We start from the raw sequence: 52,105 nt of genomic DNA on the forward strand, positions 1-52,105 counted from the left end.
CCTCCGGTTTCCCACCGATCTTGACCCGGCAGATGTGGTGGCGCAGCACGACGGCGTGGTGTGATCAGCTAGCCCTCTGACTCCGAAGCGCGTCGTTGAAGCCTGTCAGGTAGGCGAAGTGATAGTCCGCCATGTCACTGAGCGTGCAACTGTCCATCAGATCGAAGTGCTCGGCCAACTCCCGCTCCTGCCGGGTCCGCCGACCGTCGAGATAGTCCTGACGACCTAGAGCGGTCATTTTTCGCTTGATTATGGACCGCTTCAACCTCCCGGCAGGCCATCTCTCTGCCTCGGTCCGGCCCTGCACGAAGGCCCTGTGACAGGCGTTCATGGTGGAAAAGGTCTTGTGGTCGATGATGCCGAGCATCACGGCTACCGATCCAATGTCACTCGGCAAATAGCACGGAGCCGTGGCGTTCTCGACTCCAGCCTCTCGTGCTGCCCTCAGCAGGTCTTCGTCTACCTCTTGGCGCACTCGTCCCCCCATGGTCGCTGCGACTGATCGTAGGAGGGGAGCGCCTGCTGACGCGCCCGCCACCTCGCGATGATGGGTGCAAAGAGGCCACCTTTTGATCATCTGTTGCCGGAGACAAAGGGGCCATCTCGTTCCGAGGGCCACGAGGGCGACCTTGAGTACACGCTGCTCGGAGGATGGCCGCTCGCCCGCGACGAGGAGGCCGTCGAGGCGTTCCAGACAAAGGTCGCCAAGCACATCCACGCCTGACCCGGACGCGAGGAAGGCCCGCCGCGCTTCATCGCGCTGGCGGGCCTTCTGCGTGCTAAGGGCTACAGGTCGTTGGTCACCTCCTCGGCGTCCTCGGCCTCGGTCGTCTCCGGCTCCTCGTTCTCGGGGTCGAACGCGTAGTCGGTCATGGTGGGTCCTTTCGCGAGGGAAGAACTTGCTGGCTCTCACAGCATGGCGGTTCGTTGGCGGTTCCGCACACGTTCTCCGAAGACTCGTCGCTGACCTCGAACGTTGGCGGCACCGCCAACGGTTGCGCCCAATGGATCTTCTGTGTCACACTTCGTGCGGGCGGCACCCCTATGCCCAAGCGGACCCCCTTGTGAGCTGGGCTTCAGCGGAACGCGGGACTGGACGCGTTTCTGCCGGTGCGTGTGCCGCCCCCACACTTCCCCATTCGGCCGATCGCGTTCGCGTCTCTCCGGCCATCTCAGCGGCTCAATTTCTCCACGGAAGCGGGGTGAACGTGACCACGCTTGCTCCCGTGACCGCCCGTCAGGCCGCCGAACGGCTGGAGCGTGAGCCGTGCACCATCCGTAAATGGGCGCAGCGCTACCAGGCGCGCGTTCTCGGCCGCGCCGGGCGGGAGACCGTGTTCGATTTCGCTGACCTGGCCACGATCGAGTGGTGCATCTGGGCCAGCCGTGAGGTCCCGGCCACGGCGGAGGACCGCGACGAGCTACGCGCCGCCCGCCGAGCAGCCACCGCGTGACTAGTTGCCCGGCTGTCCAGGCGCGATGGCCCTTGGCGTCGGTTACGGTTCCCACGGCACGACGGTCGTGCGCGGCACGTCGAGGTTTGCTCACCCTCACTCGCCCCTCGCGTACTCGAACAGGCCGGCGCGGCGGCCCGCGCGAAGGTAGTGCAGAGCGTCCACCGCGGACATCTCCTGGTCATGGGGTGTCAGCTCGTCGAACGTGTCCAGGTACGTGGCCTCGTGGGCAATCTGCTGGCGGGCGGCGGCCAGCTTGCGGGCGTCGTCGTACTCGGCCTGGTTGGCGAAGGGCCATCTGGGGCTCTTGACGCCGGGCTGCGAAGTGCCTTCCATGTCGCTCATCTCCGGATCGTCCCACCGGCACCCCACCCCTCGCAGGCAGAAGGAGCACCCTCATGCAGATCAAGCCCCGCGTCCGCATCGTCGGCGCCGAACGCCACCAACTCGCCCAGGTCCTCGCCGGCCGCTACGCGGCGGGCGAGTCGATCCGCGAGCTCGCGGTGTCGGTCGGCCGCTCATACGGGTTCATCCATACGCTGCTGGAGGAGGCGGGCGCCGAGATCCGGCACCGCGGCGGCAACCAGCGCACCCGCCCCACCGCCGCGTCGGCGGCCGAGGCCGGGAAGTGACGGCCGCCGAGCACGCCGCTGTGAAGGCGGGGGAGATGCTGGACCAGGCCGCCGCTCAGCCCCTGAGCACCGAGTACGTTGCCAACTGCGGGGCTATCGCGGAAGCCTGGATGCGGCTGCACGCGGTGCTCGTCACCGGCACGTTCATGAACGGCCACTGATCGTGCAGGGTCCCCAGGACTTGTCCAGGCGGCGCACCACCGTGGGGAACCCTGCGCCACCACTCGGTGGGCGCCGCGACTACTTCCGATGCGCCCAGAGCCACCGGATGATCACGTAGTGGCCGATGACCTGGGTGACCAGGAGGAACACGCCCTCGGCGATGGCGCGCACCTGAGGGAGCATGGAGGAGACGACGGTCAGGAGTTCAGACATGGCAATCCCACCTCGCCGGACTCCACCGTGAGTCGAGTTCCTACTGCCCTGGCTCCGTACTGCGGGTCGCTCTGTCCTAGCGGGGCGGAACTCGTCGGTAGATCCGGTGATGCAGTCGCTGTCCAATGTGTCTGATACTCCTGAATGGGGCAGGGCCGGAGCCTACGCCGCCGCTGCCTCGCCCCCAGTCTGCACAACGATCCGCCGGGCACTGTCTTGGTCACCAGGAATGTCACCTCCAGGACACACAAGAGCCCGCCGACACAAGGTCGGCGGGCTCCGATGGTGCAGACGGCTATTTTGGCTGGTCGGTCAGCCAGTGGAGCGCTGTCTCGTAGACCTCGAACCGCGTCTCGGCGTCGGCCCCGTTGTCCACGATCGTCTTGCTGACCGTGGCGTTCGGATGACTCGCGCTGGGGAGCTTCACGTACGGCTTCGCGCCGGTCTTGATCACCTTGAACCCGCCCTCGGCCGCGTGCGCGCGCACGTCCTCCGGGGTGCGCAGGCGATGCAGCGTGCGCGTCATCCTCGCCCCCTACCTGACCATCTCGACGCCGCGTGCCAGGCCCCACATGCGCAGGCCGAGCTCCTCCGGGTCATCGCCCTCCAGGTGTTCCCGGTCGCCGACCTGCCGGAACAGGCGAGCCACCTCCCTGGCCGCGCTGCGTGCGCTGCCCCGAGGGATGTCCGCCAGGCCCGTGCTGGCCGGCTCGGTGTAGGTGACGTCGGAGTAGTGCAGCTCGACGGCGCGGGCGGCGACGCCGAAGCGCTCCTTCTGGCCACAGTCGTTGCACGTGGCGGGCTGGCCGCCCCAGACAGCGCGGGTGAGCGCGGCATCGAGGCTGAGGTCGAGGTCGCCGAGCATGACGTCGGCCGCCCGCTCCAGCACGTAGGCGATGCACACGAAGCTGGCCATCAGCGGGCACCTCCCCTCTCCAGGCCCCTGCTGTAGATTGCGGACATGACCGGGTACGCCTGGTTGAGCGGGATCGTCACCTGGTGCGTGGTGGTGGTGTCGTACCGCACGCCGATCTTGACGCCGTCCTTCTCCACCGATACGTCGAGGTATGGACCCTCCTCGGCATCGGAGGCCCAGATGGTGAGGGCCACGTGGGCGTCGGGCTCGGCCAGGAGGTCGATCAGCCTGACGACCGCGAGCGCGCTGATGCCGACTTGGTGGCCTGACACATCCAGCACGACCGCGCCCTGTGGAGCATCGGCCGGCGGGCTCGGCACGTCGAGGTACGTGCCGTCTGGGCTGTTGTAGGTGTGATCACTCATCGGTGGTCGCCTCCGGGTCGGTCCCGACGCAGGCGACCATCTGCTCCCAGGTGTGCTGGGTGTACAGCTTGCCGCAGTGGCAGAGGGTCAGGATGTCACTCACTTTCGGTGACCTCCTTGATGGCCGCCCGCACCCGGTCGGCCTGGTCGTGGGGGAGGACCACCGCCGCGTTGGCCCCGCAGGCCGGGAACCCGACCCTGAGCTCTAGGCCGTGCTCGTCGGAGGTCGCGGTCACCCACGCTTGGCCGTCCGGGTCATCGACCGTGAGTGTGAGCTGCCGGTGGTTGGCGTTCGGGCCGAGCATGCCGAGCAGCAGCCCGAGGTCGTGGGCCTCCAGCCCGAACACAAGGCCGGAGACGTTGACGATGACGCTGCCGGGCGGCGCGTCGGGGAGCGCGTCGAGCACGTCGAAGTACGTGCCGTTCGCGTCGATGTAGAGCGATGTGTACTTGAAGGGAGCCGTGGTGGTCTCAGGCATTCCACACCACCACGACGTCGGGGTGGGCCGGGCAGGCGCCCATGTCGGAGTGCAGGTGGTACGTGCCGGTCAGGGCGCACGCGGTGCGCGGGTCGGCCGCGCATTCGTAGACGCACAGGCAGTGCATGGTGTATCCCTTTCGCGAGGAATTGGGGTCACCGTAGAACTGGCATCTGTCGTCTGTCGGGCATCTCGCGAAATTCGTCGAACACGCAGAAGCCCGCCGACGCCGCGGCGGGCTTCTGATGATGTGGCGCAGGTCAGCCCAGGACCGTCTTCCTGGCCAGGTCCTCCACCTCCTGCGTGAGCGCCCGCTCGTACGGCAGATGGGTGAACGTGCCGATTGGGTTGTCCTCGTGGAAGACCGTGTACTTCTCGGGGGAGCGCATGTCGTACGCCACGGTGTAGGAGTGGCCGCTCACCTCGAACGCGCTGATGTCGTGATGCATGGTGGTATCCCTTTCGCGAGGAATTTCGACGCCACCGTACGACCAACTCCTGCTCCCTGTCGGGCATCAGCTCGAAAACGCCGCTGGCGGCCGTCTCCGACGACCGCCAGCGCTAGGTGAGGGGCAGGAACCGCGTCAAAGACGCTGGGCCCACGGTGCGAGCACCATGGGGGCGAGGTCCGTGAGGTCGAAGCCGTTGAGCGCCAGGATGATCACGGCGGTCAGGGCGATGAGCCACGGCAGGGTGCGGATGAACGTCTGGAGGACGTCCGCGGGGATGGCCACGGTGAGCGTGGCCCGGTTGTCGGGCTTGTCCGGTGGGCCGGACGGCGCGTTCTTTGGCACCGGCACACTCCTTCGAGTTGGGGAACTGAAGTTGGCGCCGGGCACAGAAAGCGCTGGTCAGCCGTGTTTACCTCGGTTGTGTTGCACGGCTGACTTCCGATAAGTAACATGTTCGTGAGTGTTAGCATGTACTTAGCGCTGCACCTCCTGGAGGCCCGGCGTAGTGCGTAAACGATTCTGGACTCGCTGTCGCTAGCAGCGAGCCAGAATCGTATCCAGGATATCGCGATTCCCGGCCTGTCCGCCTGACCTGCGCCTTACCTCGGCAATGACCGTGTGTCAGCAGCCGTGTGGAGAGTATGCCCCCAGGCCGCAGGCGCAGTTCGTAGGCCATGCGGACAGGCTTCGGCAGGGTTCGTTCATGGTCGCGCTCATTCGTCCACTGTGAGCTTGTCGATCGCGGCCTGGCGGTCGGCGTCGGTGGGCAGCGTGTAGCGACGAGCGGTCTCGAGAGAGTGGCCCAGCAGTTCGGCGATCGTGACGACGTCCACACCTTCGCGGGCGAGTTTCGTGCCGAGGGTGTGCCGGAGCACGTGGGTGGTGAAGTCTTCGTCGCGGCCGACTTCGATCCCGGCCCGGTCGGCGATGCCGTTGAGCACGTCGGTGGCGGCGCGGGCGGACAGCCGGCGACCGCGCACGTTGAGGAACAGCGCCTTGGACTCGTCGGTACCGCGTAGTGTGGCCCGCTCCTTCAGCCATGTCTCCAACTCGGCGCGGAGCTTGGCGTGCAGGTTGACCTCGCGATACTTGCCGCTCTTGCCCATGCGGACGATGAGCACGCCCTTGCGGGCGCTGATGCGGAGGTCATCGAGGTCGAACGCGACGAGCTCGTGGATGCGAGTGCCCGCGTAGAAGGCGGTGTAGCCCATGGCGCGGTCGCGCGGAGAGGACAGTTCGGCCTCGCGCAGGAATCTCACTTGGGCACGCTGATCGAGGGCGCGAGGGGCGAGGTTCGGCAGCTTGGTGCGCTTGGCGGTGGCTGGACCCAGGCCGAGGCGGCGGTTGAAGTCGTCGATGGCGGTCAGGTGCGCGTTTACCGTGGTCGGCTTGCGCTTGAGCACGGTCAGGAGATGGGCGCGGTAGTCGCGTGCGGCCCAGTCGCGGGCGGCGGGGTCGGTGAGGGGGTCGCCGTCGAGGTTGGTCGCGTCGAGCCAGGCGAGGTACTGGCGGACGCGGGAGAGGTAGTTCCGGCGGGTGTCGTCGTCGAGTCGGAGGAGCGGGTCGGTGACGGCGGTTTCGTAGTCGGCGTAGACGCCCGCGTAGCGGCCGGGGACGGGTGTGGCAGTGGCTCCTGGGCGTCGTCGTGTGGGGCGTTGGGACGTTACGGGATCTTGGTCTCTAATATCAGAAGTCATTTCGGCGTCCTGTTCGCCTCGGGGAATCGGAATATCAGAAGCCGCACCTGGACCGCGCTTCTTATATTCACAAGTATCTGAAGTTTGGCATCTCGTTGGCGGAAGCGCCAACGAGCGCTACGATCGCGAGTAAATCAGTCTCCTCGCGAAAGAGATGATCATGGATCACATCGAGACCGGAGGGGCCGCCCGCTACGGCCGCTCCATGCGGCCGGTCGCGGTCGGTGACACGGTGGACGAACTCGAACTCTCTGCACTGGACAAGGCGCGGGCGGCATTTCCCCCGAACGTTCGCCTGGAGATTGTGCCGGACTACGAGATCTACACGGTCCCCGGTGACGGCGGCTTCAGTTCCTTCCCCGGAGTTCTGGAGTCGGGCAAGACGTACTACAGCCACATCACGGTACGCGAGGTGATCGCGTGATGAGCCGTCCCATCATCACCGCTGTGGCGGAGGTCGAAGCGCTGGCCGCCCGGCGACGCGCTGGCCTGACCATCCTGGGCGTCAATCTCGACAAGGCGAAGGGCATCCTTCGGGGCCTGTCCGCTTTCGCTCCCACCACCGTTTACGTCTCCAAGCGTGACGAGGGTGTCTATGTCGAGCACGCCGACTCCGGGCTCATCGCAGAGCTTCGGGAGGAACTGCGCGTCGGGGGGTGGGCGGTCCGATGACGACCTTCAAGATTCAGCAGGAAGTGCTGGCCAATCACGAGTTGCCCAAGCCGTTCTTCGCGGACGAGTCCGGCGCCATCGGTCGCCAGGACGTCTGGAAGGGGAACCCGGCGCAGGTCATCGGCTTCCAGTACGATCCGGATCTTCCCGAGATCGACCTGCTGTGGGATGACGCGATCCAGGACCCCGACCAGGCGTCGGGCATGTACCTCGTCACGGCCGACGCGGACGGGAACTTCAGCACGCACACGATCCTCGTGGAGTCGCTGACGGTCGTCACCCCTGCGGGCGGTGAGTCCCGATGAGCAACCTCGACCAGCTCACGCACGAGCCCGCCGACGACGACCGCATCGAGCACCTGGCCAGGATGGCGATGGAGTACGCCGCCACCGACCCGGACGACGACGCACAGATCCTCTTCCGCCTGAACCACTCCTCGTTCATGGGGCAGTTCATGGGGGCCGTGCTGGTCCGGCTGCGTGACGCGGAGACGAAGCTGCGTGAGGTGTCGGTGGCGGGCCGCCGCGACACGGCGCTGAAGCTCGCCCGCGACTTCGAGAAGTGGGCGGAAATGGAAGACGACGACGCCCGCCGGGCTGCGTACGATCACGCGGCGATCACCGCTACCACGCACGCGGAGTTCGCCGCGGCCGAGCCTCTGCCGGGCGGTGAGGTCCGGTGAGCGAGCAGGCGACCATGACCGTCCGAGTCCGCGACCGTTCCGCCGAGTCCCCGTGGGGGTCCGGCCCCACCAACCCGATCGTCCGCACGGTGACAATCTCCGCGTACTGCCCCGTGTGCGGAGAACTGCGGGGCACGCCGAGGAACCTCAACCAGTGCGACGACGGCGCGCACTACTCGTCCGACGTCTGGACCAACCCGTGCGGGCACACGGACATGTACGCCGACGTGGTCAAGGAGGCCAAGGAACTCGCGACGGCCCAGGCCGGTGAGAGCCGATGACCGCCCAGGAGCGCATCTTCCTCAACGAGGACCTGCTGCTCACGCTGGACCAGCTCGGCAATCTGGAGCGCGCCGCCCACGACGTCGGGAAGTCAACGGCCGAGGTGCTGGCCATGCTCGCGGGCCGGGTGCAGGTGGACCCCGGAGGCCGGCTCGCCCTGTCCGGCGAGTGCGACGAGGACGACGAGGACGAGAGGGCTGAGACCCCATGCGTCCCATGAGCTGGGTGGAGATGGCCGAGCGGCCACGCAATGAACAGCTCGCATTCGTCCGGGCGGGCACGCAGATCTTGGTCTCCAAGATGATGCTCGTGACCGGTCTCACCGAGGGGGAGATCGCGCGGGCGGTCATGGAGGCCGCCAACCTCGACGGCGTGGCGAGCATGTCCGGCCGGGTGACGAGGATGAGTAGATCGGAATGATCTTCGTGTGCTGGCAGGTTTCGCGACCTGCCAGCACGCGCGGAATGGTCTTCATCGTGGCCGCTCGCGGCCTATCTGACCTGGTCTGATGGTCAGCGTCGGTCAAGACGTGAGGCGCTGAGATTCGCTCTTAGCGCCTCACGTGCTTCAAGGCGAGATCACGGAGCTGCTGGCATTCGACGGTGCTGTCAACTGCGCCAGGCGGTGCAGCCACCGTCATTGGCGCAATAGCGCCATTGACCATTCCAGAACGCCGTAGTGCCTGCCCTGGCATAGCTGACGCTTCGGTAGGCAGCTTCGCTTCCACCCAGGGAACTGCATGCGCTTGGAGTGCAGAATTGGGCGACGATCCAGTAGCGCGTTCCTGTCCCCGAGTAGCAGTAGCCGGTCACTATATGGCCATCGCTGGAGCCTATGGCGGCCTCGCAGTTGGATGGGGCTGCCGCCTTGACCATCTGTACGGTGGAAGCGGCCCCTGCTGTGGATGCTGTCGCTGACTGCGCTGGCAGTGCGATGAGAGCTCCGGTCGCCGCCATGGCGAGGACGGCGGTCTTAATCAGAGATTTCGTCTTCATGTATTCCCTTCGATTGAATGAGGGCGTGAGGCCGGTTGACTAAGCGGTGTGGCACCGCACTCTTCACCATCAATCACCGAAGATTGCTTGGACAGGACAGCGGCCGGACATTCGGCGGACATTTCGCCACGTCGGTACCTGGTCGTGCAGCCTCGTGGCTCCCAGCAGCTCACTGGCTGGCGGATCCAGACACCACACGCGCGATTTGGAGGTTTCGTTGCGTCGTATTGAGTACATGCCCCTCCCCGAGATTGTGCGGGCCGTGCGGAACCCAAAGGAGCACGACCTCTCGGTCATCAGGAAGTCGATCGAAAAGTTCGGGTGCACGATCGCCGGAGAGCTGGACGACCGCACCGGCCGCCTAGTGGCCGGGCACGGCCGGCTGCTCGTGCTGGAGCAGATGCAGGTCGAGGGCAAGTCGCCGCCCGAAGGCGTCAAGGTCGCCGACGACGGCGTGTGGCTGCCGCCCATCCTGCGCGGCTGGTCGTCCCGCTCCGACGCGGACGCGGAAGCGTACCTCGTGGCCAACAACTCGACGTCGGAGCGCGGCGGGTGGGACCGCGGCGCGCTCGCCGACATGCTGGCCGACATCTACCAGGCAGACGAGGAGCTGCTGGCCGTGACCGGCTACGACCCCACGGACATCGAGGACCTGGTGCCCGCCGACCTCGGGGAGGCGCCCCCCGCGCCGGTCCCGACGCCGGGGCCGGCCGAGCGCGTCGAGCCGCCGGACGTGTGGGGCGTCATCGTCACCTGCGAATCCGAAGACGAGCAGGTCGAACTGCTGGAGCGGCTGGCCGCCGAGGGCCGCTCCGTCCGAGCCCTCATGTAGAAGGAGCCGCTGTGCGCGCGGACATCACGCTCGCTACCCCCGTACGCCGCACCGCCAGAGTCCTCCAGTTGCAGGGCATGTTCGACGTGCCGCTGGAGGAGAAACTCAGTGCCTCGTGGTCGGTGAACCTGCCGATCGAGGAACGGAAGTGGAACGTCGGCCTGCTCGTCGGCCCGTCCGGGTCCGGGAAGTCCACCATCGCGAACGAGCTGTGGCCCGGCCGGCTTGTCAAAGAGCACCCGTGGGGGGATCGGGCGCTCGTGGACGACTTCCCGCTGGGCATGGGTATCAAGGACATCGTCGGCCTGCTGACCGCCGTGGGACTGTCGAGCCCGCCCGCGTGGCTCCGGCCGTACAAGACGCTCAGCAACGGGGAGGCGTTCCGCGCGAGCATGGCCCGCGCGCTCGCCGAGCACAAGGGTCTGCTCGTCGTGGACGAGTTCACGTCCGTGGTGGACCGGCAGGTCGCCAAGGTCGCTTCTCACGCTGTGGCGAAGGCTGTCCGCCGCGATGGGCGGCAGCTCGTCGCGGTGACGTGCCACTACGACGTGGTGGACTGGTTGCAGCCGGACTGGGTGTACGACGTGGCCACCGCGGCGTTCAAGTGGAGGTCGGTTCAACCCCGGCCACAGCTCCAGCTCGACATCCACGCGGCCGACCGGAGCCTCTGGCAGATGTTTCGCCACCATCACTATCTGAGCAGCGACATCAGCAATGCCGCCCAGTGCTTCGCCGGGTGCATCGACGGCAAAACGGTAGCTTTCGCTGCCTACAGGCACTTTCAGCATCCGAAGGTGCGTGACATCAAACTCGGTCACCGCCTGGTGGTGCTGCCGGACTTCCAAGGACTGTCGATCGGCGGGCACCTGGAAGACTGGATCGGCCAGCACCTGCATGCGCAGGGGTTCCGGTACCGGAATGTGACGTCGCACCCGGCGTTGATCGCCTACATGGAGCGCAGTGCTCGGTGGCAGCGGCAGGGCCGCGCCACCAAGCTCCACACGTCCTCGAAGCGGCGGAACCAGCACGCGAACACGCTGGACCCGCGCCGGCTTGGGCTGGTGTCGTTCGAGTACATCCCGCCATCGCGGCCGACGCATCAATAGGAGGCTCAGCGCATGTGGAACGAGTCGGCGACCTTCCGGGCCGCCGCAACGAATGCATGAGGGAGCTCCGGGAGTGCACGCTAACCGGACACTCCCGGAGGTAGCCCCATGCTGGCCGACTTGGCAGTCAGTTAGACATTCTGTACGCAGTCGCGGACGATCCGCGCGTTGAACGGATAGACCAAGTTCTCGATGTTGTACTTGGTATCTTCGGCACCTGGAATCGTGCCCATGAGGTGCGCGAGTTCGTGGAGCATGATGAGGACTCGCTCCTCAGGGTCGCTGAGCCGCTCCTTTTCAGACATCAGGTAGGTGTGGTGGCCTGCCGGCTGTTCGCCGAAGTACTTCTTGAAGAGAGTGATCCATCCGCCCGTACCGCTGAATTTCGAGACGGCCGGAGCCGTCTTGCTGGTCCCCTCAACCAAGGGGCTCTCGTGCAACGGGACCAGTTTGATGTTCCCCTTGTCGAACACCGCGCTCAGGACCTTGCGGGGGTCGGGCTGGCCTGGCTTCGCTGCTTCGAGCTCGGGGCCCACCTTAATGTTCCCCTTGTCGAACGTCACCTTCAGCCCTTGGCTGATCAGGTTGCGGCATTTGTTGTCGGACTTGACCAGGCGGGCGTGCGCGCCGTCGTAACCCTGTTTGAACATCTGCAGGTCGGCCTCGGTGTAATGCGCCTCCAGGGCTGGAGCCGAGTCGGTTTCTTCGGGCGCAGACTCTTCTTCCGGCAGCAGCACTTCGTCGTCGTTGACGAGTTCGTCGGCCGGTTGGTCCTCCTCGATTGGCTCAGGTGTGTCGTCCTCCTCTTCGGGCGTCAGATCGAGCAGGGCTCCTTCGCTGTCGGGGTTCTCCGAGCAGAAGAACACGGCTTCCTCATCACACAGGTCTGCGGTAGCCGGGCTGACGGCCACGTAGCCGCCACCGACCACGATGGCGAGCACAGCGGCAGCCGCTAAGACTCGGCGACGACCCTTCGGTCGGGTTTCCTGGCTCATGGTCCCTCCTTCGAGACGGGGATGTCCCTGTCTGTTGTAGGGCCCAGCCTGATGACCAGCCAGGTGAGAACGGATGGCCACTGTTGACCATCGAACTCGGCTGACTGGTCAACAAAGCGAGGTAAGCAGCACCTCAGGTCAGCCAAAACCCCGGCCGCCCGACGAGAGAACGGAGAAATAGATCATGATCGTGGATATTCGGCAGTACGAGCCCAGGAACGCCGTCGTGGAGGCGGTCGAGGTGAACGGACTCGACCTGGACGACATCGTCGTCTGGATCAACGAGACGTCCAAGCTCAAGGGCATCGTCGGGCAGCCCGCGCTGCGCGGTCGGTCCGCCGAGTACATCGACCTTCAGACGCCGGAGGGAATGCTGCGCGCCGTCCTGGGCGACTTCATCGTGACGGACGGAGCGGGCTCATTCTGGAAGATAAGCCGGTCGGTGTTCGAGCGCAGTTACGCCCCGCACGTCGGCGGCGAGGGGGAGTAGTGCGCGTTCAGGTGCTGCGGCTGCCGCTGTATGAGATCGGCGGCGTCAGCGAGGAGCCATTCGCGCTCATCATGGACCAGGCCCCGGCCGAAGGCGACGGCTGGTCCACGCCCACGCTCGCGGTGTTCGCCGAGCAGATCGGCGCCCGCGGCGTGTGGGTGACCGGGCAGACGGTGGAGATCGTGGAGCCGCACCTGCCCGACGTGGTGGACCACCTGCTGGCCGTCGATGTGGCGGCTGACGACGCGGACGGCGGCGGCGAGTAGCACGTTGGCGGAACCGGCAACGGACGGAGGCGAGTTCTGGCGATGGCTGACGAGCAGCGGAAACTGGAACTCGCCCGGCGGCGTAACCAAGCGCTCCAGATGCGGATCGCCGGCGTCTCGCCCACGCTGATCGCGGAGCGGCTGGGCTACAACAGCCCGCAGGCGGCCTCTGGCGACATCACCGCCGCTCTGAAGCGGGCCGCGAAGACGGAAGGGCTCGCGGCCGAGCATCTGCTGCACCTGGAGTTGTCCCGTCTGGACCGGATGCTGGCCGCGCTGTGGCCGAAGGTGCTCAAGGGAGAGGTGCAGGCGGCCGAAACCTGTCACAAGATCATTAGGACTCGAGCCTCGCTGACCGGCGTGTCCGAGCTGAACCGCAACGGCGCCCCGGACAACGACATGGCGTCGCTGCTCGGCGCGATGCTGGCCCAGCTCCAGCAGCGCTACCAGGTGCCCGACCCTGACCTCGACGCCATCACGGCGGCCGACATGCACGCCGAGGTCGTCACCGGCGAGGTGCTGTACGACGACGCCGGAGGCGAAGCATGACCGGCGGCACGCTGGGCCTGGCAGTGCGGCTGTCGCCCAAGCAGGAACGCTCGATCGCCGAATCGAACGCACGCCTGAACATCTGGCAGGGGGCCATCAGAAGCGGGAAGACCATCGCTTCGTTGCTGCGCTGGCTCGCGTTCGTCGCCAACGCGCCGCGCGGCGGGTCACTCATCGTCGTCGGCAAGACCGCCGACACGATCAGCCGGAACATCTTCGACCCGCTCATGGACCCGGCGATCACGGGGCCGCTCGCCGCACGGATCTCCTACACGCGTGGCGCCCCGACCGCGACGATCCTGGGCCGCAAGGTGGAGATCATCTCGTGTGCGGACGCCCGCGCCGAGACCCGGCTGCGCGGCATGACCGGTGTCGGCGCGTACGTGGACGAGATCACGCTGATCGAGCGCCCGTTCTGGGACATGCTGCTCAGCCGGTTGAGCGTGCCGGGCGCGAAACTCTTCGGGAGCACGAACCCCGACAGCCCCTCGCACTGGCTGAAGCGCGACTTCCTCGACCGGGCCCACGACCTCGACCTGCGGTCGTGGCACTTCCGCCTCGACGACAACCACGCCCTGGACCCCGCTTACGTGGCCGCGCTGAAGAAGGAGTACACCGGCCTCTGGTACAAGAGGTTCGTGCTCGGCGCCTGGGTCATGGCCGAGGGCGCGATCTTCGACATGTGGGACGACCACCGCATGATGGTCCACGAGCTGCCGCTGATGGAAAAGTGGCTCGCGGTCGGCATCGACTACGGCACCGCGAACCCATTCGACGCCGTCCTCATCGGCGTCAGCACCCCGGACCAGGCCGGGCAGCGCCGCATCTACGTCGCCAGCGAATGGCGATGGGACTCCCGCGTGCAACGCCGCCAGCTCACCGACGCCGAGTACTCGATGCGGCTGGCCGACTGGCTCGACGGCATCCCGGACACCTACGGTCCAGGCACGCACGGCGTCCGTCCTTCCTGGCTGATCGTAGACCCGTCCGCCGCGAGCTTCGTGACCCAGCTCCACCACGACGGGTTCCGGCCACAGCAGGGCGACAACTCGGTGCTGGACGGCATCCGGACCGTGTCCAACCTGATGGCCGCCGACCACCTGCGGGTGCACGCCTCCTGCCGCTACCTCCTTGACGAGATCGTCGGCTATGCCTGGGACGACAAGAAGGCCGAACGCGGCGAAGACGCCCCGATCAAGGAACACGACCACAGCGTGGACGCGCTCCGCTACGCGCTCCACACCACGCAGGCGGCATGGATGCGGCTGTTGGAGCCCATCCCCGCCTACTGAAGACGCGCGCCCGTCCTGGGGAGTCCGGTTGTGGCGGTCGGCACCACCCAGGGCGGGCGCGCCGCTCCGCGCGACCCCCGTGACGCGCGTCGAGCCCCCGGTGCGGCCCGCGCCGTCCAGCGCCGTTGAGGGGCGGCACGGACATGCGCGGGCCGCACCGCCGGACCAGACGATCCCAACCCATTGGCATTGGCGAGGAGCTGCCGTGTTCACCAACGACCCGATCACATGGAAGGCCGTCTGGCGGCTGGAGAAATACTGGGGCGACAACACCGGCCCCGAGGCGGTGCCGTACGACGCGATCGAGCGCGAGGGCAACCTGCTCATGCACGGAGGCGCGTCGGCCCTGTGGCAGATGCTGCTCGGCAACGGCACCACCACGGCCGGGCAGCCGCTCACCTACTTCAACGCGGCCAACGCCCACCTGAGCGTCGGCGACTCCACCACGGCAGCGGCGGCCACACAGACCGACCTCCAGGCGGCGACGAACAAGCTCCGCAAGCCCATGGACGCCACCTACCCGCAGCACGCGGACGGCAGCACGCCGACGAACGCGACCATCACGTTCCGGGCCACGTTCGGCACAGCAGACGCCAACTGGACCTGGAACGAGTGGGGGATCTTCAACGCTTCGGCGGGCGGCCGGATGCTCAACCGGAAGGTCGAAAGCCTCGGCACCAAGACGTCGGCCGCCTCCTGGGTGCTGACGTGCTCGCTGAGCATCGCCTGACCCATCCCCATCTCACGCTCGCCGCGTCGGGAGGTCGATGATGGCGCAGGTCCGTGACAGGAAAGCCGGAGCGGGCAGCGGAGCCTCCTTCTCCACCCTGACCCCGGCGTTCCAACCTGGCGACATCCTGGTCGCGGCACACAGTTGCGACATCGGTACCCCGGCCAACATGTCGATCAGCGGCACATGGAACGAGATCCCACCCATCGGGATGGTAGGGCCGACGTTCAACACCCGCGCCTACTGGAAACCGGCCGGGTCGGACCCCGCCAGCTACACCTTCACGCAGGACAGCGGCGCCGATGGTGTCGCTGTGATCGCGTCCCTGATGGACCTGGCCGGGACCGCGCCGCTGAACCTGGGCGAGAGCTTCGTCCTCAACGCCGCCACCATGACGGCGTCGTCACTGACGCCCGCAGGAGCCGGCGACCTCGCACTCATCTGGGCCGGGGCCGTCGCCAGCCCTGGCGCGGCACGCACCTGGAGCGGCCCCGCCGGTTGGACCACGGAGATTCAACGCCAGTCCGGCATCTACACCGCAGGCATCATGGTGTCCAAGGTACTGACGTCGGGCGAGCCGACCGGCGCCGCGACGTTCACCGCGTCGGGCGCCATGTATCGCGGCCAGACGCTGGTGCTGACCTTCCGCGCCGGAGCATCAGCCGTCCAGAAGAACGGCAGCGATGCGGCAGCGGCCAGCGAGCAGGGAACCGTGCAGGCCCAGCTTGCACGCACCGATGCCGCCGCCGCAGCCGACAGCGGGCAGGCCGCGCGCCTGGTCGCCGACCAAGCCGTACTCGCCGAAGCCCGCACGATCGACGCGGCGGCGCAGCGGCTCGACTCCGCCCAGGTCAGCGACACGGCGGCCACGGCGGGAGCGGCGGGCCGAGCCGAGACCGGTGTGGCTGCCGACGCTGCGCACCTCACCTCCGCGATCAGCCAGGCCGACACTGCTGCCCTGTCGGAGTCGGCCGCGTTGACGCTCACCACCCACGACCAGGCCGCCGTCACAGACGGCGCGGGCAACCAGGAGATCCTGGGCCCGCTCGTCGGCGACGCCGTCACCACGATCGAGGTTGCGGCTCTGGCCGCTCCCACGGCGGTTGGTGACGCCGCCGGCCTGGGTGAGACGGCACGGGTCGATGTAGGACGCTCCACATCCGACTCCTCAGCCGTGATCGAGCAGGCCGTGGCCGGGCCCCTCACTGCCGAGACCGGGACCACGTCCGAGACAGCCACCGTGCGCGTGCTGCTCGACCGAGCCGACGCCGGGGCTGTGGCGGACGACGCGGCGGCCGGCCAGCCCACGGGGGTGTCGGACTCGGCCGCGCTCCTCGAAACCGCGCTTGTCGTCGATCTCGGGCGGGAGATCACCGGCGTGGACGGGCCACACCGGACGTGGAGCGCCACCCTGGCGCGACGCCAATGGAGCGCTGATCCGCCCCGCCGGACCTGGTCCGCATCACGCACATGAGGAGCTGCGGTGGAGACGATCTCTAGCTTGTCGTGCGAGTGGCTGCCGTTCTTCGTGCGAGGCGCGACCGGGACGGAGGACGTGGAGATCGCGTTCACCACGCCGGGGGTAGAGCCGACCGAGACCGACTGGATGGCCGCCGAGTGGGCGCCAGGGTCGGTCGGCACGCGTGGCGCGACCGCGCGCATCTTGTTCGGCCCCGGCGGCACCGTCTCCAAGCCGGACGGCAGCTACCAGGCGTGGGTGCGCGTGACCGCGCCGCCGCAGCTTCCGGTGCTGCCCGCCGGTCTGATCGACGTCATCTGAGGCGAACGGCATCGCCGCGCCAAGCACCACGACCACAGAAGGGTGAGGGCCCGATGCCGCTTCCCGACCGTGACCAGGACTGGCCGCCGCCGCACATCAAGCGGGAGATGCGGCTGTATGAGGAGTGGGGAGCCTGGTACGCGGGCGACCCGGACCGGCTGGCCGACGTGTACGGCTCGACCGGCATGGTGCACGGGATCGGTTTGGACCCGAAGGGCTGGGATCGGCCGTCCAAGGGGTTCTCCGGCTGGATTCAGCGTGCCGCCCGCTACTTCTGGGGCACGCCGGTGCCGCTCGGGCAGGTGCGGTCCACGAAGCTGCACATCCCGATCGCCGGGGACATCGCCGCCACGTCGGCTGATCTGTTGTTCTCGGAGCAGCCCACGTTGAAGGTGCCGGGGAAGACGTCGCAGAAGCGCCTCGACAAGATCATGCATGAGGCGGGGATCTACGGAGCGCTGCTGGAGGCCGCCGAGATCGGTTCCGCGTACGGCGGCAGCTACCTGCGGGTCGGCTGGGACACGGAGATGTACGACCACCCGGTCATGTCGGTGTTGCCGCCGGACGCGGCGATCCCGGAGTTCCGGTACGGCAAGCTCGCCGCCGTCACGTTCTGGCGGGTGCTCGCCGAGGACGACAGCTCCCGGCAGGTGTGGCGGCACCTGGAGCGGCACGAGCGAGGCCGCGTGCTGCACGGGCTGTACCTGGGCACGCCGGACCGGCTCGGCAAGCAGATGCCGCTGGCCGACCACCCCGAGACCGAGATCTACGCCGACCAGGTGGACGAGAACGGCGGCTTCGACAGCTACTACCCGCGTGGCCTGCTCGTGTCGTACGTGCCGAACATGAGGCCGCACCGGCTGATCCGTGGCACGAGCCTGGGCCGTAGTGACTACCAGGGCGTCGAGCACCTGATGGATGCCCTGGACGAGACGTGGACATCGCTGATGCGCGACATTCGCCTCGGAAAGGGCCGCGTCATCGTGCCCGACTTGTTCCTCGACTCCCTCGGTCGCGGCTCCGGCGCGGCCTGGGACGCCGACCGGGAGATCTACTCCGGGCTCGGCATGCTGCCGCCGCCCGGCGCCCAGGCCAACAGCATGTTGACGATCACGCAGTTCGCCATCCGCGTGGCCGAACACGTAGACGCGGGGAAGGCGCTCACCGCCCAGATCCTGCGCGGGGCCGGCTACAGCGCGCAGAGCTTCGGGGAGTCGGACGGGTCCGGGCAGGCCGTCACCGCGACCGAGGTCCACTCGCGCGAGAAGAAATCGTTCAGCTCACGCGGCCGGAAGACCGGCTACTGGAATCCCACGCTCCAGTGGGCTCCCGACGTTCTCCTCAGCATCGACCATGCCGTCTTCGGCAGGAAGGTGTCCGCCGAGCGCGGTGAGGTGCACTGGCCGGACGGCGTCCAGCCGGACCCCGAAGCGCTTGGCCGGACGGTGGAACTGTTCAACCGGGCTCAGGCCATGTCGCTGGAGACGAAGATCCGCACCGTGCACCCGGAGTGGGACGACCACCAGGTGCACGAGGAGAAGGAACGCCTAAGGGACGAACTCGGGCTCAACGTGCCTGACCCAGACCGGCTGGACGACGTGCTCGTGCCCAGCCTCGGCGAGGAGTAGCCCGCGGTGACCATCCCGACGCTGGCGCTTCCGGCCCAGCAGCAGGAGGCCGCGCAGATCGAGGCGGCTCTCGAGCATGCCCGCGCCGTGGCCGCGATCTACTGGGACGCCGAACGCGAACTCCTCAAGGTCGTCTCCGAGGCGCTCGCGGCGCGGGAGGGCGAACCGGAGTACGCGGGCCCGCGCTTCGCCGAACTCCGACAACTCCGGCGCGAGTCCGACCAGGTGGTGCGGCGGCTGGAACGCCTGTCCGAGCGGCTGGTGACGACCGGTGTCAACGCGGCGTGGCGGCGCGGCGCGGAACGCGCCACCAGAGACCTGGAACGGCTCGGCTCCCGCAAGGGCATCCCGCAGGGGCAGGGAGTTATCGAGATCGCCCGCCGGGCCACGCGGCTGGTCGCCTCCACCCAGCCAGGCATGCGGTCGGCACCGGAGTTCATGTTCAAGCAGATCGTCAACGAGGTCGCCGCCCAGGCGCTCACCGGCGCGATCTCCCGCAACCAGGCCCAGGCCCGCGCGCTGGACAAGGTGGCCCGGCGGGGCATCACCGGGTTCACCGACTCCTCCGGCCGCGTCTGGTCGGTGACCGCCTACGCGGAGGCGGCGGTGCGGGCCGCGATGGCACAGGCCGCGACAGACGGCCACCTGTCCACGCTCGCCGCGAACGGCATCGATCTCGTGATGGTGTCGCGGCTGCCGTACACGTGCCCCCGCTGCGAACGCTGGGAAGGCAAGATCCTTTCCCAGGACGGGCCGATCGGCTTCCGGCAGGTGGAGTCCGCCGTTTCCGACGACATGGTGAACGTGCTCGTGGAGGGCACCGTCACCCAGGCCCGCGCCGCCGGCCTGCTGCATCCCGGCTGCGGCCACACACTCGGCGGCTTCCTGCCGGGCGCGACCCGGCCGCCGCCGCTGGTCCGGCACCGCGGCGACTACAAGGCGGCCCAGAAGATGCGCCGCCTGGAGTCCGAGCTGCGCGCCGCGAAGCGGCAATCCGGGGTGGCGCTCGACGCCGACCAGCGGCGCAAGGCGGCGTCCCGCGTCGGCCACCTCAGCACACGGATCGACCAGCACGCCGCCGCCTCGGGCATCCCATCCCGCACCGACCGGCAGCAGCAGGCCACCCTCCCGCGCGACCTCGACCGGCTCCCGGACGAGGACCTTGCCGCCCTGCTCGGCCGGTGGGCCGACGACGAAGCCGCCGTCACCCGCATCACCAGCGTCCTGGAGCAGCGCGACACCGACCGCGACCGGCAGCGTGACCAGCGAGTCCAAGAAGCGGTCGCCGACCTGCCCGCCGAGTTCGCCAACGCCTCCGACGACCAGGTGCTCGACCTGGTGCGCCGCTTCTCCGACGCCGGGGACCCGGTCGCGCTGGAAAAGCTGCTCGCCGAACTGGACTCGCGCGAGCAGAACCCGACCTGGTCGTGGCGGGCCGACGACACCAGCGAGGACCGCGCCGTCACCGACCTCATAGACGACGGCGTGGACCCCATGGACGCCTACGGGCAGGTGTACGGCGTGGACCCCGAGCAGATGCGACGGCAGGACTCCCGCGCGCACGCCGAATCCCAGAGGCGGCCGGGGGAGACCCTGAACCAGGTCGTCCGCCGCCTGTACGACGAATGGCTTGAGCTCCAGGGCATCGCCGCCGAGCGGTACACGCGTGGCAACCTCATCAACCGGGCCGGGCGGGCGGCCGGCGTCGATGGCCGCACGCTGCTGTCTGGTCCGCAGGCCCGCGCCGACCGGTACGCCTCCGACGAGCTGCGTGTCTGGTGGGAGCAGCACCCGCGTATGACGTTGGTGGAGTTCCGGGCGCAGATGCTCGGCCGCGCCTCCGACCGCAAGGCAGCCCAGCGAGCGAAGGAGCAGCGCCGGTGACCATCACCGACCTCGACCGGAGGACGGCGATCACCACGGGGCGGTGGGCCGCGCTGCACGACCGTTCGATCACTGAATGCCCGTACGACCCCGCAGGCGACGCCCGTGACCAGGCGCTCGCACTGTTGTGGGTTCGCACCTACCGCAGGTACCGGCCGCCGGTCTGACACCGGGACCGGAACACCTGCCTGATCTGTTGTTGGGCCCGCCTGGCGCGGGCCTTTGCCATGTCCGGCTCCGGGAGGGCCTGCGATGTTCGATCACATGCTGCCGACGACGCCTGGCGCGATCATCGGCTACCTCAAGAGCGGCAAGCCGATCCGGCTCATCGCCGGAGGAGCGCCCGAGGGAGAGGGACGGGGCGAAAGCCAGCCGCAGGGCGAGCCGCAGCACAGCGGCGCTCCCGACCCGGCCGGGGGCACGCAACCTGACCCGCAGCCTTCCGGCCAGCCGGACCCGCTCGCCAAGGCGCGGGCGGACGAGCAGAAGGTCAACCCCGACGCCATCAAGGTCGATCAGCTCCCCGAGTGGGCGCAGAAGATTGTCCGGGATGCGCGGAAGGAGGCGGGCGACTACCGCGCCCAGCTCAAGCAGGCGCAGCAGGAACAGGAGGAGGCCGCCAAGCAGGCGGGCCCGTCCGCTGACGAGATCACCGCTCAGGTGCGGGAGGAGTTCGCCCAGCAGATCGGCAAGGCACTGGGGCTGGTCGCCGACGAGCAGGACACGAGGCTCACCCCCGAGCAGGTGATCGAGAAGCTGACCGCCGAGAAAGAGCAGACCGCCAAGGAACGCGACGAGGAGCGCGAGCTGCGCCGCCGGGAGCGTCTGGAGGCGGGTGTGCTCCGCGCGAGCGGCAAGCTGGGCGCCGACTCCGAAGCGCTGCTCGACAGCCGCACGTTCCTCCGCAAGATCCGCGACCTGGACCCGGACACGGACGACTTCGCGGCCAACCTCGGCGACCTCATCCAGCTCGCGATCGAGGAACACCCCAAGTACAAGGCGTCCGCCCTGGCGGCGACGCCCACGCGGAGCGGAGGCGAGTTCGCCGGCGGGCCTGGCGCGCGTCCCTCGGGCTCCGAGCCCACCACCGACGACTTCCGTAAGCGCCGCGCGGTGGCCAAGGAGCAGAAGTCGTCATAGCTGATCCGTTGGCGGTCCCGTCAACGGCATCCACGTCTGGAGACAAGGCCCGATGGCTAACACGTTTCTCACCCCGTCGATCATTGCCCGGCAGGCGCTGGCGAACCTGTACGAGACCACGGTCATGAGCCAACTGGTTCACCGGGACTACGAGCAGGAGTTCGTGAACCGGATCGGCGACACGATCACGATCAGGAAGCCCGCGACGTTCGAGGCCAAGCAGTTCAACAGGACGCTGGGCATCGAGATTCAGAACGCGACCGAGGGATCGATCCCGATCACCCTGGACAAGTTCGTGGACGTCTCCTTCGCCGTGACCAGCGAGGAGTTGACGCTCGACATCATCGACTTCAACGCCCAACTCCTGGCCCCCGCGGTCGAGGCCATCGCGCAGAAGATCGACCGCGACATCCTTACCCTGCGGTCCGACATTGTCCAGCGGGTCGGCAAGGCCGGCACCACGGTGACCGGTGTGACCGGCACCAACGAGTGGGAGTGGGACAACCCGCGCGTCGCGATCGACGCCAGGCGCGTGCTCAACCAGCGCAACGTGCCGCCGACCGACCGGAACATCGTGGTCGGGCCGGAGATCGAGGCGCAGTGGCTTGGCGACCCGCTGTTCCACCAGGCCGACACGAGGGGTGACACCGAGGGTCTGCGTGAGGCCAACCTCGGTCGAAGAATCTTTGGGCACGACGGCTACCAGACGCAGAACATCAAGGGCCCGTCCGGGACGCCGACGGCTGGCCAGCCGAACACGGAGATCGGCGTCGCATTTCATAAGACGGCGTTCGCTTTGGTGACCAGACCCCTGGTTCTCCCACAGGGCGCCGCGAACGCGCACGTCGAGTCCTACAAGGGGTTCGCGTTGAGGGTGGTCATGGGCTACGACCAGACCAAGAAGCAGGACGTCGTCTCCATCGACACGCTCTACGGAGTGAAGACCCTCGACCCGAACCGCGCGGTGCTGATCCACGGGGTCGCGGCCTGATGTGGCGCTACACGAACGCCAACACCGGCCAGGTCGTGGAGGTCCCTGAGCGGGACGCCTACCTGGACATGCTGCCGAACTGGACCATCACCGGTTCCCCCGACGACGCGGGGGAACCGGAATCGAGCCCGTCGAACTCCGGTCAGGCTATCCCCGGCCGGCCGCCCGAGTCGGCGAACAAGGCCGTGTGGGTCGCCTACGCAGTCTCGCGCGGCATGGCCGAGGCAGACGCGAAGGCCCTGCGCAAGGACGCGCTCATCGAGGAGTTCGGCGAGAACTCCGGCAACGACGAGGACGAAGGGGGCGATGGTGGCCAGGACTGACCTTCCGATCACGCCCATGCCGCGCGGCGGGCTGTCCCTAGCTGGCGCGCTGCCCACCACGGCGATTGCGGACGGGCACGCCTTCGGCCACTCGGCCAAGCGGCTGATCCGGATCAAGAACAGCAGCGGTACTCCGAAGACGGTGAACGCGGTCATCCCCGGCGAGGTCGAGGGGCAGCCGCTGGCCGACCGGCCGTACGTCATCCCGGCCACGACCGGCGATGTGCTGATCCCACCGTTCGGCGACATCTACCAGCAGGACGACGGCAAGGTGTACCTCGACTACCCGGCCGACCCGTCCGGGCTGACGGTCGCCGTGTACGAGATGCCGTAGGGGCTCGTCGTGGTGGTGTACGCGAGCGCGGACGACTACGCGGCTTACACGGGGAAGCCAGCCCCGGACGGGATCGATGCCGTGCTGGCCCGCGCCAGCGAGCGGATTGACGAGCTGCTGGTGACGGCGGTCTACGACGTTGACCCGGTGACGGAGCTGCCGACCAAGCCGAAGGAGGCCGAGGCCATCCGGCGGGCCACCTGCGCGCAGGCGGCTTGGACGGTGGCGGTCGGCGACCCGTACGGCGTGGCCGCCGCGTTTTCCGACGTGAAGATCGGTTCTGTGTCGTTGAAGCGGTCCGGGGACGGCGGGGCGGTTCCGGCGCGTCATGCGCCGGACGCGGCGTCGATCCTGCGCACCGCGGGCCTGCTGCCCGGCTACGTGATCGACCAGGGCGGGTGGTGACCCGTGCTGCTCCCAGAGTGGATCTTCACGCACGACGCCACCTTCGAGCCGCTGGAGGGTGAAGGTGCCTACGGCCCGATCTTCGGCGACCCGGTCACGGAGAAGTGCCTGGTGGACGACGAACGGCGACTGGTCCGCAACGCCGAAGGCTCCGAGGTCGTCTCCGACATGACGATCTTCCTGCGGGCGGGCGCGTACTACCCGGCCGGGAGCCGGGTGACGGTCGGCGGCCGGATGACAACAGTCATCGCGTCCAAGCACCGCGACGGCGGCGGCCTTCCGACACCGGATCACACGGAGGTGGTGTGCCGATGACGCAACGCGGCATCGACGTGGACGTGCGGCTGGACATGCACGTCAGCCCCGAAGCGCTGGAGACTAAGGCGCGGGCGGCGATCGAGCGGGGCTTGACGCAGGCGACCGAGCACGTGCTGACCTCGACCGAGCCCAAGGTGCCATGGCAGACCGGCGACCTGGAACGGTCGGGGTCTGCGGTCGTGGACCGGTCGAACCTCGACGGCATCGTGTCGTTCGACCAGCCGTACGCGGTCGCCCAGCACGAAAACCTCGATTGGGAGCACCCGCTCAAGGGCGAGCCGAAGTTCCTGGAGAGGACCCTGTACGAGGAGGCCGCGACGGTGCGGGACGTGGTGGCCAAGGCGGTGCGGAAGGCGCTCGGCGGATGACCACCATGCCGGGCGGCCAGTTCTCCCGCGCGTTGCTGAACGGGCTCGCCGCGTTCCTCGCCAACCGAGGAGTGGGCGACTGGAACCCGGTCGGCACGTACACGCCGAACCAGCTCGCGCTGACGATCGGCGGCCTGCCCTCCACGCCGGACACGGCGATCTCGCTGGCGGTGTACGGCACCGCTGGCGACGACGTGGAGGGCGGCGACTCGACCGTCCTGGTGCAACTCCGGATGCGGGCCAAGGGCGACCCGCGCGACGTCGGCGACTACGCCGACGCCGTGTTCGCCGTGCTGCACGGGCTGACCGAGACGCGGCTCGCCTCGGGGGTGCTGGTGCTGCTCGCGCGGCGGACGGTGGTGGCGCCGCCGTCGCGTGACTCCTCCGGCCGGTGGGAGCGGGCCGACAGCTACGAGCTGATGGTGCACTGGCCCACCCCGCAGCGGGACGACGACTGACCCTCGTCCCCTTCTCTTCCTTCTTCGCGGGCCTGGCACGACCAGGGTTCGCGCGCACGAACGGAGAAACGATCATGGCTCTGGTGAGCATGCTCGCCAAGCACTGGTGCATGGACGTCAACATCGCGGGAATCGGAGGGCCCGCCCCGTCGTGGACGCGCGTCCGGGCCCTGTCCAAGTGGGAGAAGACCACCGACGACAACGTCGAGGACGACGGTGACTTCGATGACGAGTCCGGGTACGGCTCCGACGTCATCACCGAACGCAAGTGGAAGATCGAGGCCGAGGGGCGCCGGAAGCGGCAGGCCACCGAGGTGTTCGTGCCCGACGCCGGCCAGGAGTACATCCGCAAGGCCGCCCGTAGGGTCGGGCTGGGCGCGTTCATTGAGGTTCGCTGGTACCGGCGGGACGGCTCCGACGAGGCGTACCAGGGCATGTGCCAGGTCAACGAGTTCACGGTCGGTGGCGAGAAGACCGACCTGGAGCCGTTCAGCTTCACCCTGCTCGGGTCGGGCGAAGACGTCGAGATCGACAACCCGCTGGCGGGCCCGTGATGGCGCAGTTCAGGAACCTTGACGAGTTCTTCGACCCGTCGCTGCGACTCCCGGTGGGCAGCAAGACGTACGTGATCGCGCCGCCGGACGGCGAGGTGGGCCTGCTGGTGCAGCGGCTCATGCACGCCGGGATCGCGGCCGAGGCCGGGCAGGACATCGATGCCGAAGGGCTCAACGACCTGGCCAAGTCGGTGCTGTCCAACGACAGCGCGGAGACGGACCTGTACCCGCGCATCCTGGGCCCGGTCTGGGACGAGTTGTTCGCCGACAAGCTCGACTGGCCGGTCATCCAGCACATCGGCGAGACCGCGATGCTGTGGATCGCAGCCGGGACGGACGCCGCCGCGAAGCACTGGGAGGCCGGGGCGGGGGAAGCGGAGGCCCCGAACCGGAAGGCTCGCCGGGCGGCGGCGGCGCAGGCCCGATCGACCCGGTCACGGGGCTCCGCGAGTGGTACGACCCGGACGACGGGCTCGGACTGACCGGCGGCCCGGCCGTGTCGTGGCTGGACCTGCTGACGCGGTGGGACCTGATCGAGGCCGACCTGCACCAGGTGTACGGGATCGACCTCGACCGGTCCGGGGCCCTGCGCGGCCGGTCGTGGCGGTGGCTGCGTACCCGGATCGGCGGGCTGCGCGTGTGCGACTCCCGAATCGCACGCGCGCTGGACCAGAGCGACGATCGCCCCCGCCACTGTTGACGTTGGCGGTTTCGCCAACACAACACCGCCGCACATTTTCGATCTTGCGTGAAGGGCGGTGGCCGCGATGAACGTCGGCGAACTGTTCGCCAGACTGCGGCTCCGCGACAACCTCTCCGGGCCGCTCGGCCGTGCCATCGGCTTCTTCCGGGCCAAGGCCGCCGAATTCAAGGCACACGCCGGTTCCATCGGCGCCGGGTCGGTGCAGATGGGTGCCCGGCTGGCAGCGACCGCGGTGGCAGGGGCGACCGCTGCCGCCGGTCTGGCCTCTGCCGCCCAGGCCGCGCTCGGCCTGGTGGCGGCGCTCGCCCCGGCCGCCGGGATCGTGACCACGTTGCCCGGCGCGCTCGCGCTCGGCGCCGGGGCACTCGTTACGCTCAAGATCGCCCTGCTTGGGGTCGGCGATGCCTTCAAGGCGGCGCTCGCCGATGACCCGAAGAAGTTCGCCGAGTCGATCGCCGGACTGTCACCGGCGGCGCGGGCGGCGGCGATGGAGCTGCGTGCGGCCAAACCTGCGATCGATGAGCTCAAGGCGTCGGTGCAGGACGCGTTCTTCGCTCCGCTCGCGGGCCACATCGCCGCCGTGGCGGCGGCGCTGGCCGGCCCGCTCACGTCCGGCATGTCCGGCGTCGCCTCGGAGATGGGCGTCGCGGCGGCGCTGGCCGCGCGGTTTGCTGCCAGCGCGCAGACGTCGGCGGCCGTCACATCGATCTTCGCGGCGCTGCGGTCGGCGGTGGCCGCGATCCAGCCCGCGATCGTTCCGCTCCTGTCGGGGTTCCGGGACCTGGCCGTCGTCGGCGCCGAGTTCTCGGCCGGGCTGGTGCCGGGGATTGCCGCGGCGGCTGCCCGGTTCGGCGAGTTCCTGTCGCAGGCCGCCGCCAGTGGCAAGGCCCTGGCGTGGATGCAGGGCGCGCTGGAGGTGTTCCGGCAGCTCGGCGCTCTGGCCGGGAACCTGATCGGGATCGTGCGCGGCGTGTTCGCGGCGATGCAAACCGGCGGGTCCGGCGCGCTCGGCGTGGTCGGGCAGCTCCTCGGCCAGGTGAACGCATTCGTCAACAGCGCGCAGGGCCAGCAGGTGCTTGTCACGATCTTCCGGTCGTTGGCCCAGGTCGGAAGCGTGCTGATGCCGATCTTCTCGGCCCTCGGTGGTGCGCTGGCGCTGGTCGCGCCGCAGGTGGCGGCCATCGCGGTCGCCCTCGGTCCTGGGGTCGCCGCTACCGTCTCAGCGCTCGGTCCGGCCCTGGCCGCGCTCGGGCCTGGGCTGACGCTCGTGGCTCAGATGCTGTCGCAGGCGTTCGCGAACCCGGCGATGCAGGCCGGGCTGCTTGCGCTCGGTCAGGGGATCTCGGCGGTGCTCGCGGCGGCGGCTCCGCTGCTGCCGGTGGTGGGTCAGCTTGCGGGGATCTTGGGCTCGTTGCTGGGTGCGGCGCTGTCGAATCTGGCGGCGCTGCTCGCCCCAGTTATTTCAGCCCTTTCGTCAAGTTTACAGCCTCTTCTTCCGGTTTTGTCGGGCGCGATCACGGAACTGGCGGCAGCCACAGCCCCGCTCGCGGCTCAACTCGGACAAGTGCTCGCATTGGCACTCAAAACTGTCCTTCCGCCCCTGGTGCAGCTCGCGGTGGATCTGCTTCCGCCTCTGGTGGAGCTGACGAAGGCGCTGATCCCGATCGTCTCCTCCTGGGTCGGGGCCATGTCGTCCATCCTGGGCGTGATTCAGCCGATCATCCCACCTTTGATGCAGATCGCGACGTCGCTCCTGCCCTTCTGGATCAAGATCATTACGGCCCTGGTCAAGCTGATCAACGGCGATTTCAAGGGCGCCTTCCAGTCGATCATGTCGGCCATCAAGGGCTTCGGCGACACGATCACGAATGCCGGAAAAGCCCTGATGGAAGGGTTGTGGAACGGTATTGTCGCCGCCGGAAACATGATCAAGTCCCGGATCGTTGGCTTCCTCCGCTCCATCCTCCCGCAGCCTGTCCTCGACTTCCTCGGCATCCACAGCCCCAGCAAGCTGTTCGCCAAGATGGGCCGCGAAGTCCCCGCCGGACTCGCCCTCGGCATCACCCAAGCCGGCGGCCTGGTCCAAACCGCCGTCCAGCGCATGGCCGGGATCGTCGCCGGCGCGGGCATCCCCGACATGCCCACACCCGGCCTTCCCTTGCCAGGCGGACAGGTCGGAGCGCTCGGCGGCGGCATGGCGCGGACCGTGATCCACCAGACCAACTACTATCCGCAGGCCGAACCCACGAGCACGAGCGTCAACCGCGGGCTCCAACTCGCGGGCGCACTGGGGGTGATCTAGTTGCCGTCGTACTCGCTGGACGGCGTCCCGCTCGACCACCCTGCCGGCTGCTGGCGGCTCAAGAAGGGCACCCAGCGCAGGCCGCTCCCCGGCGCGCGAGCGGTCCGCGTCAGCGTCCCCGGCCGCGCGGGTGAACTGCCGATCGTCGGCCTCGACCACGAACTCACCTCGTTCGCGCTGGTGTTCACCGTGACTGGAGCCGCCCCGGCCGGGGTGGATGGCGGCTTTGCCCAGCTCGAAACCAACCTCGAAGCCCTGTCCGCGCTGCTCGGCGTCCGGCACCGGCTCATGAGCCTCCGCTACCAGGCGGGCCCGATCGTCCGGGTGGCCGACGTGACCGTCATCGCCTCCTCCGAGCCTGAGCTGTGGGTCGGCGCCGCCCGCGCCCGCCTGACCGCCGTGGTCGAGGTGCCATCCGTGTACTGGCGGGAGGAGACGACCACCACATGGACCGGCAGCGCCAACACCGCCGACCAGACGATCACCACCCTGGCCGGGAGCACAGCCCCCATCGTGGACTCGCTGATCCGCATCACCGGCCCCATCTCGTCGGTGACCGTGGCCGACGTGGCCAGCCAGGGCAAGCTGGGGCTCCTCACTTCCGGGTCGAACACGATCGCGGCGGGGGAGCGGCTCATCCTCGACTGCGCGGCCCAGGCAGCCGCGCTCGTCACGACGGACACGTGGGAGCTGACGGCTGGGACGAGCAAGACCGGCGTCATCAGCGTTTTCGGGCCGGGATCGGCGTCGCGGTGGCTGCACCTGACGCCCGCGGTCGCGGTCGGTGACCCGTTCTCCCGCGCGGTGCTCATCTCTTGCTCTGGGTCCGGTGTCACCGCCGCGTCCAAGCTTGAGGTCCGGGCGCGCCGCGCGTTCTTGTGACGGGCGCATTGTCGGAAGCGTCAACTGAAGTCTGGGGATGATGTGTGGATGTGACGAACCTCGTAAGGAGCCGGTTGAGAGACGCGACGAACAACGTGTGATGCGTTAAGTGGTCGCTGTCGCACCACAACAACAAAACGGTAGCGGGAATCTAAGCCTGGATGGTGTATCTCAACACAACCATTCGGCTAGCCTAGAGGGACGCAACGAGGCCCCGATCCAGGTTTGCGAGCTCGAATCGGGACCCCGGTTTTGCGATCGCTGCGGCGGGCTCGGGCTATCCGAGTCCGCCGCCGCCATTTTGGAGCCAGTCGAGGAGGATTGTCAGCAGTTGCAGGAGCAACAGCCGTTCCTCGTCGTCAGCCTCCTGATGGGTGTTACACAACGGACACTCTCCACTCTCGGACCGGTCTCGTCCTTGCGGGGGGCAGGCCCCGGTCCGTTCGGCCGACCCACATGGACGTCGGCCCACCTTTGACTGGTGAGTGCTGTTGTGCAGCTTCCATGAATCGTAGTTGACTCGCAGAGACCTCTGCGAATTTATGGGCACTCATAGTGTGTGGATTTTTTCGGGCCAATATAGCTATCGCCAGGGCGAATCGGCCCAAAAATCGTTCGTACCAAGCATAACTCTCTGTTATCGGTCATCACTCAAAGTCTCAGTGGGGTATCTTTCCAGGGCAATTCCCCCACAGCGTGATTTCCTGCCTTCGATCCCAGCAGGGCAGCGATCAGGGGAGGAATGGTGCCATTCGACCTCCGCCTCGTCGCCTACGCCCCCAACGGGGTACGACTCGGCATCCTTCCGCACCCTCTGAACCTCCAGGTCGCCTGGCCGTTCAACGACATGCCGTCGCTGAGGTTTGCCTACAGCACGCGGGCGGTCGGGGCCGATCTCATCGCCGCCCCGTGCGAGATCGGCGTCCAGTGGTCAGCGGACGGCATGGTCTGGACGGAGAACGGTGACGGACGGTTCCTCCTGGCCCACCGCGAAGGGGACCAACTCGATCCGTCCGGCGTCTGGCGGTACGACTGCCCCTCCTACCTGTGGGTGTTGAAGAAGGCCGTCACGTACGCCCACGCCTCGATCGCTCCCGTCAACGGCCAGCGCGTATACGGCTCACCGACACCGAACGCCACTGCCGGGTTCATCATGAACTCGCTGCTGACCGAAGCGCAGGCGCGCGGCGCCCTGGCCGGCTTCGCCTGGACATTCACCGGCACCCTCGACACCGCGGGCCTGACGTGGAACCAGACGCTCGGCCTCGGCATCCCGCTCGGCACCGACGTGCTGGCTGTCCTGCTGACGCTCGTGGACGCTGGGCTCATCGACATCCGCATGACTGGGCCGCGCACGCTGTCCGCGTGGCGGCCCGGCACCGCCATCTTCCGCGACCTCACCGCCCTCTCCACGCCCGTCGAGTTGGCCGGCGGCCGGGACATCTCGGCCGCGCCCGACGTCGGCACGCTGGAGGACCTGGCCAGCGCCGCGTACGTCGTCGGCGACAGCAGCTTCCGCACCGAGCGGGTCAATGTCGGCACCCCACTGCCGTGGGGCCGGTGGGAAGTTGGTGTCCGCCAGGTCGGCGTCACCGAGACGACCGCCGCCACGCTCGTCGGCGACTCCTTGCTCGTGCGCGGCGCGGTCGAGCGCGTCCAGCGCACCCGCGAGCTGTCGCTGACCGTCGCCCGGTGGCTGCCGCTGCGGGACTACCTGCCCGGAGATCGCATCCTGGCGCCGGGCGAGGGCGGGCAGCGCAAGGCGCTGCGGGTCCGGCAGATCACGCTCACCCGGACCGACCGTGGGGTGGTGTCCGGGAACCTCGTCCTCGATGACCGCCTCGCCGATCAGGAGATCCGGCTGCGCCGCCGGATCGCGCTCCTGGCCCACCGTCCTTGAAGAAGGGGAACGTCGTCGTGCAGGTCATCACTCCTGGAACTCCGGAGCCGTACGCGCTGCGCCTGGTCGCTCACGCGCCGAACGGGTCACGGCTGGGGACGCTGCCGCACCACCTCGGGTTCGAGGCCGGGCTGCCGCTGAACGACGTGCCGTCGTTGAAGGTGACGTACCCGGCGGCCGGGATCGGGTCGGCGTGGCTGGAGCAGCCGGTCGAGCTCGCCGTCGAGGTGTCGGTCGGCGGCGGCCCGTGGCTAGAGCCGCCCGACGCCCGCTTCCTGCGGATCAAGCGAGGGAGTAACGCCACCGACGCCACGGGGGCGCGTACGTACGAGTGCCCCGGCTACGCGTGGATGCTCCGCAAGCTGGTGCTGTACGCCGGGCCGGTCATGGCCGAAGGGAAGCGGCCGTTCAGCGCCGTCACTCCGGGGGCGATCCTGCGGACCCTCATCGATGAGGGCCAGGCGCGCGGCACGCTCCCCGGCATCGCGGTCGCCTTCACCACCACGCACGACTCCGCCGGACACGCGTGGGACAAGACGCTCACCCTCCAGATCGAGCCCGGCGCGGACCTGCTCACGCTCCTGCTCAACCTGGCCGAGCAGGGCGTCCTCGACTGGACCATGTCCGGCCGGACCCTGCGCGTCTACAACGAGGGCACCGTCTTGGGCGAGGACCTGACGGTGTCGCCGGGCGTGGACCTGCGGCTCGGCCGCGACATTGACGACGCCCCTGCCACGGCCACGCTGGAGGACCTCGCGTCAGCGATCCTCGTGCGCGGCGAGGCGGGGCTGAGCGTGGAGGTGACCAACCCGTCCGCTCCGCACCCGTGGGGCCGGTGGGAAACCAGCCAGGCGCAGGGCGGCGTCACCGACTCGGGCACGGCCATCCTCCTCGGGACGAACGCGCTGGAACGCGCCGGACGCGAACGCACCCAGCTCACCCGCGGCGTCCGGTTCGGCGCGGCACGCTGGCTGCCGCTCGTCCACTACCGGCCGGGCGACCTCGTGCGCGCCCCCGGCGAGCACGGCGACATGGAGGCCCTGCGCGTCCGGCAGATCACCGTCTCCTGCGACGGCGACGGCGGGCTCGGCGGCAACCTCGTCCTGAACGACAGGTTCATCGAGCGGGAAATCCGGCTCGCCCGCCAAGCCGCGGGCATCCTCGCCGGCGGCGTCGCCTCCGGCGGCACCGGCGGCACCCCCGCGCCCGAGACGTCGGGCCGTACGCCGGCGGCACCGGCCGGGCTCATTGTGGCCCCGGCCGCGTACGTGGACGAGCACGGGTTCGCTCGCGGCCAGGTGACCGCGACCTGGTCGCCGGTCACGGCCGACACCTTCGGCGTGGCGCTCGATGTGGACGGCTACGAGCTGTACGCCCGCGTCAACACGACGGGCGAGGTGTGGCGGCACATCGCCACGTCCGGCGGCACCACGGCGACGTACTCGCCGCTGGTCGTGGCCACCACCTACGCCGTCAAGGTCCGCGCGACCGCGCAGGGCGCCAAGGGCGCGTTCGGGCCGGAGTTCGTGGTCCTGATTCCAGACGACCTCGTTCCGCCGCCGGTCCCCTCCGCGCTGGCGCTCTCGACGCGGCTCGGTGTGATCGAGGCCGCCTGGGACGGGCACGGCAGCGCGGGGGAGCCGATGCCGAACGACTTCGAGCACGTCCGCGTGCACATGGCGGCTGACGCCGGGGGGCCGTGGACGGTCGTGGACCACCTGCGGGCGGCCGGGGCCGCGCTCGTCACCGACCAGCCGTACGGGGAGATGCGCTGGTTCCGGCTGACGTCGGTGGACCGGCGCGGCAACGAGTCAGCGCCCTCGGCCGCCGCGCAGATCGCCACGCAGCCGCTCGTCAACGGCGACGTCATCGGGAAGGTCATCTCCGGCGCGAACATCGTGAACGGCACGGTGAACGCGGCCGACGCCGTCATCGCCAACACGATCACCGGCGGGCTGATCCAGGCCCTGGCCATCGAGACCCCGCACCTGAAGGCGAACGCGGTCACGCTCGACAAGCTGGCCGCCGGATCGGTGGACGCGACCCGGCTGACCGCCACGGCGATCGACGGCAAGACCATCACCGGCGCGTTCATCCGGACGGCGGCGACCGGCCGTCGCCTGGAGTTCGCGCCCCCCGGCAGCACCTACCCCGAGATGCGGTTCATCCCAGGCGGGTCGGGCTCGAACTACACCCGGCTCCGCACGCGGGATGACTCCTTCCCCGGTGAGGCCACGTTCGAGATCACGTCCGGCACCAACTCGTCCGTGACCGCCGCCTCCCAGACGACGATCGCCGCCGGGTACATGCAGATGCAGGTCCGCGACTCGACACTGTCGAACCCCAACGGCGGCCTGATGGAGCTCGCCGAGTCGTACGCCCTGTACGGCTACCTCCACAACAGCTCCGACGAGCAGTACTTCTGGTTCGACAGCTCCGGCCGGACCCGGCACGTCGGCAAATGGTGGGACTTCACGAATCTCGGCTCCACAGCGGGCATCCTGGCCGGCTCGATCACGTTCGCGTCGGCCGGGTCCGGCGCGAACATCCGGTTCTTGTCCTACGGGACCGAGATGAGTGGGAACATGGGGCCGGTCTGCGTGCTGCGGCGGGGCCTGTCCAGCCCGATATCGCACACCCCTGCGGGGTCGTGGTACGTGACCGAGTCGCTTCAGGCCGGCTTCCGGATCTCTTCCAGCTTCCCGGACGGGTTCGCCCTCTACTGGTGGTCGCACCGTCACTGACCCCGCCCACTCCACGAAGGGACTCGTGATCATGGCCGTTGAGCTGGTGCAGGTGTGGGACGCCGAACTGGCCTACACGCACACGCCGCTCCGCGACACCGACGCTCCGGTCGCACCTCATGTGGACGGGGCCGAACCGCTGTGGTGCCTCTACCAGGTGGCCCCGGCAATGGGCGTCGAGATCCATCACGCGCTGCCGCACTCGCTGCTGGAATGGCGGTGCGCCCTGTACGGGCTCAACCCCGACGACGTGCCCACGCTGCTCGACATCGCCATGCACGAGCCGTACATCCCGGACCGCAACGACGCGCTCACCCGCACCGACCCTGGCGCCGTCAAGGTGCTGGAAGCGACGCACGGCTTGCCGACCTGCTGGACGCCCGGTGTGCCCGAGCATGAGCGGCGCGCGGCCTACCTGGAGCGGGTCAAGCTCGTCAAGGAGCACCGCGTCCGAGTGGAGGCGGCGCCGCGGGCGGTGCGCGCGGAAGCGCTCGCCTACGTCGGCTCGGCTCGGGTCGCGCCGCCGGACCCGCTGGAGCCGCTTCTCTCCCTGGTGCGACTCGACCCCGTCCGGGTGGAGGCACGGCGGATGGCGGCCGAGTGGGTGCGCGCGGAGCGGGGCGACCAGCTCCCACAGCCGACGTTCCAGCTCAAGCCAGGCAGCACGTTCGTCGGCATGCAGCCCCGCACGGAGGGCAGCGTGTGACGAGCGACGACATGCCGAGCGTGGCGCTGTCGCTGGAGACGCTGCGCCGCCTGGTCGAGGTCGGGTTCGCCCAGGTCAACGGCCAAATCGCATTGCTGCGGCAAGAGTTGGAGCAGGTGAACGCCCAGCACGCCAACCTCTCCCAGCGGGTCGAGCAAGACCGGCTGACCGCCGACGTCCGGCACGCCGCGTTGGAGTCCCGCCTGGACGCTCTCGAACGCGAGGCGGTAACCCGCTCCCAGCTCGCCGACCGTACCCGTCTGATCATCGCCATCGTGGGTGTGCTCGTCACCGTGGCGAGCGCTGTGATCGCGCTGATCGCGCTCACCAGGGGCTAAGTATGCTTCCCCTTCGACTGGCTGCGGTCGTGAGCGGCCTGAATCCGCCTCGCGCCACCTGACGTCGCCAACTTGCCGTCAGGGTGAAGCGACGCGGACCGCATCGCGTGTGCCTTGTCCTTCGCGCTCGGATGCTTTCCGCTCTTGCGGGCCCCGCTGTCCTTGCCGCTGTTCTTCGCCATGGCCTGACTATCCCCCGGCCTGCTGTTGCCAGAAAGGTACCGGTTGCCTTGCTGGTGCTGCCCGTGCGGGACGGCATGCTCGTCGTACCCGCAGTCCTTCCCATCCACGTCAGCGACGACGAGCTCAAGATGACCGTCGCCGACTGGCTCGCCCTCAAGGAGATCCCCATGCCCCAGCCCGAGCCGATCGAGGTCCTCGACGGCCAGGACCCGCTCCCGCTGCCGCCGTTCGCCGACGCGAGCACGACCGTGCTCGACCCCGGCCAGGACGTGCTGCCCCAGGACCCCGGCAGCGCCATCGACGACGAGGAGGTGACCGCTCATGGCGGTTGACCGGCTGCCCATGACCTGCGACATCGTCCGCTATCGCGGCAAACACGGTCTCCACGCGGTCCGCGCGGCAGTCGTGGTGGCCGACGTGCACACCCTCGACCCCGCAGGAGTGCTGTCGGGGGCGGTCCCCGCGCTCGACAGCCCCGAGCACGTGCATCTGCTGGTGTTCACCCCTGGGGCGCGCGGCTCGTTCTGGGAGTTCAACGTGCCGTTCGGCGACGGACCCGGCGCGTGGCACTGGCCACCGGAGCGCTCATGATGGCCAAGACGTCAGCGAAGCCCGCCGATCGGCTCCTGGCCGTCGTGCGCTCCCAGCTCGGGGAGACGGAGTCGCCGACCGGGTGGACAAAGTACGGCTCCTGGTGGGCCCGGCGGCACGACAAGCCGGCCGCCTGGGCAGTGGCGGCGTGGTGCGACATGTTCCTGGCCTGGTGCGCCGCGCAGGCCGGGCTCATCGCCGTCGTTGGGGATCACGCCTACACGCCTTCTCACGCGCAGTGGTTCAAGAACCGCGGTCAATGGGGGCAGACCCCGCGCAAGGGCGCGATCGTGTTCTTCGACTGGGGCGGCAGCAAGGCCATCCCAGCGATCGACCACGTCGGCATCGTCGAGGCTGTCAAGAACAGCGGCCGGACCATCGTGACGATCGAGGGCAACACCTCCAATCGCGTCATGCGCCGCGAACGGACCCTCGCTGAGGTCGCCGGGTTCGGCTACCCCGCCTACCTACCCACGCCGGCCACCAAGCCGCCCGCCGCTCTGGTACCGACCTGGACGGAGAAGATCGTGAAGGACCTGCCAACGCTGCGTCTCGGCGCAGGCAAGAGCAAGACGGACCCGCTCCGATGGCACGTCAAGACCGTGTTCTACCTGCTGCACGCGCGAAGCTTCGGCGTCAACGGCGGCGTGGACGACACCGTGTTCGGCGAGCCGATGCACGACGCGGTGCGTGCGCTCCAGCAGGCGGCCGGGCTGAAGGACGACGGCGTTGTCGGGCCGAAGACCTGGCCCGCGCTCATGCGCGTCTCATAGGTCGTTCGTTGGCGTTTCTGCCTACGTAGCTCATTCCAGGCCCGCCATGGTGCGGGCCTTCTCCATGTCTGGAGGACCCTCATGACCAGCATGACCAAACGCTCCGTCTTCGGGCAGGAGCCTGCGACGATCATGTACGTGCTGAACGCGCTGCTGGCGTTCCTCGTCACCATCCCGGCCCTTGGCCTCGGCGAGACCGCCGCAGGCTGGATCTCCACAATCGGCTCCGGTGCCCTCGCGCTCATCGTCGCGTGGCAGACCCGGCCATGGGTCATCTCGGCGCTGACCGGCGCCGTGTCCACGATCCTCACCGGGGTCTCCCACTTCTGGCTGATGCTCACCCCGGCGCAGACGGCTGCGTTCATCCTGCTGCTGTCGGCGGTGCTTGGCCTGGTCCTGCGCGGCCAGGTGTCCCCGAAGACGGGGCCGGTCGCACACGTGGTCGTCGTAGAGGAACGGCTGCCGTAGGCTCCGGATGCTCAGACAGGGAGGAGGCCCCACCCGCTTCGGCGGGTGGGGCCTTTTTTGCGTGCTCTGGAAGCGGGCGGCACGGATTCGCACACATGCCCGACAAACGGCGGAGGTCAGCCGTACGGTGGCCCCAATTCCTCGCGAAAGGGATACACCATGCACTGCCTGTCTGCTCTGCACATCTGTGCCTACGACGTGAGGGGAAGACTGACCGCCACCGGCCAGCTCCGACCCTCCCGAGAATCGGGACTGGTCACGCGGACTCACCAACTGCTCGCTGGCTTGGCCCAGCACACGCCTGGCGTCCGGGTCGCGCTCACCAAGACGGGTGCGACCACACCTGGCGGTGTCTACGGACTCCAGACCCCCGAAGGGCTGGCCGTGACCGTCCGGGAGATCGCCACAGCACTACCCAAGCTCCTGTACCAGGGAGGTCACAAGAACGAACACCTCGTCAAACGCTTCTACGAAGACACGATCGATGACCCAGGCAACCAGGTGTGGTCACTGCTGGCCACGCAATACGCCTGCGCCATCGGCGCCGCGGGCATCCCGCACGTCCTGGCCCAGTCGATCAATCCTCTCGTCAGTCTGCTGAAGGCCCACGACCTCGGGCTGCTCGGCAAGGTCCACCTGACCGGAGTGATCAACGACAGTGGGCCCGATTTCACGCGCCGGTTCGACTACCTGGCCCGCCAGATCACGGGCGGCGCGCAGGTGACAGTGATCGCCGTGTCGGAGTCGGTGCGGCAGGAACTGTGCGCGGCCGGAGTCCCAGAGCACGCCGTGCGCAAGGTGCTCAACGGGATGGATATTGACGCCTTCACCACCCGGCTGCGGCACGCTGAGGCCGCCGCGGTATGGGAGCGGGTCCGGTCCCGCAACAAGGTTCCGCAGGGACTTCGGGTCATGCTGGTGTGCGCGAGGCGAGTCGCCTGGAAAGGACACCAGGACGTGATCCACGCGGCCCGCATACTGGCGGAGCGCGGCCGACTGGAGGGCACGTGCGTGGTGTTCAACGGCGCGGGCATGCTCGACAGCCGCGCCCCTGGATACCAGCAGGAACTTCAGTCGCTCATCGCCGATCTCGACCTGGACGGCAAGGTGTTCCTCCTCGACGAACTCACGCCCGAGGAGGTCATGTCCTGCTACGTCGGCGCGCACGTCGCGGTGCACCCCTCACGCAAGCCGGAGCCGTTCGGGTACGCCAACCTGGAGGCGATGCTGGCCGGCGTGCCCGTCATCGCCACCGCGCATGGCGGGCCGCTGGAGTACATCGAGCACGGCGTCTCCGGACTGCTGGTCCCTCCGCATGACCCGGACCAGATCGCAGTCGCTCTGGAAGCGCTGCTCGGCGACGACGCCTTGCACGCGCGGATGGGCCGGGCCGGACGCGTCAGCGCGGAACGATTCAGTCTCGACGCCATGTTCGACGGCTACCACGACGCCATCACCACCAGCGAGGCGCTGCACGGGGGAGGCCGGTGATGGCGCTACTGACCCGGCCGCGAACCCACTACGAAAAGATCGGGGAGGGCAACCACAGCGAGGTGTACCACCGGCCCGGCAGCCGCTGGTGCGTCCAACTCTTCAAGATGGACTGCCCCGAGTTGACCGCGGCCAAGGTCCGCCGCGAGCACGCCTACCTGATGGAGGCGTACGCCGACATGCCCGGCCTGATTCCCTCCCAGCGGCTGTTCGCCCCGGATGAGGATGCACATATCTCTCGGACGCTGCTGATCAAGGAGTGGGTCCAGGTCGATGCGTCGCTGCCGCTGAACCGGATTCATGGCGACGACCTCACTCCCGGCCGCCGCGCTCAGCTCCAGCAGTTCATCGGCATCACCCGCGACCTGCTGGCCCGGGGCGGCACCGAGGAGGTGTTTCTGCCGGACCTGAACGACCCTCAGTTCACCAACCTGGGATTCGACGTGGCTGGTGCTCTGCGGCTGCTGGACACCAACCGGCTCATCAGCACGGCCAAGCTGATGAGCCTGCCCAAGGGGGAGGCCCTGGACCTGGTCAAGCGGCGTATTCACGCGAAGTGGCTGCGCCGCCTGATGTACCTGGAGGCAGCGTTCGCTGGCCGGAGCAGGAGCGACCTGCGAAGCGACCCACTGTTCACCCGCTACCTCTCGCCAGCCAGCTTCGACGCCCTGTTCAACGACAGCATCGCCGTAGGCGAACTGCTGTAACGCGTGCGTGGCGTGGCCCGAAATGACGATCTCGGGCCACGCCCCCGTGACACGATGGCATCCAATCATCGACGACACCGAGGACGTTCCATGCTCCGTATCGCCATCCCGAACAAGGGCTCCCTGTCAGCTCCGGCGTCGGAGATGCTCCGCGAGGCTGGATACCGGCAGCGAAGCGAAGCCAAAGAACTCGTCGTGGCAGATCCTGAAAACGGGGTCGAGTTCTTCTTCCTACGGCCCCGCGACATCGCCGTCTACGTCGGATCCGGCAAGCTGGACATCGGCATCACCGGCCGTGATCTGCTGTGGGACTCCAGGGCCGCCGCTGACGAAGTCCTCACCCTGGGCTTCGCTCCAGCGTCGTTCCACTTCGCCGGCGCACCCGGGATCGCCGAAACGATGCATGACCTCACCGGGAAGACGATCGCGACCTCCTTCGTCGGGCTCGTCGAGAAGCATCTGGCTGAGCACGGCGTGGTCGCCGCAGGGATCGTCCACCTGGATGGCGCGGTGGAAACATCGCTGCGGCTGGGCGTCGCTGACGTGATCGCTGACGTCGTCGAGACCGGGACGACTCTGCGCAACCTCGGCCTGACCATCATCGGCAACCCGATCATGGAGTCCGAAGCCATCGTCATCCGCCCCGCCGGAGCACGACCCGCGCAGGAAGCCGAGCAGCGCTTCTTGCGACGTCTGGAGAGCGTCCTGGTCGCGCGCCGATACGTCCTGATGGACTACGACATCCCCGTCGAAAGCGTCGAGCAAGCCATCGCGCTCACCCCCGGTCTGGAATCGCCCACCGTCTCCCCGCTCCACCGCGAGGGGTGGGTTGCGGTGCGAGCGATGGTCCCCGCTGACCAGCCCCAGGCCCTCATGGACAAGCTGGAGGCCGTCGGCGCTCGCGCCATCCTGACCACCCGGATACACGCTTGCCGTGTCTAGACGATGAGGAGGCCCCCACCCGCCTTGCCTCTTTGAGGCGAAGAGGGTGAGGGCCTCTTTCGCGTTTTCACGCGTCAACCACTCCGGAGTCCCCGCCAGCAGGCTTCTCCGCGCTGTTCTGGCTCTGGGCAGGCAACATGCCCCGTAGAACCTCGGTTGTGATGGTGGCGCGCTGATCGGTCTCCAGTCGTTCGATGCCGTTGAGCAAACGTTCCGCCGCCAAGTAGCGGGAGAATTCCAGCGGCTGATCGAAGTAGGAGCGCAGGTGAGTGGCGGCAGTTTCCTGTGAGCGAACGAATGTGCGTCCGATGTAGGCGGCGAACGCCGCTGAAACCGCGCCCAAGGCACCCGTGACGACAGCGCCAGCGGTGCTCTGGGCGATAAGAGCCAGGACCGCGAAGACGACCAAGAGCGCGAAGCCAACCCCCATGGCGATCTGGGCGTTGCGGAACGACTGGCGAGCCTGGCCGGTGGCTATCTGGTGGTAGTAGTCCAGTCGCGCGTGCGTGACCTTCCACAGTGCTGGCAAAGTCAATTCGTCTGCGGCGGTCAGCTCATTCTCCGCCTCTGCCAGATCGCGCCGAGCGGCCCGCTCAGCCTCGGCCGTACCAGATGCGGGAGCCATCACGGGAGAAGATTGCGCCCGCATGTAGGCCATCTCCCAGAGCGGAAGTCGCTCCTTCGGCACTCCGACCATGACGAGTAGCTCGACCATGGTCCCTATGCTGCTAGGAGGGCGCCCTGCATAAACGAACTCCCGTGCCCTCCTCTTGAGAAAAATCGATGCCATGCTGAACGTACTATTGGGATCAGCAAGAGCGGCTTCATAGAGCGGCCCATAGGCTCGCCGCAGGTCCTCCCTAGTCTCAATCTCGGAAGGATCATAGGTTGTGCTCACGTAACGCCCGCTGGGCTCGTTCATGCTAACTCAACTTCCGAATGTCGTTCTGCTCCGCCACGGTTCAACAGAATGGGACCGAGTTTCCACATGTTCAGGCCCCACCATCCTCCATTAGAGGACCGAAGTCTCATCGTCGTCCGAGACGATGGAATGAGTTGGGCGAGTCTGCTCATCATCGGGTTCGTTGCTCAAAAAAGCGAGCGCGGCGGTAAAGCCATGCATCTGTGGCACTCTTTCAGACCTGTTGGGGTGTGGGCATTCGGCTGCACCATGCTCTCGACCAGCGGCACGTCAGACAGGAAGTTGCTCCTCAGCGAACTGGACGCGATTCGGGTTGGCCACGATCCTTAGCAGTTCCGCCGCCCGGCCGCGCTCGTCCGCGATGACCTGGCCAGCCGTCAGGACCCACGACCCCTTGGCCAGCTTGAGCCGCGCGGCCTCATCATCGGCAGCGAGCCGCGCCCGGACCGTGCGCCGGGTGACCGCCGCGGGGGAGTGGCCGGCCTGGGTCAGCGTGGCGTAGATGCCGCCGGGCACCTTCTGCTCGCGCTCGATCGGCGTGCCCTTGACCAACTCGTGCGGGTAGATCGCCTCATCCAGCCGGACCGGGACGTCGCCAACGAAGGCACTCCGGGCCCGGATCACGGTCTCGGTGCCGGTGGCGATGCCAAGCAGGTCGGCCACCTCCTGGTCGGCGCGGCCGGGAGTGACGGAGGTGGTCACCATGCGCCCGTCGAGGCCGGCCGCGGTGCAGCACTCGGACCAGGGAAGGGGGCCGTGGCCGAGGGGGTTGTGCAGGACCAAGTCCACGATCTTCGGGTTGGGGTCGAGGACGAGCATGCCGTAGCGAGGGACGCGCCGGATCAGTCCGTCCGCGACGAGGAGTTTGTAGGCGCGGCTGAGGGTGTTGGTGGAGATGCCGTGGCGGGCCATGAGCTTGTTGGCGTTCGGCAGGTAGGAGCCGGGCGAGTACGCACCTTCGATGATCTTGCGGCGGAGGTCGTCGGCTACGTCGCGATAAGTGGTGTCGGCGGCGGGCATGAACCGCATGTTATGCGCATGACAACGAACTGTCGAGCTGGCTCTGCGGCCTCACACGGCAGTGATCAGCTCGTTGAGCGCCTGCGGTTGAGCAGGCCACCGCGACAATGGGATCCTCCAGTTGGTGGCGACGACGCTATGAACATCGGGCTATGCATGATCCGGTGCCACGTGTCGCTCCCTACCGCAAGGGCACCAGACGTTCGTCAGGCATCCACCCGAATTTACTGGGCTGTCGCCAACGGTGCTTTCCCGTGAGGCGATGTGAGGTCGCGCAACTCGTCGAGGTAGGCTCGCACCTCCGGCTGGTCGGCATGGTCGGTACCCACCGCGCGTACCAGCTCTTTCGACGACATGATCAGATGAGGGACAGATCGACGCTGGGCCTTAAGCGACCGATGCCCGTAGCTCATTGCTTGCTCGATATCCCCACGGCGGGCAGCGATCACGCCGAGCGTCAGCCGTGCCTCTGAGATCCGCATCGGCGCCAGTTCCTCGCCGTCCGCGCTCGTGTGCGCCCGGATCACCTCTCCCGCGTACAGTTCGGCACGCTCGTTCTCTCCCAGGATGCGGTACGCATCCATGCTGTAGAAGTCATACTTCAACGGGTCGATGTTGAAGTGGTTGTCCAGGTTGTCCGGCACCGCCAGGCTCTCCAGAACCCTGCGGCCCTGGTCGAGCGCAACCTCGACCTGACGGCGGTCTCCGATCCGCGCCCACGCTTTTGCCTTCTGCGCGTACAACTGCACCGCCACCCCGAGCCCGCCGGCGACGGCCAGGCCCCGGTCGGATGCGGCGATCACGCTACGGTAGTCGCCGCGGGTGAGCGCGAACCATGCGGCCATCTCATGCGCCCAAGCCTGGATGCCGCCATTCTCGGCCTCAAGGCCCATGGACAGCGCGGCCTGCCGGGTCGCTTCGGCAGCGCGTTCGTCTCCGCTGTCGGCTTCGACGCAGCCGACCAGAAGGGCGAGCCAGCCCGCGAGGCTGAGCACGTTGCGGTGCTGCTTGAGGGTGAGCCGGTGGTCGAGGACGGTCGTGAGTCGGGTGAGCCACTGACGGCCCTCGATAAGCAGTTGCCCGGCGGGCAGATGCGGATAGTCGGAGCAGAGCTGGTCCACGGTGATGTGGAGACCGTCGATCGTGGCGTCATCGACGGTCGAGGCCCGCAACCTAGTGATGATCTCCAGTGTGCCCAGTTCGGCGGCCGATTTGTCGCGCCCATGGTCACGCGGGCTCAGGGGGAACATCGCGCGGGTGACTGTGCCAAATGTGGCCGCGATCAGCGGCGCGTAAAAGTTGTCCGGGTGGACTTCTCCTGACTCCCAGCGCTGCCACGACCTCTTGAGCGACGTGAAGTCAGGTAGGGGCTCGCTTGTGTGAGTGGCCAGAGCGTGGACGGCGTCGTCCTGAGTCCATCCTCGCGCGAGGCGTTCGGCGCGGATGCGTCGCGCCCATGCAGGGCGGTCGTCCATGTGGTGCCTCCTGCGGCGGGGAGCCCAGACGGTGTTGTACCCAATGTGCTACATCGAGGGAGATCATGGAGGACGACAACTAGACGACATCCTTGGCTGTCGTCTAGTCACGCGTTCGTGTGCAGGTGGAACGTCAAGGCATGGACAGCCAGTCGCCCTTATCCGCCGGAGCGGCTCAGTGGCAGACCGTCAAAGACCACCGCTACGCGGGTCGGGTCAATCACCATACGGAGCCACTCCACTCGCCGGTCTTCCTGATCGCGAGTGAGCCGGTCCAACGTCAGCACCGGGGCTCCCGGCGCCAGCGTCAGATCTGCCGACTCCTCGCCAGTGGCCGGCCGGGCAGACAGCGACTCGTCCGCGCTCGTCGGGATGATCCCGGCGGCGCGCATCGCCGCGTACACGCCGCCCACGACCTTCTCCTGTCCAGCCAGCGGGGTTCCCTCCACGAGCCGGGCGGGGTAGTAGGCGGTGTGGATCTGGCAGGCGCGGTCGTCCAGGATGGCGTGCCGGGAGCGGCGGACCACGGTGTCGGTGCCCTCTTGCAGGCCGAGCGCTTCGGCCACTTCGGCGTCGGCGGGTTCCTGTGCGACCTCGATGGTCACCATGGAGCCGGTCACTCCGGCCTGCTGGCAGGCGGTTTCCCAAGGGCCGAGCTGGCCGCCGGGTTCGAGGACGGCGTGGTAGCGCGAAAGGGGAACGCGGACAGGTTTCCAGTCGAGGACGAAGACGCCTTGGCCGCGCACTCCGGTGACGAGTCTTTCGCCTCGGAGTTGGCCCAGGGCGGCGCTCATCGTGGCTCGGGCGACGCCGTACTCGTCGCACAGGTCGGACTGGGTGGGCAGTGGCGTGCCCACGGGGAACTCTCCGCTCTTGATGCGCTGACGCAGGTCGGCGGCGATCTTCCCGTACTGGGTGGTGGCCATGGTGGTGGTCATCTCCTCCTCAGAGGCGTATTGCGCAGATCCTCAAGTCTAGTCTTGCGATTCTCTCTTGACAGTAGGCGGGGTAGGATCCACTCTAAGAATGTGGATCGCATTCCTAGATCACTTCCGCTCGCGGGGGTGGCGGGCTCCATCACGATCAACGCCGCCACCGGGCTACCACTGGGTCACCTGGCCTGCCCCACCTGCCAAGTGACCTGGAAAGCGTTCGTCTCACCCAACTGCTGGATGTGCGGACGCGCAGGCCGATCCTGGACCAGTCCTTAGAACGAAGGGGTCTCCCGGTGTCGTAACCACCGGGCCTAGCCCCGCACCACCGCACCAAACGCAAGACGGTCCCCGGTGTCGTAACCACCAGGGACCGCCGTATCAGGCTCTCCTCGCGAAAGGTCCTGCCTGATGTCCACCATCATCGCATCACGCCCGCCTGGCGTGAACCACCAGCCGACCCCCAAGCCGCGCCTGCCGCTGGAGATGCGGCTCCGCAACGAGCGCCGCAAGCTCGTCCCGAAGCTCGCCGTGCTCGACCGGCCGTGCCGCCCCGACGCCACCGCCTGGGACGAGAACGGCACCCAGGAAGAAGCCCGCGCTCTCTGCAACGGTTGTCCCATCCAGGCCGCATGCGGGACGGTCGCCGTCATCGACGAGACCTTCGCTCTCATCGACAAGCGCATGTCCGCCCTCCACGCGATCGTATCCGGCACCCGCGGCGGCGCGACCGCCCGCGCTCGCCGACCGGCCGTGCGCAAGCTGGCCGACCGGATCATCACCGACCGCATGGAGCGCGCCGAGCAGGCCCGCGCCGAAGCCGAAGCCAAGAAGGCGGGGGCGGCGGCGTGATTACGAAGGTCACCCTCGTCACCTTGGCCATCGCCGCTCTCCCCATGGCCGCCACCAGCAAGTGCGCACCCGACGCAAACGCGGCCGGCGGCAACGCGGTCCCGGGCACGTCATGCCGAGCTGGGCTGACCAGCTCGCAGGCGGCTAACGCCGGCGCGGTCCTCCAGATGGCCGACAGCATGGGGCTGCCGGAGCGGGCGAAGGTCATCGCCATCGCCACCACGCTCCAGGAGAGCGACCTGGACGAGACCACGGTCGGAGACGGCGGCAAGGCGGTCGGCGTGTTCCAGCAGCACCCGCACTGGGGCCGCAACCGCACCGACCCGGCAGTGTCCGCGCGCCGCTTCTACGCACGGCTGGTCAAGGTGCCTCGCTGGAAGTCCCGGCCGCTCACGGAGGCGGCCCAGGCTGTTCAGCGCAGCGCGTTCCCGAACGCGTACGCCAAGCACGAGAACCGTGCCATGCGGATCGTCGCCAAGCTTTCCACCTGCATGGGAGGCAACTGATGACGCTGTTCAGCCTGGGCCACAGCCGCAACCCGTGCCAGAACATCCAGACCTCGATCGGCACGCACTGCTCGCCCGAGGGCGAGCCGTGCTCGATGACCCGGACTCCCCGCGGGGTCGTCCACGAGATCTACCTGCTCGCCGGACCGGTCGAGTGGGAGGCACGCGCCATCGACAAATGCCCCACCCGCGACCAGGTCGGCGCCTGGGAGTGCTCCTGCGGGGCGAAGCGCCGCGCCGAACCGTACGCCAAGGCCGAGGCGCACGGCAGCACGTGCATCCGAGCCACGGCCGAGCCGAAGACGCCGCACCGCTGATCCGGCCGCGCACCCCACCACCACGCCAACATCGCCGCACCATCTGAGGAGATGACCCCGTGAACACCCAGCCCAGCACCAACGAACACACGAGATGGCCGCTCTGGGGCCTGCTTGTGTTCTGCGGGGCCATCTCCCTGACCTTGAGTGTCATGCACGCCCTCGGCAAGGCCGCCGAAGGCGACGTCGAGGCGACGGTGGCAGGCTTTCTGATCGGTATCGCTCCGGTCATCGCCGCCGCTTTCCTTGCCCATTTGCTCACCGACCCCTACGCCGCTGCGGGGCTGAAAGGCGGCGTGGGGCTGGTGTTCGTGGGCGGTATGGCGCTCAGCGTGACCGCCCAGCAGGAGGTGGTGCTGCCCTTCGTCAACGGCAACCGCTTCCTGGCCGTCCTCTTCCCGATCGTGCTGGACCTGTCCACCGTGATGGCTCTCCTGGCGCTGTCCGGGGTCGGCTACTCCTACAACCGGGCCGTCCAGTTGGAGGCGCTCCGGGCGGAACTCCAGCCGGTCCTGGAGAGGGAACTGGAGGGAAAGTTCGCGACGGAACAGACCGCCCGCGAGACGGACCTGAGGACGGAACTCGGGCGGAACAAGGACAGGGAAATCGCGGAACTCCGGGGGGAACTCACGGAGGAACACCGGGCGGAACTCGCGGAGGTTCGAAGGGAACTCACGGAGGAACATCACCGGGAACTCGCGAAGCTTCAGCAGGCTCACGGTGAGGAACTGACCGAGCAGGAGCAAGCCCTTCGGAACGAGTTCGCGACCCGCTGGGAACGCGCTGAGACCCAGATTCGGGACGCGGCCGAAGCCCAAATCCAGAACCGAGTCCGCGACGCCGAGATCGCCGCCGAGGCCCGCGTCCGACTGGAGCTGACCAAGAGCGGCACCACGAGTAAAGAGCCACGCAAGGCTCTCGGTCGGAGCACCAAGGATGACGGAGCCCCGCAGGCCAACAAGCGTGAGCGCGCCGAGAGCATTCTCCGCGCCCAGCCCGGCATCGAGGTGGGCGACCTCGCCGCGATGCTCGACTGCACCCCGAAGTACGCCCGCAACCTGATCAAGGAGCTGGTGCCCGACCGTGGAAACGGTCGGGACGAAACCGGGGGTGAGGAGGTGCGTCTCCGTGCGGTCCTGTAGCCGGAGTTCCGGCGCGTTTCCCATCGCGTCGGGGGTGCCAGTTCCTTCCCGAGTTCCCTCTGCGTGGGGGCTCCAGTTCCTTCCCGAGTTCCCCTCGGAGTTCCGCCCCCAGTTCCCTTCGAGTTCCGCCTCTAGTTCCCTCCCGATTCCCTTCTCCAGTTCCCCCGCACCGCCGCGTTGTTCCCTCCCGAGTTCCCCCTCCAGTTCCCTCCGCGAACCCCAAGGAGTTCCCCCGCAATGAGCACCACCGACCTCCTCGCCCGCTTCATGCCACTGCCTGTCCGGGACATGGCGACCCGCGACATCCTCGCGGGCGAACTCGTCTACGGCCCCGGTCTCGAACCCCGCCACGTGACCGTCCTCCTGGACAGTTGGACGCTGCTCGTCCCGCACGCCGACCTGGCCGCCGGCCTCACCCGCACCGTGCGGGTCAAGCTGGGCGGCGGCCTGCGGCTGACCATATTCCCGCAGGTCGGGGGTGAGTCCGTGGTGTGGGAGCTGTCCCAGCTCGGCGCGGACGGTGGCGAGCGGGTGACGGCGCTGCTCGTCGAGGTCCAGCGCGGCTGGCTGCTGCCATACCTGTCGGCCGCCTCCGACGTGGCCCCGGCCGGGATCGAGCTGCCGGTCGTGGACTGGGACTCGGAAGCCACCCGGTTCTTCGGAGGCAACTCGTCAACGTGACGCTACGTGACCGGCCTCGGAGGGGCGTCCGCGCGGGAGACCCCTCCACCAGGGCGAATCCGAGGCACTCAACACGCAGAGGCGCCCACGGGCGCGGGCGCCTGAGAGCGCGGGCGCGCGAGGGCATCGTATCTGCAACTACGCACCGTCACAACCCCAAGAGCTGAAGATGTCACGCCAACCAACCCGAGCAGAGGCCCGAGCCGCCCAGCGCAACGAGGTCTACGAGCAGCGCAAGCGTGAGGCCCGAACCGGGAGAGACCTTCTGGTCGCCGCATTCGCTCTGCTGCGTGCCGAACTGACCGACCTCGCCACCGTCAACCCCGACGCCGAAGACCAGGCGTGCCACAACCTCGCCCAACAAACCGAAGACATCGCGTACGAGACCCGAAAGGAGGCCGACCGTGAGCGCAAGACTCGCCTCGCCCTTCAAGCAGAAGCCCGCCGACAGCGACGCTGACACGAGCCCCGTCGCGCCCCCGGCCGCGACGGTGGACGACACGACGCAGCCCCAGCCTGTCGAGGAGTCCACGCCGTCTCCCGCCGGGCCGGCCGCGCGCCCCCGCGGCACGTGGCTGGGGTTGTTGGAGAAGCGGATGACCGCGCTCGGCGCCCAGCGGCTCCCGTCCACCTCGACTGTCCGCGCCTACCACGCGGACGGCAGCTACGTTCCATGGGAGGCCGACCTGCTACGCGCCATCTGCCGACTTCACGGCACGTGGGTCGCCGTGCCCTGGTGCTTCACCTTCACCACGGTGGCGTGGCTCGGCGCGGGCGACTACCGGCGCCGCCTGAACAAGCTCCGTGCGGAAGGCGTGCCCGGCCTGTGCCGCTCGCAGTTGCCGCCGATGGACGCCCTGACCGGCTTCTCCCGCGCGTGGGTCGGCTTCTGGTCGGCCGTCGCCTGGACAAACCTCAAGGTCACGCGCATGCCGACGACCTTGGCCTACGTGCTCCCCGCCACCGGCCCGCTCTGGTGGCCCTCGGTGCTGCCCCTCATCAACAGCTTTCTATCGATCTTCACAAGGTGAAAGGACTCCGTGATGGAGTGGTACAACGTTCTCGCCGCCGTCTTCCTCGGCGCGGGCCTGGCCCTCGGCCGCTTCCGCCGCAAGGACAAGAGCAAGAACTTCCAGCCCCGCACGAAGATTGCTTACGCCGCGGCGGGGGCCATGCTGCTCGGCGGCCTGTGCGGCATGCTGACCCCGATCGGAGGCTGGTCGGCCAGCCTCGGTGACTGGCTGGCAGAGGGCATCGTCATTGCGGCCATCTGCGTGATCGCCGCTGCGGCAATGATCGTGATCGGCGTCGTCCTCGACTGGCAGGACGGCATCCCAGACAAGCGGACGCTGGTGGCGTGCATCGTCGCCCCGCAGATCGCCATGATCGCCCTCGGTGCGATCTTCGGCGCGAGCGTGTACGACGACATGGTCGATACGGCCAATGTGACCCAGGAAAGCGTCGTCAGCGCGCAGGTTGACCGATGAACGACGTGGCCAAGGTCCTGGTCGGGCTGCTCATCCTCGTGGCGTGCGGGCTGTACTTCCTCAGCGCGGCCCGGCGCGAGCGCGAGCAGCCCGAACCGGAGCCACAGCCCGAGCCACAGGAGACCGAGGCGAACGAGCCCGAGCCGGCCAACGTCACCGTCGAGCTGACAAACAACACGCGGGTCACGAACATCGCAGTGAACTGGATCGTTCGGAAGGTCATCGGACCCAGCCCGGACAACAGCCAACCAGCGATCGAGGCGCCCAAGCCGAAGCCGTCACCGAAGGACGACGGGCCGGAGTGGAAGCCGCCGACCAACCTGGATGACCTGCCCGACCTGGCCGAATGGGACGTCGAAGTCGGCCGGCCCGGCCGCGACGATAAGCCGAAGCCCGAGTTGCCCCCAGCACCCAAGCCCGTCGAGGTCGAGCGCGGCTTCATCGACCAGGTGCGGGACATGCTCGGCGGAAGCGTCGCGCCCGCGCCGACGACCACTCTGCCCCGGCCGCCGGTCGTGGGGGAGTACGACCCCGACGTGCTCAACCTGATCCCCGACCCCCGTCACCTCCCCTCAGCCGACCTGTCTGACCTGGACGACCTGCCGAAGCCAGCCGACATGCCCGACATCCACGTCGAACACGTCACCAACCAGACCAGCGACCAGATCGCTCTCCCGCCGTCCGACTCTGAATCCACCGTGACCACGACGGCGTCCGACGCTGTCGAGGTCATCGAACCGCCCGTTGAACTGCAAGGAGTGGACATGGCATCGGCCCCGCTCGTGCCAATCGGCCGCCGCACCATGGCTCGCGTCCCCACTGTCGGCGGCATCATCGGCGCGCTCCGGACGGGTGGCTTCAACATCCTGCGAAATTGGATGCTGGGGTTCCACAAGGCCAACCTCAGCGACCGGGGCAACGCCCAGCACATGCACCGCCTGGCCCTTGCACACGCTCAGCGCGCTCGTGTGAAGTTCGCCATCGCGTCCAACCTGCTCCAAGCCGTTCAGCATGACCAGGTCGGCGCGACCGTGATCCGTCAGTGCTCGGCCACCTGGTTGCAGTGCCACCGCGAGCTCGTGGCCGCGTATCAGGTCGCTGCCGCCACCGGCGCCCTCGTGCGTGCCTCGGGCGGTGTCCCGACGTCACTCAAGGACGCGATCCGCGCGCTCGAACGTGACCACGGCGGCATGGCTAAGGCGGCCCGCAAGATGACCGTCGAGCCGGTCAGAGACCTGAGCTGGTACCGCAACTAGCCCTCTCGCCTCTTCCGCGCCTGAACCAAGACCCTAAGGAGAACCTCCCGTGTCCGCCACGCCCGCCGCACCGCCGCAGCCGAACGCTGCCGAGACGGTGCCCCCGACCGGCCCGTCTGCGCCGCCGCCTCTGCCGGAGCAGGAGACCGCTGGGCTGGCCGACGCCACCGCCTGGAGCTGGGACCAGCTCCGCAACCGGTCGCAGCGGTTTCGCCACACCTGGCCCGCGCACGCCACCGCCGCTGCTGTCTACGGCGGCGGCCACCTCCTGCACGCCCTCGACGCGCCCGGCCTGTACGTTGTCGCCGGTGCGGCGGGCGCGTACGGCGTCACCGCCCTGGTCCGCGCCGCGGTCCCGAAGCTGAAGGAGAAGCTCGCGTCCCGCTGGTGGTGGGTCGCCGCCGGGGTGTGGCTCCCCGCCGCGGCCGAGGTCGGCGCGACCGGGGTCATGCAGACCCTCATGTTCGCCGGCGCCGGGCTCGCGGTCGCTCCGCGCATCTACCGCTACCGGACCCGCATCAGCCTGCCGAACCGGCCCAAGCGGCAAGCCCTACCCTGCCAGCAGCCTGCGGAGAAGCCGCACGAGGAGGCACCAGACCCGTACGTGACCCGATGGAACGCCACCACCGCTAAGAAGAACCGAGGAGCGCTCCCCGGCTCCACGCTCAACGACCGAACCCCCTTCGAGTACGGCGGCGCGCACGGCATCCGCTACCGGCTGGTCCTCGACGGGAACATCACCCGCGAGGCCATTTCCGCACGCGAGAGGGTCTGCGGCGACTTCGGCGTCAGCATTGACGAGATCCAGATCGAAGCACCCCCAGACCGGCGGCTGAACTCGGCCGAGGTCACGTTCCTCAACAAACTCGCTGTCGAGGACGTCCAGTGGTGGACCAAGCCCGGCCTCAACATGGAGACCGGGGTGTGGGAGATCGGCCCGTTCGCGGACGGCCGCGGTGACGCCGCGCTCAGACTGTGGCAGCCGGGGTCAGGCCCGAGACCGGTCACGATCATTGGCGCGCAGCGCACCGGCAAGAGCACCTTGCTGCGGTCAGCGCAGTGCGAGTTCCAGGGCAAGCCGATCCGGCTGCTGTACGGCGACCCGATGAACGGGCAGTCCTGCCCTGAGCTGCTGCCGTACCTGGCGAAGGACGCTGTCGGCCTCGATCATCTTGGGATCAAGGCGTTGGTGGAGCGGGTGCACGGCGAGAAAGAGCGTCGCAGCCGTCTCCTGGCCACGATCGAGTGGACCGACCGGCACGGAAACAAGCGGCGGGGTGTGCAGTCGTACGACCACCCGGGTGCGCATGGCCTCGACATGCTGGTGTTGGCGTTGGACGA

General features: G+C 68.2%; 72 protein-coding genes and 1 pseudogene (1 of these 73 running past the window's edge). 57 read left to right on the forward strand and 16 right to left on the reverse strand.

The genetic code is table 11. The features are described from left to right. Nucleotides 1-64: 64 nt before the first annotated feature. Complete coding sequence (locus tag FAF44_RS02995; protein ID WP_237101417.1) at nt 65-370, reverse strand: hypothetical protein; 306 nt, start codon at nt 368-370, stop codon at nt 65-67. 210 nt (nt 371-580) lie between these two features. Here FAF44_RS02995 and FAF44_RS03000 point away from each other — a divergent pair, with 210 nt between their 5' ends. Then, nucleotides 581-724 carry a hypothetical protein gene (locus FAF44_RS03000; protein ID WP_237101418.1) on the forward strand — a complete coding sequence of 48 codons (144 nt, stop codon included), beginning with the start codon at nt 581-583 and terminating at the stop codon, nt 722-724. A 502-nt stretch (nt 725-1,226) separates the two neighbouring features. Further along, entirely contained in the window at nt 1,227-1,454 is a 228-nt protein-coding gene (locus tag FAF44_RS03005) for a hypothetical protein (protein WP_237101419.1), read from the forward strand. A 96-nt stretch (nt 1,455-1,550) separates the two neighbouring features. Here the strand turns inward: FAF44_RS03005 and FAF44_RS03010 are convergent, their stop codons facing one another. Beyond that, nucleotides 1,551-1,790, reverse strand: a complete 240-nt coding sequence (locus FAF44_RS03010) for a hypothetical protein (protein WP_237101420.1) — start codon at nt 1,788-1,790, stop codon at nt 1,551-1,553. A gap of 56 nt (nt 1,791-1,846) precedes the next feature. Here FAF44_RS03010 and FAF44_RS03015 point away from each other — a divergent pair. Beyond that, a pseudogene (locus tag FAF44_RS03015) lies at nt 1,847-2,086 on the forward strand (helix-turn-helix domain-containing protein); the annotation flags it as partial. A 35-nt stretch (nt 2,087-2,121) separates the two neighbouring features. Continuing rightward, the gene (locus FAF44_RS54385; protein ID WP_272893994.1) at nt 2,122-2,247 is read left to right on the forward strand and encodes a hypothetical protein; all 126 of its coding nucleotides are present in this window, start codon (nt 2,122-2,124) and stop codon (nt 2,245-2,247) included. 79 nt (nt 2,248-2,326) lie between these two features. Here the strand turns inward: FAF44_RS54385 and FAF44_RS54390 are convergent, their stop codons facing one another. From FAF44_RS54390 to FAF44_RS03050, 9 genes are all read right to left on the reverse strand, one after another. Next, the gene (locus FAF44_RS54390; protein WP_272893995.1) at nt 2,327-2,461 is read right to left on the reverse strand and encodes a hypothetical protein; all 135 of its coding nucleotides are present in this window, start codon (nt 2,459-2,461) and stop codon (nt 2,327-2,329) included. Nucleotides 2,462-2,756: 295 nt separating this feature from the next. Then, nucleotides 2,757-2,987, reverse strand: a complete 231-nt coding sequence (locus tag FAF44_RS03020; RefSeq protein ID WP_237101422.1) for a hypothetical protein — start codon at nt 2,985-2,987, stop codon at nt 2,757-2,759. Nucleotides 2,988-2,996: 9 nt separating this feature from the next. After that, complete coding sequence (locus tag FAF44_RS03025; protein WP_237101508.1) at nt 2,997-3,377, reverse strand: hypothetical protein; 381 nt, start codon at nt 3,375-3,377, stop codon at nt 2,997-2,999. After that, nucleotides 3,377-3,742: a hypothetical protein gene (locus tag FAF44_RS03030; RefSeq protein WP_237101423.1), complete on the reverse strand. Its 366-nt coding sequence runs from the start codon at nt 3,740-3,742 to the stop codon at nt 3,377-3,379. The genes FAF44_RS03025 and FAF44_RS03030 overlap by 1 nt, the downstream gene beginning before the upstream one ends. 95 nt (nt 3,743-3,837) lie before the next feature. Continuing rightward, the gene (locus FAF44_RS03035; RefSeq protein WP_237101424.1) at nt 3,838-4,221 is read right to left on the reverse strand and encodes a hypothetical protein; all 384 of its coding nucleotides are present in this window, start codon (nt 4,219-4,221) and stop codon (nt 3,838-3,840) included. After that, on the reverse strand, nt 4,214-4,348 hold the full coding sequence (locus FAF44_RS54395) for a hypothetical protein (RefSeq protein WP_272893996.1): 135 nt from the start codon (nt 4,346-4,348) through the stop codon (nt 4,214-4,216). The genes FAF44_RS03035 and FAF44_RS54395 overlap by 8 nt, the downstream gene beginning before the upstream one ends. 133 nt (nt 4,349-4,481) lie before the next feature. Further along, entirely contained in the window at nt 4,482-4,670 is a 189-nt protein-coding gene (locus tag FAF44_RS03040) for a hypothetical protein (protein ID WP_237101425.1), read from the reverse strand. A gap of 135 nt (nt 4,671-4,805) precedes the next feature. Beyond that, entirely contained in the window at nt 4,806-5,015 is a 210-nt protein-coding gene (locus FAF44_RS03045; protein ID WP_237101426.1) for a hypothetical protein, read from the reverse strand. A gap of 371 nt (nt 5,016-5,386) precedes the next feature. Then, a complete protein-coding gene (locus tag FAF44_RS03050; RefSeq protein WP_237101427.1) occupies nt 5,387-6,370 on the reverse strand; it encodes a tyrosine-type recombinase/integrase in 984 nt (327 codons plus the stop codon). A gap of 160 nt (nt 6,371-6,530) precedes the next feature. On the opposite strand from FAF44_RS03050, the gene FAF44_RS03055 reads away from it, so the two are divergent. From FAF44_RS03055 to FAF44_RS03095, 9 genes are all read left to right on the forward strand, one after another. Further along, a complete protein-coding gene (locus FAF44_RS03055) occupies nt 6,531-6,794 on the forward strand; it encodes a hypothetical protein (RefSeq protein WP_237101428.1) in 264 nt (87 codons plus the stop codon). Next, the gene (locus FAF44_RS03060; protein ID WP_237101429.1) at nt 6,794-7,042 is read left to right on the forward strand and encodes a hypothetical protein; all 249 of its coding nucleotides are present in this window, start codon (nt 6,794-6,796) and stop codon (nt 7,040-7,042) included. The genes FAF44_RS03055 and FAF44_RS03060 overlap by 1 nt, the downstream gene beginning before the upstream one ends. Next, entirely contained in the window at nt 7,039-7,347 is a 309-nt protein-coding gene (locus tag FAF44_RS03065; protein WP_237101430.1) for a hypothetical protein, read from the forward strand. Before FAF44_RS03060 ends, FAF44_RS03065 begins: the two co-directional genes overlap by 4 nt. After that, the gene (locus FAF44_RS03070; RefSeq protein WP_237101431.1) at nt 7,344-7,724 is read left to right on the forward strand and encodes a hypothetical protein; all 381 of its coding nucleotides are present in this window, start codon (nt 7,344-7,346) and stop codon (nt 7,722-7,724) included. Before FAF44_RS03065 ends, FAF44_RS03070 begins: the two co-directional genes overlap by 4 nt. A 14-nt stretch (nt 7,725-7,738) precedes the next feature. Then, nucleotides 7,739-8,005 carry a hypothetical protein gene (locus FAF44_RS03075; RefSeq protein ID WP_237101432.1) on the forward strand — a complete coding sequence of 89 codons (267 nt, stop codon included), beginning with the start codon at nt 7,739-7,741 and terminating at the stop codon, nt 8,003-8,005. Beyond that, nucleotides 8,002-8,226, forward strand: coding sequence for a hypothetical protein (locus FAF44_RS03080; RefSeq protein ID WP_237101433.1), 225 nt, complete (start codon nt 8,002-8,004; stop codon nt 8,224-8,226). Before FAF44_RS03075 ends, FAF44_RS03080 begins: the two co-directional genes overlap by 4 nt. Then, complete coding sequence (locus tag FAF44_RS03085; RefSeq protein WP_237101434.1) at nt 8,223-8,426, forward strand: hypothetical protein; 204 nt, start codon at nt 8,223-8,225, stop codon at nt 8,424-8,426. The genes FAF44_RS03080 and FAF44_RS03085 overlap by 4 nt, the downstream gene beginning before the upstream one ends. An 837-nt stretch (nt 8,427-9,263) precedes the next feature. Then, the gene (locus FAF44_RS03090; RefSeq protein ID WP_237101435.1) at nt 9,264-9,833 is read left to right on the forward strand and encodes a hypothetical protein; all 570 of its coding nucleotides are present in this window, start codon (nt 9,264-9,266) and stop codon (nt 9,831-9,833) included. Between the two features lie 11 nt (nt 9,834-9,844). Beyond that, the gene (locus FAF44_RS03095) at nt 9,845-10,939 is read left to right on the forward strand and encodes a GNAT family N-acetyltransferase (RefSeq protein ID WP_237101436.1); all 1,095 of its coding nucleotides are present in this window, start codon (nt 9,845-9,847) and stop codon (nt 10,937-10,939) included. Between the two features lie 131 nt (nt 10,940-11,070). Here the strand turns inward: FAF44_RS03095 and FAF44_RS03100 are convergent, their stop codons facing one another. Then, a complete protein-coding gene (locus FAF44_RS03100; RefSeq protein WP_237101437.1) occupies nt 11,071-11,934 on the reverse strand; it encodes a hypothetical protein in 864 nt (287 codons plus the stop codon). A 184-nt stretch (nt 11,935-12,118) separates the two neighbouring features. Here FAF44_RS03100 and FAF44_RS03105 point away from each other — a divergent pair, with 184 nt between their 5' ends. The 34 genes from FAF44_RS03105 to hisG all read left to right on the forward strand — a co-directional run bounded on the left by FAF44_RS03105 (nt 12,119) and on the right by hisG (nt 40,174). Further along, on the forward strand, nt 12,119-12,424 hold the full coding sequence (locus tag FAF44_RS03105) for a hypothetical protein (RefSeq protein ID WP_237101438.1): 306 nt from the start codon (nt 12,119-12,121) through the stop codon (nt 12,422-12,424). Further along, a complete protein-coding gene (locus tag FAF44_RS03110; protein WP_237101439.1) occupies nt 12,424-12,690 on the forward strand; it encodes a hypothetical protein in 267 nt (88 codons plus the stop codon). The genes FAF44_RS03105 and FAF44_RS03110 overlap by 1 nt, the downstream gene beginning before the upstream one ends. Before the next feature lie 42 nt (nt 12,691-12,732). Beyond that, nucleotides 12,733-13,239, forward strand: a complete 507-nt coding sequence (locus tag FAF44_RS03115; protein WP_237101440.1) for a hypothetical protein — start codon at nt 12,733-12,735, stop codon at nt 13,237-13,239. Further along, nucleotides 13,236-14,531 (forward strand): PBSX family phage terminase large subunit, encoded by a 1,296-nt coding sequence (locus FAF44_RS03120; protein ID WP_237101441.1) that lies wholly within the window; start codon nt 13,236-13,238, stop codon nt 14,529-14,531. Before FAF44_RS03115 ends, FAF44_RS03120 begins: the two co-directional genes overlap by 4 nt. A gap of 205 nt (nt 14,532-14,736) precedes the next feature. Then, nucleotides 14,737-15,261, forward strand: a complete 525-nt coding sequence (locus tag FAF44_RS03125) for a hypothetical protein (protein WP_237101442.1) — start codon at nt 14,737-14,739, stop codon at nt 15,259-15,261. 37 nt (nt 15,262-15,298) lie between these two features. Then, on the forward strand, nt 15,299-16,735 hold the full coding sequence (locus FAF44_RS03130) for a hypothetical protein (RefSeq protein WP_237101443.1): 1,437 nt from the start codon (nt 15,299-15,301) through the stop codon (nt 16,733-16,735). 9 nt (nt 16,736-16,744) lie between these two features. Continuing rightward, the gene (locus FAF44_RS03135) at nt 16,745-17,041 is read left to right on the forward strand and encodes a hypothetical protein (RefSeq protein ID WP_237101444.1); all 297 of its coding nucleotides are present in this window, start codon (nt 16,745-16,747) and stop codon (nt 17,039-17,041) included. Between the two features lie 53 nt (nt 17,042-17,094). After that, nucleotides 17,095-18,669, forward strand: coding sequence for a phage portal protein (locus FAF44_RS03140; RefSeq protein ID WP_237101445.1), 1,575 nt, complete (start codon nt 17,095-17,097; stop codon nt 18,667-18,669). Nucleotides 18,670-18,675: 6 nt separating this feature from the next. Then, nucleotides 18,676-20,553 (forward strand): phage minor capsid protein, encoded by a 1,878-nt coding sequence (locus FAF44_RS03145; RefSeq protein ID WP_237101446.1) that lies wholly within the window; start codon nt 18,676-18,678, stop codon nt 20,551-20,553. Continuing rightward, a complete protein-coding gene (locus tag FAF44_RS03150; protein ID WP_237101447.1) occupies nt 20,550-20,720 on the forward strand; it encodes an Rmf/CrpP family protein in 171 nt (56 codons plus the stop codon). The genes FAF44_RS03145 and FAF44_RS03150 overlap by 4 nt, the downstream gene beginning before the upstream one ends. A gap of 85 nt (nt 20,721-20,805) precedes the next feature. Further along, nucleotides 20,806-21,693 (forward strand): hypothetical protein, encoded by an 888-nt coding sequence (locus tag FAF44_RS03155; RefSeq protein ID WP_237101448.1) that lies wholly within the window; start codon nt 20,806-20,808, stop codon nt 21,691-21,693. Nucleotides 21,694-21,745: 52 nt separating this feature from the next. Further along, complete coding sequence (locus tag FAF44_RS03160; protein WP_237101449.1) at nt 21,746-22,684, forward strand: P22 phage major capsid protein family protein; 939 nt, start codon at nt 21,746-21,748, stop codon at nt 22,682-22,684. Beyond that, complete coding sequence (locus tag FAF44_RS03165) at nt 22,684-23,007, forward strand: hypothetical protein (protein ID WP_237101450.1); 324 nt, start codon at nt 22,684-22,686, stop codon at nt 23,005-23,007. The genes FAF44_RS03160 and FAF44_RS03165 overlap by 1 nt, the downstream gene beginning before the upstream one ends. Beyond that, nucleotides 22,991-23,341 (forward strand): hypothetical protein, encoded by a 351-nt coding sequence (locus FAF44_RS03170; protein WP_237101451.1) that lies wholly within the window; start codon nt 22,991-22,993, stop codon nt 23,339-23,341. Before FAF44_RS03165 ends, FAF44_RS03170 begins: the two co-directional genes overlap by 17 nt. A gap of 9 nt (nt 23,342-23,350) precedes the next feature. Beyond that, a complete protein-coding gene (locus tag FAF44_RS03175) occupies nt 23,351-23,746 on the forward strand; it encodes a hypothetical protein (RefSeq protein ID WP_237101452.1) in 396 nt (131 codons plus the stop codon). A gap of 3 nt (nt 23,747-23,749) precedes the next feature. Further along, nucleotides 23,750-24,061, forward strand: coding sequence for a hypothetical protein (locus tag FAF44_RS03180; protein WP_237101453.1), 312 nt, complete (start codon nt 23,750-23,752; stop codon nt 24,059-24,061). Continuing rightward, on the forward strand, nt 24,058-24,432 hold the full coding sequence (locus tag FAF44_RS03185; protein WP_237101454.1) for a minor capsid protein: 375 nt from the start codon (nt 24,058-24,060) through the stop codon (nt 24,430-24,432). Before FAF44_RS03180 ends, FAF44_RS03185 begins: the two co-directional genes overlap by 4 nt. Beyond that, nucleotides 24,429-24,890 (forward strand): minor capsid protein, encoded by a 462-nt coding sequence (locus FAF44_RS03190; protein WP_237101455.1) that lies wholly within the window; start codon nt 24,429-24,431, stop codon nt 24,888-24,890. Before FAF44_RS03185 ends, FAF44_RS03190 begins: the two co-directional genes overlap by 4 nt. A gap of 74 nt (nt 24,891-24,964) precedes the next feature. After that, nucleotides 24,965-25,444, forward strand: coding sequence for a phage tail tube protein (locus tag FAF44_RS03195; protein ID WP_237101456.1), 480 nt, complete (start codon nt 24,965-24,967; stop codon nt 25,442-25,444). Then, the gene (locus FAF44_RS03200; RefSeq protein ID WP_237101457.1) at nt 25,444-25,926 is read left to right on the forward strand and encodes a hypothetical protein; all 483 of its coding nucleotides are present in this window, start codon (nt 25,444-25,446) and stop codon (nt 25,924-25,926) included. Before FAF44_RS03195 ends, FAF44_RS03200 begins: the two co-directional genes overlap by 1 nt. Before the next feature lie 14 nt (nt 25,927-25,940). Next, complete coding sequence (locus FAF44_RS03205) at nt 25,941-26,144, forward strand: hypothetical protein (protein WP_237101458.1); 204 nt, start codon at nt 25,941-25,943, stop codon at nt 26,142-26,144. A gap of 67 nt (nt 26,145-26,211) precedes the next feature. Beyond that, nucleotides 26,212-28,449, forward strand: coding sequence for a hypothetical protein (locus tag FAF44_RS03210; RefSeq protein ID WP_237101459.1), 2,238 nt, complete (start codon nt 26,212-26,214; stop codon nt 28,447-28,449). After that, nucleotides 28,450-29,331: a hypothetical protein gene (locus tag FAF44_RS03215; protein WP_237101460.1), complete on the forward strand. Its 882-nt coding sequence runs from the start codon at nt 28,450-28,452 to the stop codon at nt 29,329-29,331. Nucleotides 29,332-30,073: 742 nt separating this feature from the next. Then, nucleotides 30,074-31,231, forward strand: coding sequence for a hypothetical protein (locus FAF44_RS03220; protein WP_237101461.1), 1,158 nt, complete (start codon nt 30,074-30,076; stop codon nt 31,229-31,231). Beyond that, on the forward strand, nt 31,228-33,975 hold the full coding sequence (locus FAF44_RS03225; RefSeq protein ID WP_237101462.1) for a hypothetical protein: 2,748 nt from the start codon (nt 31,228-31,230) through the stop codon (nt 33,973-33,975). Before FAF44_RS03220 ends, FAF44_RS03225 begins: the two co-directional genes overlap by 4 nt. A gap of 31 nt (nt 33,976-34,006) precedes the next feature. After that, nucleotides 34,007-34,681: a hypothetical protein gene (locus tag FAF44_RS03230; RefSeq protein WP_237101463.1), complete on the forward strand. Its 675-nt coding sequence runs from the start codon at nt 34,007-34,009 to the stop codon at nt 34,679-34,681. Next, entirely contained in the window at nt 34,678-35,019 is a 342-nt protein-coding gene (locus FAF44_RS03235) for a hypothetical protein (RefSeq protein WP_237101464.1), read from the forward strand. The genes FAF44_RS03230 and FAF44_RS03235 overlap by 4 nt, the downstream gene beginning before the upstream one ends. A gap of 230 nt (nt 35,020-35,249) precedes the next feature. After that, entirely contained in the window at nt 35,250-35,534 is a 285-nt protein-coding gene (locus tag FAF44_RS03240) for a hypothetical protein (protein ID WP_237101465.1), read from the forward strand. Continuing rightward, nucleotides 35,524-35,793 (forward strand): hypothetical protein, encoded by a 270-nt coding sequence (locus FAF44_RS03245; RefSeq protein ID WP_237101466.1) that lies wholly within the window; start codon nt 35,524-35,526, stop codon nt 35,791-35,793. Before FAF44_RS03240 ends, FAF44_RS03245 begins: the two co-directional genes overlap by 11 nt. Then, nucleotides 35,766-36,566, forward strand: a complete 801-nt coding sequence (locus FAF44_RS03250; protein WP_237101467.1) for a CHAP domain-containing protein — start codon at nt 35,766-35,768, stop codon at nt 36,564-36,566. Before FAF44_RS03245 ends, FAF44_RS03250 begins: the two co-directional genes overlap by 28 nt. A gap of 81 nt (nt 36,567-36,647) precedes the next feature. Further along, nucleotides 36,648-37,034, forward strand: a complete 387-nt coding sequence (locus FAF44_RS03255) for a hypothetical protein (RefSeq protein WP_237101468.1) — start codon at nt 36,648-36,650, stop codon at nt 37,032-37,034. Nucleotides 37,035-37,319: 285 nt separating this feature from the next. Beyond that, nucleotides 37,320-38,525: a glycosyltransferase family 4 protein gene (locus FAF44_RS03260; protein WP_237101469.1), complete on the forward strand. Its 1,206-nt coding sequence runs from the start codon at nt 37,320-37,322 to the stop codon at nt 38,523-38,525. Continuing rightward, entirely contained in the window at nt 38,525-39,232 is a 708-nt protein-coding gene (locus FAF44_RS03265; protein WP_237101470.1) for a hypothetical protein, read from the forward strand. Before FAF44_RS03260 ends, FAF44_RS03265 begins: the two co-directional genes overlap by 1 nt. A gap of 90 nt (nt 39,233-39,322) precedes the next feature. After that, the gene (gene hisG / locus FAF44_RS03270; RefSeq protein WP_237101471.1) at nt 39,323-40,174 is read left to right on the forward strand and encodes an ATP phosphoribosyltransferase; all 852 of its coding nucleotides are present in this window, start codon (nt 39,323-39,325) and stop codon (nt 40,172-40,174) included. Nucleotides 40,175-40,241: 67 nt separating this feature from the next. Here hisG and FAF44_RS03275 read toward each other — a convergent pair whose 3' ends face one another. The 4 genes from FAF44_RS03275 to FAF44_RS03290 all read right to left on the reverse strand — a co-directional run bounded on the left by FAF44_RS03275 (nt 40,242) and on the right by FAF44_RS03290 (nt 44,529). Further along, nucleotides 40,242-40,889, reverse strand: coding sequence for a hypothetical protein (locus FAF44_RS03275; RefSeq protein ID WP_237101472.1), 648 nt, complete (start codon nt 40,887-40,889; stop codon nt 40,242-40,244). Between the two features lie 477 nt (nt 40,890-41,366). Further along, a complete protein-coding gene (locus FAF44_RS03280) occupies nt 41,367-42,116 on the reverse strand; it encodes a GntR family transcriptional regulator (protein WP_237101473.1) in 750 nt (249 codons plus the stop codon). 224 nt (nt 42,117-42,340) lie between these two features. Next, nucleotides 42,341-43,591, reverse strand: a complete 1,251-nt coding sequence (locus FAF44_RS03285) for a helix-turn-helix transcriptional regulator (RefSeq protein WP_237101474.1) — start codon at nt 43,589-43,591, stop codon at nt 42,341-42,343. A 158-nt stretch (nt 43,592-43,749) separates the two neighbouring features. Then, complete coding sequence (locus tag FAF44_RS03290) at nt 43,750-44,529, reverse strand: GntR family transcriptional regulator (protein ID WP_237101475.1); 780 nt, start codon at nt 44,527-44,529, stop codon at nt 43,750-43,752. A gap of 405 nt (nt 44,530-44,934) precedes the next feature. Between FAF44_RS03290 and FAF44_RS03295 the strand changes: the two genes are divergently transcribed. From FAF44_RS03295 to FAF44_RS03340, 10 genes are all read left to right on the forward strand, one after another. After that, nucleotides 44,935-45,375 (forward strand): WhiB family transcriptional regulator, encoded by a 441-nt coding sequence (locus FAF44_RS03295; protein ID WP_237101476.1) that lies wholly within the window; start codon nt 44,935-44,937, stop codon nt 45,373-45,375. Next, nucleotides 45,372-45,881 (forward strand): hypothetical protein, encoded by a 510-nt coding sequence (locus FAF44_RS03300; protein ID WP_237101477.1) that lies wholly within the window; start codon nt 45,372-45,374, stop codon nt 45,879-45,881. Before FAF44_RS03295 ends, FAF44_RS03300 begins: the two co-directional genes overlap by 4 nt. Beyond that, on the forward strand, nt 45,881-46,198 hold the full coding sequence (locus FAF44_RS03305; protein WP_237101478.1) for a hypothetical protein: 318 nt from the start codon (nt 45,881-45,883) through the stop codon (nt 46,196-46,198). Before FAF44_RS03300 ends, FAF44_RS03305 begins: the two co-directional genes overlap by 1 nt. A 59-nt stretch (nt 46,199-46,257) precedes the next feature. Beyond that, entirely contained in the window at nt 46,258-47,340 is a 1,083-nt protein-coding gene (locus FAF44_RS03310) for a hypothetical protein (protein ID WP_237101479.1), read from the forward strand. Nucleotides 47,341-47,577: 237 nt separating this feature from the next. After that, entirely contained in the window at nt 47,578-48,021 is a 444-nt protein-coding gene (locus FAF44_RS03315) for a hypothetical protein (protein ID WP_237101480.1), read from the forward strand. Between the two features lie 169 nt (nt 48,022-48,190). Then, on the forward strand, nt 48,191-48,481 hold the full coding sequence (locus FAF44_RS03320; protein ID WP_237101481.1) for a hypothetical protein: 291 nt from the start codon (nt 48,191-48,193) through the stop codon (nt 48,479-48,481). Next, complete coding sequence (locus FAF44_RS03325; RefSeq protein WP_237101482.1) at nt 48,426-49,052, forward strand: hypothetical protein; 627 nt, start codon at nt 48,426-48,428, stop codon at nt 49,050-49,052. The genes FAF44_RS03320 and FAF44_RS03325 overlap by 56 nt, the downstream gene beginning before the upstream one ends. Nucleotides 49,053-49,064: 12 nt before the next feature. Then, nucleotides 49,065-49,508, forward strand: a complete 444-nt coding sequence (locus tag FAF44_RS03330; RefSeq protein ID WP_237101483.1) for a hypothetical protein — start codon at nt 49,065-49,067, stop codon at nt 49,506-49,508. After that, on the forward strand, nt 49,505-50,764 hold the full coding sequence (locus FAF44_RS03335; protein WP_237101484.1) for a hypothetical protein: 1,260 nt from the start codon (nt 49,505-49,507) through the stop codon (nt 50,762-50,764). Before FAF44_RS03330 ends, FAF44_RS03335 begins: the two co-directional genes overlap by 4 nt. Before the next feature lie 49 nt (nt 50,765-50,813). Continuing rightward, nucleotides 50,814-52,105 carry the 5' portion of a hypothetical protein gene (locus tag FAF44_RS03340; protein ID WP_237101485.1) on the forward strand. The gene runs 796 nt beyond the window's last position, so the window shows 1,292 of its 2,088 coding nt (coding positions 1-1,292); the start codon lies at nt 50,814-50,816; the stop codon falls past the right edge of the window.

Origin of the sequence: Nonomuraea sp. MG754425 (genome assembly GCF_021699195.1) — a bacterium.
Lineage (GTDB): Bacteria > Actinomycetota > Actinomycetes > Streptosporangiales > Streptosporangiaceae > Nonomuraea.

What these genes read in the sequence shown, in the direction of transcription:
- FAF44_RS03055 (WP_237101428.1), top strand. Translation starts at nt 6,531, where the DNA reads ATGGATCACATCGAGACCGGAGGGGCCGCCCGCTACGGCCGCTCCATG.
- FAF44_RS03155 (WP_237101448.1), top strand. Translation starts at nt 20,806, where the DNA reads ATGTTCGATCACATGCTGCCGACGACGCCTGGCGCGATCATCGGCTAC.
- FAF44_RS03295 (WP_237101476.1), top strand. Translation starts at nt 44,935, where the DNA reads ATGTCCACCATCATCGCATCACGCCCGCCTGGCGTGAACCACCAGCCG.
- FAF44_RS03010 (WP_237101420.1), bottom strand. Translation starts at nt 1,790, where the DNA reads ATGGAAGGCACTTCGCAGCCCGGCGTCAAGAGCCCCAGATGGCCCTTC.
- FAF44_RS03195 (WP_237101456.1), top strand. Translation starts at nt 24,965, where the DNA reads ATGGCTCTGGTGAGCATGCTCGCCAAGCACTGGTGCATGGACGTCAAC.
- FAF44_RS03275 (WP_237101472.1), bottom strand. Translation starts at nt 40,889, where the DNA reads ATGGTCGAGCTACTCGTCATGGTCGGAGTGCCGAAGGAGCGACTTCCG.
- FAF44_RS03335 (WP_237101484.1), top strand. Translation starts at nt 49,505, where the DNA reads ATGAACGACGTGGCCAAGGTCCTGGTCGGGCTGCTCATCCTCGTGGCG.
- FAF44_RS03330 (WP_237101483.1), top strand. Translation starts at nt 49,065, where the DNA reads ATGGAGTGGTACAACGTTCTCGCCGCCGTCTTCCTCGGCGCGGGCCTG.
- FAF44_RS03100 (WP_237101437.1), bottom strand. Translation starts at nt 11,934, where the DNA reads ATGAGCCAGGAAACCCGACCGAAGGGTCGTCGCCGAGTCTTAGCGGCT.
- FAF44_RS03305 (WP_237101478.1), top strand. Translation starts at nt 45,881, where the DNA reads ATGACGCTGTTCAGCCTGGGCCACAGCCGCAACCCGTGCCAGAACATC.
- FAF44_RS03115 (WP_237101440.1), top strand. Translation starts at nt 12,733, where the DNA reads ATGGCTGACGAGCAGCGGAAACTGGAACTCGCCCGGCGGCGTAACCAA.
- FAF44_RS03320 (WP_237101481.1), top strand. Translation starts at nt 48,191, where the DNA reads ATGTCACGCCAACCAACCCGAGCAGAGGCCCGAGCCGCCCAGCGCAAC.
- FAF44_RS03140 (WP_237101445.1), top strand. Translation starts at nt 17,095, where the DNA reads ATGCCGCTTCCCGACCGTGACCAGGACTGGCCGCCGCCGCACATCAAG.
- FAF44_RS03170 (WP_237101451.1), top strand. Translation starts at nt 22,991, where the DNA reads ATGGTGGCCAGGACTGACCTTCCGATCACGCCCATGCCGCGCGGCGGG.
- FAF44_RS03025 (WP_237101508.1), bottom strand. Translation starts at nt 3,377, where the DNA reads ATGGCCAGCTTCGTGTGCATCGCCTACGTGCTGGAGCGGGCGGCCGAC.
- FAF44_RS03065 (WP_237101430.1), top strand. Translation starts at nt 7,039, where the DNA reads ATGACGACCTTCAAGATTCAGCAGGAAGTGCTGGCCAATCACGAGTTG.
- FAF44_RS03035 (WP_237101424.1), bottom strand. Translation starts at nt 4,221, where the DNA reads ATGCCTGAGACCACCACGGCTCCCTTCAAGTACACATCGCTCTACATC.
- FAF44_RS03210 (WP_237101459.1), top strand. Translation starts at nt 26,212, where the DNA reads ATGAACGTCGGCGAACTGTTCGCCAGACTGCGGCTCCGCGACAACCTC.
- FAF44_RS03230 (WP_237101463.1), top strand. Translation starts at nt 34,007, where the DNA reads ATGGCCGTTGAGCTGGTGCAGGTGTGGGACGCCGAACTGGCCTACACG.
- FAF44_RS03280 (WP_237101473.1), bottom strand. Translation starts at nt 42,116, where the DNA reads ATGCCCGCCGCCGACACCACTTATCGCGACGTAGCCGACGACCTCCGC.
- FAF44_RS03315 (WP_237101480.1), top strand. Translation starts at nt 47,578, where the DNA reads ATGAGCACCACCGACCTCCTCGCCCGCTTCATGCCACTGCCTGTCCGG.
- FAF44_RS03160 (WP_237101449.1), top strand. Translation starts at nt 21,746, where the DNA reads ATGGCTAACACGTTTCTCACCCCGTCGATCATTGCCCGGCAGGCGCTG.
- FAF44_RS54395 (WP_272893996.1), bottom strand. Translation starts at nt 4,348, where the DNA reads ATGCACTGCCTGTGCGTCTACGAATGCGCGGCCGACCCGCGCACCGCG.
- FAF44_RS03020 (WP_237101422.1), bottom strand. Translation starts at nt 2,987, where the DNA reads ATGACGCGCACGCTGCATCGCCTGCGCACCCCGGAGGACGTGCGCGCG.
- FAF44_RS03080 (WP_237101433.1), top strand. Translation starts at nt 8,002, where the DNA reads ATGACCGCCCAGGAGCGCATCTTCCTCAACGAGGACCTGCTGCTCACG.
- FAF44_RS03050 (WP_237101427.1), bottom strand. Translation starts at nt 6,370, where the DNA reads ATGACTTCTGATATTAGAGACCAAGATCCCGTAACGTCCCAACGCCCC.
- FAF44_RS03105 (WP_237101438.1), top strand. Translation starts at nt 12,119, where the DNA reads ATGATCGTGGATATTCGGCAGTACGAGCCCAGGAACGCCGTCGTGGAG.
- FAF44_RS03265 (WP_237101470.1), top strand. Translation starts at nt 38,525, where the DNA reads ATGGCGCTACTGACCCGGCCGCGAACCCACTACGAAAAGATCGGGGAG.
- FAF44_RS03060 (WP_237101429.1), top strand. Translation starts at nt 6,794, where the DNA reads ATGAGCCGTCCCATCATCACCGCTGTGGCGGAGGTCGAAGCGCTGGCC.
- FAF44_RS03085 (WP_237101434.1), top strand. Translation starts at nt 8,223, where the DNA reads ATGAGCTGGGTGGAGATGGCCGAGCGGCCACGCAATGAACAGCTCGCA.
- FAF44_RS03070 (WP_237101431.1), top strand. Translation starts at nt 7,344, where the DNA reads ATGAGCAACCTCGACCAGCTCACGCACGAGCCCGCCGACGACGACCGC.
- FAF44_RS03220 (WP_237101461.1), top strand. Translation starts at nt 30,074, where the DNA reads ATGGTGCCATTCGACCTCCGCCTCGTCGCCTACGCCCCCAACGGGGTA.
- FAF44_RS03190 (WP_237101455.1), top strand. Translation starts at nt 24,429, where the DNA reads ATGACCACCATGCCGGGCGGCCAGTTCTCCCGCGCGTTGCTGAACGGG.
- FAF44_RS54385 (WP_272893994.1), top strand. Translation starts at nt 2,122, where the DNA reads ATGCTGGACCAGGCCGCCGCTCAGCCCCTGAGCACCGAGTACGTTGCC.
- FAF44_RS03255 (WP_237101468.1), top strand. Translation starts at nt 36,648, where the DNA reads ATGACCAGCATGACCAAACGCTCCGTCTTCGGGCAGGAGCCTGCGACG.
- FAF44_RS03185 (WP_237101454.1), top strand. Translation starts at nt 24,058, where the DNA reads ATGACGCAACGCGGCATCGACGTGGACGTGCGGCTGGACATGCACGTC.
- FAF44_RS03040 (WP_237101425.1), bottom strand. Translation starts at nt 4,670, where the DNA reads ATGCATCACGACATCAGCGCGTTCGAGGTGAGCGGCCACTCCTACACC.
- FAF44_RS03165 (WP_237101450.1), top strand. Translation starts at nt 22,684, where the DNA reads ATGTGGCGCTACACGAACGCCAACACCGGCCAGGTCGTGGAGGTCCCT.
- FAF44_RS03120 (WP_237101441.1), top strand. Translation starts at nt 13,236, where the DNA reads ATGACCGGCGGCACGCTGGGCCTGGCAGTGCGGCTGTCGCCCAAGCAG.
- hisG (WP_237101471.1), top strand. Translation starts at nt 39,323, where the DNA reads ATGCTCCGTATCGCCATCCCGAACAAGGGCTCCCTGTCAGCTCCGGCG.
- FAF44_RS03075 (WP_237101432.1), top strand. Translation starts at nt 7,739, where the DNA reads ATGACCGTCCGAGTCCGCGACCGTTCCGCCGAGTCCCCGTGGGGGTCC.
- FAF44_RS03290 (WP_237101475.1), bottom strand. Translation starts at nt 44,529, where the DNA reads ATGACCACCACCATGGCCACCACCCAGTACGGGAAGATCGCCGCCGAC.
- FAF44_RS03200 (WP_237101457.1), top strand. Translation starts at nt 25,444, where the DNA reads ATGGCGCAGTTCAGGAACCTTGACGAGTTCTTCGACCCGTCGCTGCGA.
- FAF44_RS03245 (WP_237101466.1), top strand. Translation starts at nt 35,524, where the DNA reads ATGGCGGTTGACCGGCTGCCCATGACCTGCGACATCGTCCGCTATCGC.
- FAF44_RS03285 (WP_237101474.1), bottom strand. Translation starts at nt 43,591, where the DNA reads ATGGACGACCGCCCTGCATGGGCGCGACGCATCCGCGCCGAACGCCTC.
- FAF44_RS54390 (WP_272893995.1), bottom strand. Translation starts at nt 2,461, where the DNA reads ATGTCTGAACTCCTGACCGTCGTCTCCTCCATGCTCCCTCAGGTGCGC.
- FAF44_RS03030 (WP_237101423.1), bottom strand. Translation starts at nt 3,742, where the DNA reads ATGAGTGATCACACCTACAACAGCCCAGACGGCACGTACCTCGACGTG.
- FAF44_RS03130 (WP_237101443.1), top strand. Translation starts at nt 15,299, where the DNA reads ATGATGGCGCAGGTCCGTGACAGGAAAGCCGGAGCGGGCAGCGGAGCC.